Below are 54339 nucleotides of genomic sequence, written 5' to 3' on the forward strand. Positions count from 1 at the left end.
ACTACACACCGTCCGCCGAACGCTGCATTTGTTGGGACGATCCGACCCTCGCCATCGACTGGCAGCTGGAGCAAGCCCCGCAGCTGTCGGCCAAGGATCAGAACGGTCAGCGCTTTCTAGAGGCTGATCTGTTTCCATGAGAATACTCATCATTGGTCAAAACGGTCAGGTCTCCCGTGAGTTGCAACAGCGCCTGGGTGATGTCGGTGAATTGATTGTGCTGGGGCGCGATCAGCTTGATCTGGCTCAACCGGATCAGATTCGTCGGCAGGTCCAGCGCGTTCGTCCCGACCTGATCATCAACGCGGCGGCTCACACCGCTGTCGATCAGGCGGAGAGCGAACCTGCCCTGGCATTTGCCATCAATGCGACCGGACCGGGTGTATTGGCCGAAGAAGCGCTGACCCTGGGCATCCCGCTGATTCATTACTCGACCGATTACGTGTTCGACGGCAGCAAGACCGAGCCTTACAACGAAGACGATGTGCCCAATCCGCTCGGCGTCTATGGCAAGAGCAAATGGGCCGGCGAACAGGCGATCACGGCGGTTCAAGGGCAGCACCTGATCTTGCGCACCAGCTGGGTTTACTCGATCCACGGCCGTAATTTCCTGCTGACCATGCAACGCCTGCTGCAAGAAAAACCGGAATTGCGCATTGTCGCCGACCAGATCGGCGCGCCCACCTGGGCTGGCACAATTGCCGGCAGCACCGTCGCGCTGATTGAACGCTGGCAAGCGGGACAGGCCGGTGCCTGGGGTACGTATCACCTGACAGCACAAGGTGATACGTCATGGTTCGGCTTCGCCCAGGCCATTGGCGATGCGCTTCGGGAACAGGGCAAGCCGTGCGCCAGCCTGGTGCCGATTCCGTCCACCGACTACCCGACACCAGCGGCCAGGCCGCTGAACTCACGCCTCGACTGCAGTCGGCTGCAGCGCGAATGGGGCGTCAGCCAGCCTGACTGGCAAAGCGCGCTGCGCGAGTGTCTTGCCGAGCAAGCCTAGGCATAATGCGCCTATACCCACAGGCGCCTGATGCTCATGACTCCGACCCTCCCTCGCAGACCCCGCTGGCGCAGCCTCGCCCTGCTGGCGCTGTGCCTGGCGCCGTTACTGTGGCCGCTGCAACACCTGGCCGAGCGTTACTACCGCAGCGAGCTGGCCGGGCAGAACCGTCAGACCCTCGACCTGTACGTCGCCAACCTGTTGGGCACGCTGCACCGTTATGAGGTCTTGCCGCAAATCCTCGGCGACCTGCCAGCCTTGCGCGCCGTACTAGGCGCGCCCGATGATGGCGTCACCCAAGGCAATGCCAACCGCTTGCTGAAAAACATCAGTACCCAAACGGGCGCCGAAGTCATGTACTTGATGGACACGAGCGGCAAGACGCTGGCGGCGTCCAATTGGGATAAACACGACAGCTTCGTCGGGCGTAATTTTTCTTTCCGGCCCTATTTCAGCGAAGCCATGGCCGGGCGGCTCGGACGGTTTTTCGGTCTTGGCACGACCTCAGCCAAACGCGGCTATTTCTTTGCTGCTGCGGTCCGCGACGGCGAAAAAATCATCGGCGTACTGGTGGTCAAAGTCGATCTGGACCACACCGAAAGCCTCTGGGGCAAAACCCCGGAACAGTTGCTGCTGACCGATCAAAACGGCGTGGTCATTCTCACGTCGCGACCGGAGTGGCGCTTCCGCTCGACCCGCCCGTTGACCGATGAAGAAAACAAGGCCATTACCGCGATTCAACCGTACCCGACCCGCGATCCAAAGCCGTTGAAACTCAATCCCAATGCCTGGCTGACGCAAACACGGCAGATCGCCGAAACCGGCTGGAACGTCAGCATCCTCGCCCCGCGCACCTTGATTAACCGCCCGGTCCGCACGGTGGTCGCCATCGGTGGCGCAACGCTGTTGGTGTTGATGCTGCTGCTCGGGCTGATGATGCAGCGCCGCCGTCATTACCTCGAACGGATCGCCTTCGAAGCCAAGGCCAGGCGCGAACTGGAAGGCCGGGTCGCCGAGCGGACCAGCGACCTCGAAGGCCTCAACCGGCGCCTGAAACAAGAAGTGCTGGAACGCGAACACGCCCAGCAGGAGCTGGTGCGCGCGCAGGATGATCTGGTCCAGGCCGGTAAATTGTCGGCGCTGGGAACCATGTCGGCGAGTATCAGCCATGAGCTCAATCAGCCACTGGCGGCGATTCGCAGCTACGCGGAAAACGCCGAAGTGCTGCTCGATCATCAACGCACCGACGATGCACGCGGCAACCTCAAGCTGATAAGCGAATTGACCGGGCGCATGGCCTCGATCATCGCTCACCTGCGCGCCTTTGCCCGGCGTGATCGTCACGCGCCGGAAAGCGTTGCACTGCAACCAGCGCTGGATGACGCGCTGGCATTGCTGGCCAAGCGCCGACGCAGCATGGAAGTCGAGCTGATCCGCGACTTGCCGGCCGCCACGTTGTGGGTCGAGGCCGGGGAAACCCGCTTGCGTCAGGTCCTCGGCAATCTGTTGGCCAACGCCCTCGATGCGCTGACTGAAAAAGGCCCGCCGCGTAAACTCTGGTTGAGTGCCCAATCCACCGCTGACGGCGTCAATCTGTACATTCGTGATAACGGCCCCGGCTTTTGCATGGAAGCCTTGGGGCGTGCCAGTGAACCCTTCTACACCACCAAGACCCGCACTCAAGGGCTTGGGCTGGGGTTGGCGATTTGCGAAACCCTGATGCGTGCCTTCGGGGGTGAACTGTCGTTCGCCAACCACAAGGAAGGCGGCGCGTTGATTACCCTGAAACTGCGCGCAGGCGCGCCGGGCGTGAGCCTGCAACCGTCCGAGGACCGAAGTGCATGACCATCGACAGCCGCATTCAGGTCGTGTTGATCGACGATGATCCCCACCTGCGTCAGGCCCTGAGCCAGACACTTGACCTCGCCGGCCTGAAAATCCTGCCGCTGGCTGAAGCCAAAGGCCTGGCCGCACAATTGGAACGTGACTGGCCCGGCGTGGTGGTCAGCGACATTCGCATGCCGGGCATGGACGGCCTCGAACTGCTGACCGAACTGCACGCCCAGGACCCGGAGCTGCCGGTGCTGCTGATCACCGGCCACGGCGACGTACCGCTGGCCGTACAAGCCATGCGCGCCGGGGCCTATGACTTCCTGGAAAAACCCTTCGCCAGCGATGCCCTGCTCGACAGCGTGCGCCGCGCGCTGGCCTTGCGTCGCTTGGTGCTCGATAACCGCAGCCTGCGTCTGGCCCTGAGTGATCGCAACGAATTGAGCACCCGACTGGTCGGGCAATCGGCGCCGATGTTGCGTCTGCGCGAGCAGATTGGCGCACTGGCCGCGACCAAGGCCGATGTGTTGATTTTGGGTGAAACGGGCGCAGGCAAAGAAGTCGTGGCCCGGGCGCTGCACGATTTATCGAACCGTCGCAATGGTCCGTTCGTGGCGATCAATGCCGGCGCGCTGGCCGAGTCCGTGGTGGAAAGCGAGCTGTTCGGTCACGAGCCCGGGGCGTTCACCGGCGCGCAAAAACGTCGCATCGGCAAATTCGAATTCGCCAACGGCGGCACGCTGTTCCTCGACGAAATCGAAAGCATGAGCCTGGACGTGCAGGTGAAATTGCTGCGCTTGCTGCAGGAGCGCGTCGTCGAGCGTTTAGGCGGCAATCAGTTGATCCCGCTGGACATTCGCATCATCGCCGCGACCAAGGAAGACCTGCGTCAGTCCGCCGATCAAGGGCGTTTCCGCGCCGACTTGTATTACCGCCTGAACGTCGCGCCGCTGCGTATTCCACCGCTGCGCGAGCGCGGTGAAGACGCGTTGGTGTTGTTCCAGCATTTCGCCGATGAAGCCAGCGCCCGCCACGGTTTGCCGCCCCATATGCTGCAACCGGGGCAACGCGCCCTGCTGCTGCGCCACACCTGGCCCGGCAACGTACGCGAACTGCAAAACGCCGCCGAACGCTTCGCCCTGGGCCTGGAACTGGCGTTGGACAACACTACGCCGGAAGGCGGAACCAGCTCGACGGCTGAAAGGTTCAGCGGTGGCTTGAGCGAGCAAGTGGAAAACTTCGAAAAGAACCTGATCGCCGCTGAGCTCGCGCGCTCTCACAGCTCCGTGCGCAGCCTCGCTGAAGCGCTGGGCATCCCGCGCAAAACCTTGCACGACAAGCTGCGCAAACATGGGCTGAACTTCGCCGGCGGCGCCAGTAGCTCTTCCGACGATCTCGATTGAGCGACCGTTAAATCATCACCTTCAACCAAGAGGCCCGCGCATGAACCGCGACAGTCGTTACCTGGAATCCATTCTCCATCACGACATCCCCCTGACGCAGGCCATGGGCATCAAGGTGCTCGACTGGCACGACCAGCAACTGCGCCTGTATTTGCCGCTGGAAGCCAACGTGAATCACAAAAGCACCATGTTCGGCGGCAGTCTGTATTGCGGCGCGGTGCTGGCGGGTTGGGGCTGGCTGCATTTGCGCTTGCGTGAGGAAGGGATCGAAGACGGGCACATCGTGATTCACGAAGGGCAGATCAGCTATCCACTGCCGGTGACCATGGACGCGACAGCGATTTGCCAGGCGCCGAGTGCAGCGGTGTCGAAGAAGTTTTTGGCGATGTATCAACGCTATGGTCGGGCGCGGTTGACGCTGCATTCAAGGATTGTGAATGTCGGCAGTGATGAGGATGCGGTGAGGTTTACGGGGCAGTACGTCCTTCACCGTTGAAGCAAAAATTCGCAGCCTCGTTTCACTCGACAGCTCCTACAGGAGATCGCGCGCCCCTTGTAGGAGCTGTCGAGTGAAACGAGGCTGCGATCTCTTGATCTTTACGCCCGTGCCAACGACAGCAGTTTTTCACGCCAGGCCGCCTTGGCTGGCAGCGCCAAAAAGAACTCATTCAACAACGATTCCCGTGCCGGATAACAAAACGGTGCACCGCTCAAGTCCAATACCTCGCCGCCGGCACCTTCCAGCACGCCTTGCGCCGCCGCCGTGTCCCACTGCGAAGTCGGCGCCAGACGCGGATAACAATCCGCCGCCCCTTCCGCCAACAGGCAGAACTTCAGCGAACTGCCAATATTGACCAGTTGCAACTCGCCCAGACTGTCGCTCAACCCCGCCAACAAGCGCTCCTGCTCCGGGCTCGAATGTCGACGACTGGCGACCACGGTAAACGCCTCTCCCGCAGCAGGCACTTGGCGAACCTGGATCGGCAATGGCTGGCTGTCCTTATCGCCGCGCCATGCGCCCAAACCTGCACCACCAACGTAGAAACGCCCGTTGGTCGGCATCGACACCACACCAAACACCACCCGCCCCTGCTCGATCAGCGCAATGTTGACGGTGAACTCTTCACTGCCGGAAATGAATTCCTTGGTCCCGTCCAACGGGTCCACCAGCCACCACCGCTGCCACCCGGCGCGCACGCTTTGCGGGATGTTAGCGTCTTCTTCGGACAACACCGGGATGCTTGGGTCCAGTGCAGTCAAGCCGGCCAGAATCAAATGGTGAGCCGCCAGGTCTGCGGCGGTGACTGGAGAATCATCAGACTTGGTCGTCACCGCGGTGCCGGTACGCCAGAACGGCAGAATCGCTTCGCCTGCCTTCAACGCCAGTTCGACCACTGGCGCCATCAATGGATGCGGGAAATTCATGGCAGAAAAACCCCGCGCTGGGTCAGCAGATCACGGGCCAGATACAGCGCCGCCAAGGCACGGCCCTCAGTGAAGCGCGGGTTCTGCGCCAACGCGGACAGCTCACGCAAGTTGATCCTTTCCACGCCCATTGGCTCAGGCTCGTCGCCCTCAAGGCTTTCTTCATACAGATCGGTAGCCAGTACCACCTGGATCTTCTGGCTCATGTAACCGGGCGATAACGATAACTCGGTCAGATGCTCCAGCTGCCGCGCGCCATACCCGGCTTCTTCCTTGAGCTCACGCACAGCCGCCGCCAGCACGTCTTCACCCGGCTCGATCAAGCCTTTAGGCAAAGACAGCTCATATTCATCCGTGCCGCCGCAGTATTCCTCGACCAACACCGCATGATCCGAATCGAGCATGGCGACGATCATTACCGCGCCATACCCCGCGCCCTTGCCGACCAAACGCTCGTACGTGCGCTCCACGCCGTTGGAAAAGCGCAGTTTCAGCTCTTCGACACAGAACAAACGGCTGGTGGCGACGATCTCGCGGGCGAGTACGGTGGGTTTCTGGCGCATAAAAAGCTCCTTGGCGTGAACGCGTTACTATACAGGCTGTTTGAAAGCTGCTGCGCTCGGGATTGCTGCGTCAAAAACAGGCTCGGACGGGTCATTTACAACTCGTAAACTCCCCGTCCTCGCCTGTTTTTTCCTTGCACTCCCTTCGCTCGCGACGCTTTCAAACCAGCCTATACCCGGCCTATCCTGATTGTTGACCTCGGATATCTCTTTTACCGCTGGAGAAGTTTTTTATGTCCCTGCTGCCCTGGCGCGACATCGACACCGTTCTGCTGGACATGGACGGCACGCTGCTGGACCTGCACTACGACAACCATTTCTGGATGGAGCACTTGCCACAGCGTTACGCCGAGTTGCACGGGGTGAGCCGGGCCATGGCCGAGATGGAATTGCAGCCGCTGTTCGAGCGCAATGCCGGCCAGTTGCAGTGGTACTGCCTGGATTTCTGGAGCGCCGAATTGAAACTGCCGGTGCGCGAACTGAAACTGGAAACCGCTCATCTGATCGCCTTGCGCCCGGATGCGGATACGTTTCTGGCGGCAATCAAACAGGCAGGCAAGCGTGTGGTGTTGATTACCAATGCCCACCGGGATTCGCTGTCATTGAAGCTGGAAAGGATTGAACTGGCGCCGTACTTCGAGCGCTTGATCAGCTCGCATGATTACGGTTTTCCCAAAGAGAATGCGCAGTTCTGGGAGGCGTTGCAGGCCGATATCGGCTTTGATCCGGCGCGCAGTCTGTTTATCGACGACACGTTGCCGATCCTGCGCAGTGCGCGCCGTTTTGGTGTCGAGCATTTGTTGGCAGTGAGCGAGCCGGACAGCCGCAAAGGGCCCAAGGACACGGCGGAGTTTGCGGCGGTGGGGGATTATCGGGAGCTTATCGCAGGGCTCTGAGACCGAGTCGCATCCATCGCGAGCAGGCTCGCTCCCACATTAGATCTTCAGTGAATGCAGAACTGTGGGAGTGAGCCTGCTCGCGAAAGCGGTCTTGAGGATTACTCGGGAATGCGCAACGACTGCCCCGGATAAATCTTGTTCACGTCTTTGAGCATCGGTTTGTTGGCTTCGAAGATTTTGTTGTACTTGTTGGCATCGCCATACACGCGCAAGGAAATCGCGCTGAGGGTGTCGCCCTTCACCACGGTGACAAACACCGCAGCCTTCGCCACCGGCCCGGTTACGGTGATTTGGTCATCAACACTGCCCACACCGGCAATATTGCCCACCGCCAGCAGAATCTTTTCTTTCTCTTCCTGACTGCCGACTTCCCCGGTCACGGTCACTTTGTCGCCATCGACCGTGGCCTGCACATTCGGGTTACCCAGGCCAACCTTGCTGATGTGCTCCTTCAACTGCTCGCTGGCATTGGCGTTGCCGGGGGTCAGCAGATCGAGCAGTTTTTCGCCGGCTTCCTTCACAAAGCTAAAAATACTCATGGTGCACTCTCCTTGGGTTTAGGTTTCCAGACGCAAGAGACTAGACCAAGCGGGTAACCCCCGGTTCCAACCCGACCAATGACGTTGATCTGGCGCAAGCGCTAGAATCCCCTCCTTCACCGCGCCCTGGAGCGAAGATGGACATCAAGCAACTGAAATTCCTCATCGCCCTCGACGAAACCCGGCACTTCGGCCAGGCCGCTGCCCGCTGCCACATCACCCAGCCGACCCTGTCCATGCGCCTACGCAGCCTCGAAGAAGAACTTGAGTTGCCTCTGGTCAATCGTGGGCAGCGCTTTGAAGGGTTTACCGCACCAGGTGAGCGTGTGCTGGCCTGGGCGCGCACAGTGCTGGCGGCTTACGACGGCTTGCAGGCTGAAGCTGCGGCTTGTCGCGGTAACCTGGTCGGTACGTTGCGATTGGGCGTGGTGCCGCTGTCGAGTTTCGATCCGCTGCCGCTCATGCAACGCTTGCACGCTGAACACCCGAACCTGCGTTTCGAACTGTCGGCGTTGAGTTCCGAGCAAATTCTCGAGCAGCTGTCGAACAACCGTCTGGACCTCGGTGTGTCTTATCTCGAGCGTCTGGACAATGAACGCTTCGATTCACTGGCGTTCAGTGAAACCCACATGGGCCTGCTCTACGATCAGCGCTTTTTCAGTTTCGGCGACGCGCCTTTGAGCTGGGAGTCGCTGATCGAACTGCCGCTGGGCATGCTCACCAGCGGCATGCACTTTCGCCAGTCCATCGACCACAACTTCCACAGCCGTGGCCTGTCACCTCAGCCCCTGCTGCAAACCGATGCCGTGCACCAATTGTTACAAGCGGTGCACGGCGGCATGTGCTGCGCGGTGATGCCGCTGGACGGCGGGCTGGAAAATCTCACCGATCACCTGCGCCTGCAACCCATCGAAAACGCGCAAACCCTCGCACGGCTGGGGTTGATCATGCGTCGCAGCGCCCCACGCTCGGCCTTGGCGGAAGCCTGTTTTGCGATCTATCAGAAATCGCCAAAGGACTCTTGATCGACGTCATCTATCGGCGGATCAGTAATAGCGATTAGACGCGACACATTGACGCGCCTAGGCTTAGAGCTGATCAGACCGTCGGTGATGCCCATGAACACTAAGCGCCCCACCTGCGCGGCGCCAGCCCTCGAAACGCCCGCGCCAGACGCAAGCCATACGTACAGTTACAGCGACCTTCAATACACCGAATCGGCCAACACCGCGCTCGCCGAGGAAGTTGCGCTGGCGATTGCCTATAACGGCATCAGCCAGGCCGTCATGCTAGTGACGCCGACGGACCTTGAGGACTTCATCGTCGGCTTCAGCCTGGGCAGCGGCATCATCGAGGACGCGACCGACATTTATGACCTGCAATTAACCGGCGAAGGGTCGGCGCAATACGCGCAAGTGACCATCGCCAATCGCGCCTTCTGGAACCTCAAGCAGCAACGTCGGCAACTGGCTGGAACCAGCGGTTGCGGGCTCTGTGGTGTGGAAGCGGTTGAACAGGCTCTGCCCGACCTCAAAGTATTGCCCGGCGCGCCGCTGCCGCCCGCCGAATGGCTCGATGGCCTGCGCGAACGCATCGGCGCGTTCCAGCCGCTGGGCCAACATTGCGGCGCGGTGCATGCGGCGGTGTTCATGAATGCTCAGGGCGAATTGCTGCTGGGCCGCGAAGACATCGGCCGGCACAACGCCCTCGACAAATTGATTGGCGGGTTGATCCGCCAGAAGATCCCGACGACTGGCGGCCTGGCGATTGTCACCAGCCGGTGCAGCCTCGAATTGATCCAGAAAGTCTTGCGCGCCGGCATCCAGACCCTCGTCAGCCTGTCATCGCCCACGGGCCTTGCCGTGCAATGGGCCCGTCGTCATAACCTCAATCTCATCCATCTACCACAGAAGAATGCGCCACGGGTCTACAGCCCAGCGTTGGAGACTCAAGCGTGAGCCAACATCAACAAGCCGACCAGAAACCCGTCCCCCGCTACAAGCCCTATAAAGGCGCGGCCGGTGGCTGGGGCGCGCTGGCCAGCGTTGCCCGGGCCTGGTTGACCAGCGACAACGCGCTGAAAAACCTGCGCATAATGCTCAAGACCAACCAGAACGGCGGCTTCGACTGCCCCGGTTGCGCTTGGGGCGATTCTCCGGAAAAGGGCATGGTGATGTTCTGCGAGAACGGCGCCAAAGCGGTGAACTGGGAAGCGACCAAACGCCGTGTCGACGCTGCATTCTTCGCCAAACATAGCGTCACCTCGCTGCTGGAGCAGAGCGACTACTGGCTTGAATACCAGGGCCGTCTGACCGAGCCGATGAGCTACGACGCCGAGACCGATCGCTACAAACCGATCAGCTGGTCAGCGGCCTTCGCCCTGATTGGCAAACACCTGCAAGGGCTGTCGAGCCCGAATCAGGCCGAGTTCTACACCTCGGGCCGCGCCAGCAACGAAGCGGCGTACCTCTATCAACTGTTCGTGCGCGCCTACGGCACCAATAACTTCCCTGATTGCTCGAACATGTGCCACGAGGCCAGCGGTGTGGCATTGGCGCAAAGCGTCGGCGTCGGCAAAGGCACCGTGACGTTCGACGACTTCGAACACGCCGATGCGATTTTCGTCTGGGGCCAGAACCCCGGCACCAATCACCCGCGGATGCTCGAACCGCTGCGCGAAGCGGTGAAACGCGGTGCGCAGGTGGTGTGCATCAACCCGCTGAAAGAGCGCGGCCTGGAACGCTTCCAGCATCCGCAACACCCGATCGAAATGCTCACCAACGGCGACAAGCCGACCAACACCGCGTACTTCCGTCCGGCATTAGGCGGCGACATGGCAATCATGCGCGGCATGGCGAAGTTCCTGCTGCAATGGGAACGCGATGCGCAGAAGGCCGGTGAACCTGCCGTGTTCGACCACGACTTCCTCAATGAACACAGCGCCAACGTGCTGGAATATCTGGCCGCCGTCGACGATACGCCATGGGAGCAGATCGTCGAACAGTCCGGGCTGACCTTGGTGGAGATCGAGCAAGCGGCACGCATGTACGCCAAGAGCAAGAACGTGATCATGTGCTGGGCCATGGGCATCACCCAACATCGCCACTCGGTGTCTACCATCCAGGAAATCGCCAACCTGATGCTGCTGCGCGGCAACATTGGCCGGCCAGGTGCCGGTCTGTGTCCGGTGCGAGGCCACAGTAACGTGCAGGGCGATCGGACCATGGGCATCAACGAGCGTCCGCCGGTGGCGTTCCTCGACTCGCTGGAGCGTCGTTTCCAGTTCAAGGTGCCACGTCAAAACGGCCACAACGTGGTCGAGGCGATCCATGCCATGGCCGAAGGTCGCGCCAAAGTCTTCATCGGCCTGGGCGGCAACTTCGCCCAAGCTACTCCGGACAGTTCGCGCACGTTCCAGGCATTGAGCAATTGCGACCTGAGCGTGCAGATCAGCACCAAGCTTAACCGCAGCCATTTGGCTCATGGTAAAGACGCGTTGATCCTGCCGTGCCTTGGTCGTACCGACATCGACATGCAGACCGAAGGCCCGCAAGCGGTGACCGTAGAAGACTCGTTCAGCATGGTCCATGCTTCCAACGGCCAATTGCAGCCACTGTCGAACCAGATGCGTTCAGAGCCGTCGATCATTGCCGGTATCGCCGCCGCGACCCTGGGCAGCAAACCGGTGGACTGGAACTGGCTGGTGGCTGATTACAGCCGTATCCGCGATCTGATCGCCGACACTATCCCGGGTTTTCGCGATTTCAATGAGAAGGTCAAGAATCCGGGCGGTTTCTATCTCGGCAGCAGCGCCGGTGCGCGTAAGTGGAACACGCCGTCAGGCCGGGCCAATTTCCGACCGAATGTACTGCCAAAAGACCTGGTGCACGAGCGCACGCGCGCTACCGGCGTGCTGCCGGATTTGATCATGCAATCGATGCGCTCGCACGATCAGTACAACACCACGATTTATGGTCTCAACGACCGTTACCGTGGGGTGAAAGGTCAGCGCGATGTATTGTTTGTGAACGAAGCCGACATCATTCGCCTGGGTTTCAAACCGGGGCAAAAAGCCGATATCGTTTCAATTTGGGATGACGGGCGTGAGCGTCGGGTGAAGGGCTTCACGCTGCTGGCGTTTGATATTCCTGCGGGGCAAGCGGYGGCTTACTACCCGGAAGTGAATCCGCTGGTGCCGCTGGAAAGCATCGGGGATGGCAGCCATACGCCGACGTCCAAGTTCGTGGCGATCCGGTTGGAAATGGCGAGTGAGACCGGGTTGATTTTGGCCAGGTCGGCTTAGGGCGGCGTGATCGTTCCCACGCTCTGCGTGGGAACGCCTCCTGTGATGCTCCGCGTCACGCTTTGGGACGCGGAGCGTCCCTGACTGCATTCCCACGCGGAGCGTGGGAACGATCATCAATTTTTTCGCGGCAAGCCACTTTCCAATCGCCCACAAAAAGGCCGTTTCTGTATAGAAACGGCCTCTGCGAAGTAACTAAAGACCGGCAAAAAACAGTTAAGTTCCGTCTATAAAACAGTAACTTATAGAAATGTGCACAAGTCGTGTTACTCGTCGGATTTCGATTGTCACACCTCTGACACAGCCTCAGGATCGCGTCGTCATCCCCTTGAGGTTCCTCCATGAAGTTCTCCTCGATTCTCTTGTTGTCCCTTGGCTTGTTCAGTGGCATTGCTTCTGCTGGCGGCAACACCGAAGCCGGTGTGGGCGGCGCATTGGGCGGGGTTCTTGGCTCGGTCGTCGGTCAGTCGTTAGGCGGCAGTACAGGTTCCACCATCGGCGCGGCCTTGGGCGGTGCGGGTGGTAGCGCAGTCGGCGCAAACAAACACAGCCGTGGCGAAGCTGCCATCGGTGGTGCGCTGGGTGCGGCAGGCGGTAACGTGGTCGGTCGCAACATGGGCGGCACCACGGGCAGCCTGATCGGCGCGGCAGCAGGCGGCGGCGCCGGTGGCGCGCTGGGTAACTACATGGGCAACAAATACGATAATGAAGATGACGACAACGATAGTCGCTCTTATCGTGGCCATGGTGATCGTCGTTACTACCGTGACGGCCATCCAGGTCGTGGCCATGCCTATGGCCATCGCAAGCACAAACACAAATACTATCGCCACTGAGGCTTCCATCGCCTCGTTAATCGGTAGTTAAAAAAATCGCAGCCCTGGGGCTGCGATTTTTTTTGCCCCGTCTAAACCACCAGGCGTTCCAGCGCTCCACGTAATCCGGCCGGAATCGATACCGGCTGATTTGAAGCACGATCTACAAAGACATGCACGAAGCGCCCGGCCGCACAAGCTTCGTTTTCCCCTTGCTTGAACACAGCCAATTCGTATTGCACCGAGCTGTTGCCCAGCTTGCCAACCCGCAAGCCGATCTCGATCCGGTCCGGAAAGGCGATGGAGGCAAAGTAATCGCACGCCGAACTCACGACAAAACCCACGACCTCGCCGTCATGGATATCCAGGCCACCGACTTCGATCAGGTAAGTGTTCACCGCCGTGTCGAAGAAGCTGTAGTAGGTGACATTGTTGACGTGACCGTAGGCGTCGTTGTCGTGCCAGCGGGTGGTGATGGGCTGGAAGTGTGGGTAGTCGGTGCGTTGATTCATGCGCAGCTCTCGTCTTGAAGTGGCTGAAGTTTATCGATCCGCAAACCCTTTACCCACCTCTGCCAATTCGCCGATCAAGCGTGCCGGACGCCAGTGATCACCCTGCCGGGTTTCCAGCGCCATCAAGCGTTGATGAATGTCGGCCAATCCTTGCTGATCCGCCCACGCCATTGGCCCGCCCTTCGCCGCCGGAAAACCATAACCGTTGAGGTACACCAGATCGATGTCGTGCGCCGACGAGGCAATGCCCTCCTGAAGGATCTTCGCCCCTTCGTTGACCAGTGCCAGCAAGCAACGCTCTAAAATCTCCTCAGCGCTGATCTCGCGACGCTGGAAGCCCAATCCTTCGCTGACCTGCAACACCAGCGCATCCACTTCCACATCGTGCTCGGCCTGACGACTGCCCGGTTCGTAGTGGTAATAGCCGTTGCCATTCTTCTGACCGAAACGTCCGAGTTCGCACAGCCGGTTGTCCACCTGAACCTCCGGCGCATCCTGCCCTGTGCCCGCCAGTTCCCGAGCTCGCCAGCCCAGGTCTACGCCAACCACGTCGTACATGCGGAACGGCCCCATGGCGAAACCGAAACCTTGCAGCGCCGCGTCCACCTGATAGGGATAAGCACCCTCCAGCAGCATCTTGCGTGCTTCGATCACGTAGGTATTGAGCATGCGGTTGCCGATGAAACCGTCACAGTTACCCGCCACCACACTGACCTTGCCCATGCGTTTGCCCAGTGCCAGCGCTGCATCTAATACTGCCGGAGCAGTCTGGGCGCCACGGACGACTTCCAGCAGTTTCATGATGTGTGCAGGGCTGAAAAAATGCAGGCCCAGCACTTGCTGCGGACGGCGAGTTGCCGCAGCGATAGCATCGATATCCAGCGCCGACGTGTTGCTAGCCAGAATCGCTTCGGGTTTGAGCAGCCCATCCAGTTCGCGAAATATTTTCTGTTTCAGCTCGAGGTTTTCGTAGACCRCTTCGATGACCAGATCGACTTCACGGATTGATGCGTAGTCCGCCGCTGCGGTCACTCGCGCAATGCGCGCGTCAGCTTCGGCCTGATCAATGCGCCCTTGGCGCACATTGTGAGCGTTGGTTTCGGCTACCGTGGCCAACGCCTGTTCAAGCATCTGCGGATTGTTATCCACCCACTGCACCGGCACCCCGGCGTTCGCCAGACACATGACAATGCCACGGCCCATGGTGCCTGCACCGATGACGGCGGCGCGCTGAATGTTGAATGGCGTCTGGCTCATGATTTGCTCTCTTGTTGGCGATCCAAAGACAGCCACCACCATAGTCAGGCGTCGTGCGTTTTTGAAATTTATTCCTGTGATGAGCGACATTCAGCGGATGGATGAGATACCCATTGCAGCCCCATTCTCACAGCAGAAGTCCGAGTCCTTTGGGATACAGAACTCTGGAAGTACTCAATAGGAGTGAAATGAGCGCTAGCCAACAGCTTGAATCAGGTTAAAATTTTCTTGCCAGCTTCGCCGATTTTAAAAAAAAACTTGGTGTGGTAAAAAAAATCTATCCGGACGGGGGAACTGCCGATGGGAAACCGAGTGGGCTACGCCCATTTGATTGATGCGCTGGATCTGAAAGCTATCGAGGTGAAGCGGCCAGCGATCATCCAGCYGGTTACCCGCCTGGAGAAAATCGGCGGTGCATTGTCAGTACCGCAGAGCGTTGCGCCAGCGGAAGATGACTATCTGGCTCACATCATATTTGCCCTAAAACATGAGGGCGTCAATCTCGCCATTCTGGCTCAGGCACTCCCTCATATTGATGGCCAAATACTGGTCGAAGCCATTACCAAGGCTCCCAGTAGCGCTTACCTACGTAAAATCTGTTTCCTCTGGGAGTTTTTCACCGGTCAGCACCTGGACTATCCCGATAATCCTCGCGGTACCGCTACTTTTCTATTTGCCCCGGACAACTACATCACCGGGCCATCGGTACGAAACTCGCGTTGGCGAGTCGACTTCAATGGACTTGGCACACTTCGATATTGCGCGACAGTCGAACGCACAACAGAGATTCAGACCTTGCTCGACTATGACATTCTGGGTCGATCAAGAGCCTTTATTGGCGCCCTTCCAAAAGAGATGATGGATCGGGCGATCAATTGGGCGTACCTGAGCGAAACCGAAAACTCGTTTGCCATCGAGAAGGAAGCTCCCAGCGAGCAGAAAGCACAGCGATTCGTACAACTGCTCCGCCAGGCACATGAGCGTCGGCCGCTTACCGAAGATTATCTTGTCGCGTTACAAAATAGTGCGATCTCTAATCCCTTTGATCGTGCAGCCGCATTCCGTCACGAACAGAATCACCTGAGCAATTCGTTTCGCGGCGCAGCTGGCGTGACCTACGTGCCGCCGGCCCCAGGGCTCTGTCGTGAATTGATGGAAGAGTTGATGACGTTCGCCAACAGAGCGCCAGAGCAACTCGATCCTCTTGTGGTCGCAGGCATCGCCTCTTTTGGCTTCGTCTTTCTGCACCCGTTCATGGACGGCAATGGCCGTCTTTCACGCTTCCTCATCCACTTGGCTCTGTGCCGAAGCGGCGCTCTCGAAAACGGTCTCTTGCTACCTGTTTCGGTCGCTATGAAGCGCGAAGAACAACATTATCTGGAAGCACTGCAATCTTTCTCAAAGCCCGTTCGTGAATTCTGGGATGTTCGCTGGATTGATGCGGAAACAATGAGCTTCAACTTCATTGGTGACGCCAGCATCTATCGCTACTGGGATGCCACCGATTGCGTAGCCTTCACAATGGAAATGGCTAAACGGGCCCTCGAGGTAGAGCTGAGAGAGGAAACCGACTTTCTTCAGCGGTTCGATACACTCGTGAAGGTTGTGAACGAAAACTACGACGTTCGAGGCAATCTTTTGTCCAGGTTAGTCATGCAGTGCCTGGATCAAAACGGCATTGTTTCCAAAGACCGCCGCAAGCAATACCAAGGATCGATTCAGGAGGAGGTCTTCGACTTTCTCGAGCAACAAGCCCAGTCGCTATTGGCCGACGCTTACGGTGAACCTCATGAAGATGTTTGAACGACCGCTGTGGAAGCGGTCGTACTTCAACTTCACAGATGAGCCTCGGCCCAACCGCGTACCTCGCCGTACGGATAATCTTCCAACACCGCATACCCTGAAATAGTCCGCGCCTTCAGCTTGGTAAACAGCGGCACACTGATCCCACAGAGGAACCGAGTCACGCGCTCAGCCGACGGAACGTTACCCGTGTGCTGTTCATGCCTATGGATAAATTCACCGCACAGTGCTTCGAAATTTTTATCCACAAGCGCCGGCAATTCCGGCGGCGCAGGCAGCCGCGCCACATGCCCATAACACACCGAACAATGCCCGCATTGCCGAGGTGCGTTTTCGTCACCGAAATATTCGGCCAGGCGATAACCCAGGCAGTGGTCGGTGGAGAACAAGTCCAGCATCGCGTGAATCCGCGCAATTTCTGTACGTTCGTGTTGGGTGAAGTAAGCGTGCAGCTCGGCACTCAACGCCTGACTGTCGAAGTCCGTTTGCCGCAGACTGTAGACCTCGGTCATCTGCTTGCTTTCAAGCTCGACCCAACCCTTTTCCTGAAAGTAATCCAGTGCCTTGACCACCCGATTGCGTTCGGCCTGATATTGCTCGTACAAGGCGTCGAAATTCACCGTAGCCCAGGTTCGTGCGCGACTGGAGGTCTGGATGATGGCGGCGACAAAGTCCTTGCGCTCACCCTCGAAGCGCGCGAGCAAGGCTTCCGGTTCCTGCAAATACTTGAACCGGTATTCGGCGTAATAGGCGTAACGCGGGGCGATCAAGCCGCGCAACTCCAGTTGGACCAGCAAGGTCTTTAGCGGCAATTGGCGAATGTTGCTTTGATCGGCCAGCGGCCCCAACAAAAACTCCCACTGCCCCTCAGGCGCAGCGGCGAGCATTTCATCGAGCACACAGCGGATACCGTCCCGTTCGGGCGTGTCGCCGTAGACGAAGTTTTCCAGCACGTTGAGACTATCGCGGTTGGCCAATACCAGACAGTCGGAGGGTTGCCCGTCACGCCCGGCACGGCCGATTTCCTGGCTGTAGTTTTCGATGGATTTAGGCAGGTCGAAATGCACCACGTTGCGGATGTCACTCTTGTCGATGCCCATGCCAAACGCGATGGTGGCGACGATGCAATTGGACTGCCCGGCCATGAAACGTTTCTGGATGGCTTCGCGTTGATCGTGGGGCAAACCTGCGTGATAGGCCTCGGCTTGAATGCCGTTGCGCCCCAAATGTTCGGCGACGTGCTCAGCAGTCTTTTGCAAGGTGACGTAGACGATGCTCGGCTGATGGGGGCGCTCGCTCATCCATTCGACCAGACGTCGGCGTTTGTCCTGACCGCGTACGGGCTCAACCAACAAGTTGAGGTTCGGCCGGTAGAAACCGGTGGTCACTACATCTTCCGGGGCGATGGCGAACTTGGCCTCCATGTCCGCGATCACCTTGGGCGTCGCGGTAGCGGTCAGCAGCAGCGCCTGTGGAATATTGAACTGGCGCTGGTAGTCGGGCAGCTTGAGGTAGTCGGGGCGGAAGTTGTGGCCCCACTCCGAGATGCAGTGCGCCTCGTCCACCACCATTAGCGAGATGGGGACTTGCTGCAGGAAATTACGGAAACGCTCGTTTTTCAGACGCTCCACCGAGATCATCAAAATCTTCAACTCACCGGACTTGGCCCGAGCCATCACATCACTGGCGTCGTCGCGGTTCTGCGCCGAATCGATACTGCCCGCCGCGATGCCGTGGCGTTGCAGGAACGCCAGTTGATCCTGCATCAGCGCGAGCAACGGCGAGACCACCAGCGTCAGGTGCGGCAGCAACAAGGCCGGTAATTGATAGCAAAGGGACTTACCGGAACCGGTGGGGAAAATCGCCGCCGCCGAACGCCCGGCCAGCACCGCGCTGATTGCCGCCTCCTGACCCGGTCGAAACTGTGGATAACCGAAAACCTGTTCCAGGGTGTTGTGCATAAGCTGTCACTCCGTTGACCGCTGCGAAGCCCAAAGCCTAGCTGGCAAACGCCGCGAGTCGAGAAAAGGTCGGGACCAAAACGATACGGGATGATACCGCGTCGCCCTATGGAGCTTTGCCACAGGATGAAACAAACGAAACACTTTGTTCCTCGCGGTACCGCTCAATCTGACGGTAAGGTCTTTCTCGCACAACAACCGTCCGCGCACTTCACATCACGGCAGGACRCCTGATGGTCGCGGCATTTGAACAAGGAACGACCATGTTTCACAAACCGATTGCTGCAATTGCGCTGATCCTGATTTCCCTGCTGCTGAGTGCCTGCGACGGGCCTCCCGCAGAGCCACCGATACTCGCTACGTGCGACACCCTGGAATGCTCCGCCCAACAGGCCTGGCGAACGTCCTGACCACTGCTGGTCAAGTGGCTCACACGACCACCCGTAGTTGCTCGATCAACTTCTGCTCCTGAAACACCCGGCCCTTGCTCGCCCATGCAGCATGAGCCGGGCTGATTCCCCTTAAGCGTTGCACAGTCGTTTTCGAAACGTCCTACAGATTCTGACGCGCACCCTACCGAGGCTGGAAGCGCTGCGCCTGACAACCCCGTAGGAAATTCGCCCCAAAAGGGTATTGCTGAAAAAAACCTCGGCCCGCACGTAGGCAAAAGGCGACACTGACAGTAAATCCCCCTACAAAACCCGTCCATTTGCGCGGTATTGCGAGGCATGAATGCGCGCCCCTATAGTTAGCCGCGCCGCTGAAAACAGGACGGACCCCATGCCAGACCGCTATCGCCCACTCAAAACCAGTTACAGCGAAACACCCGTGCTGGTCATCGACACTGACGCAGATCCTTACGAAATACTCGACGCCGCGCGACAACGCATCCGCGCCGCCAGCGGCCTGCTCGAAACCCTTTATTGCCTGTGCTTCAAACAGGCTGATACAGACGACATCCCAAACATCGTCAACGCGTTGTACCTGCTGACCCAGGACGGCAACGAACTGCTGGACATCGCCCGACAACGACTGCCGAAAACTTCCGCTGGTTAATGCCCGGATGAAAATCCCTGTGGGAGCCGGGCTTGGTCCGGGCGGCGTTCCGACGATGAACGATAACGCGGTGCATCTGATGAAATTCAAAACACTCGACACTCAACTACCGCTCGACAAGGCAGCCTACGACGCATGGTTCAAAGCACAAGTACAAGCCAGCCTGGAGGAGCCACACCCCAGCATTCCAAATGAAGATGTCAAACGCCTGAAGGCAATCAAACGAGACAAAATTCCGAAAGAGATAAGTCTGTAGGCAACGCCCTATAAAAGCTTCATCCCGGTCCTACAGCTTCAGATCCCTTGTCGTCTATCGCTGCCCGACGGCTCACACCTATAGTCGTGACCGTCGCTGGCATCAGCGGCTCGGGCTTGGTCACCCGACAAAGAGAGCTCACATTACCAATTAAATATAGGTGTTCATCTGTGACAACGTTAAATCCTCTTTTTGATCGCTACCGCCCCCTGCAAACCAACCTCACCGATTCCTCGCCCCTGATCATCGACACAGAGGCTAACCCCCAGGACATCTTCGAAGCCGCCATCCAGCGCATCCGAGCCTCCAGCGACCTCCTCAAAACCCTGCACTGCGTTTGTTTCAAACACGGCGACGTCGAAGACATTCCCCACATCACCCACGCGCTTTACCTGCTGACCCAGGACGGTTTCGACCTGATGCAAGTCGCCCAACAACGCATGAAGGGTTGGAAAGCACCTGCCTAAGACACCGTAATCACAGGGCATGCCAGCTTCCCTGTGAGCTGGCTGCCCACGAAAAAGGATACTGATTCCTACATCCTTAATGGAGGCAAAATATTGCAAACTATTATTGATTGCGTAGCATGTGAGCCACTGATATTCCATGGGCTCCTACTTATGACAACCGAAACGATTGATCACAGCGCGCTCGTCAAATTGGTTGAAAGCGGCGCCGTTAACACCACGCATATTTTAGCCAAGCAAGGTGGGTGGGCGATTCAAGTTCAACATGGATCAAAAACAAATACCCTGGCAGCGCAACGCAGCCAGCAAACTCGCCTGTTTAAACGACTCGAAACCCTAGTGATCTACTTGCAAGGAATAGGCATTAATCATTTCGATGTCGATACATCGAGCTATGACCCTCTTCAAGTAAAAACCTATTCTCGCCCTGACCGCTCTGAGGCAATGAAGCACGCCCATGAAGCATCTGCTTACGAGGAGTGGTTCAGGAAGCAGGTTCAGGCTGGCATTGATGATCCCCGGCCAAGAGTGAGCGACGAAGAGGCGCGCCGAGTCTTTGCTGCCAAACGTGATGCCATACGTCAACGAGCGCGCTGATGCGGGTAGTTTGGGGCCCCTCGGCGCTGACTGACCGGGACAACATCATGAATTACATTTGCCAGGACAACCCTGACGCGGCCGTTGCTTTGGACGAAGTATTTGAATTCAAGACAGAGTATGCAGGCCAGCAACCAAAGCTTTATAGAAAGGGCTGAATTCCTGGCACTCATGAAATAGTCGCCACACCAAATTACGTTATGGTCTATGTCATCTTGGCTGAAACAATAGAAATAGTGCGGATACTGCATACGAGACAACAATGGCCGTGACGAGGTGATGAAGATCGTTCCCACGCTCTGCGTGGGAATGTCTCTACGGACGCTCCGCGTTCGGCTCTTGGGACGCAGAGCGTCCCGGGCTGCATTCCCACGAGGAGCGTGGAAACGATCAAAATCAAAAAAGCCGTCATCGAACACTGGAAAACAATGAGCACATTTTTTGATGATCTACTTGAAAGCGTGCAGCAGATGGACGAAATCTTAAGAGGTAAGCGTCAGCCTTCCCGCGAACTCCATATTGATGCGCTACAAGAGCACGCCAAGGAAAATCGGGATCGTTCCAATGTCTTTGTCGACGGGAACAGCAGATGCACCCGTCCCCCAAAGTCAGCCCCCCAATAAGATCGCGCAGCAACTGATGGAAGCACTGGAAGAGCAGTTCGGGATCGACTTCGTGGACTACGACGCCTATCGCTACTTTCATCCTGATGGCTTTGACGTATCCCTCAAGCGCCGCGCCAAGGGTCGCGGCGACAAAGTCCCGCTGACCATCGACATGCTCTACCAAGCGATCATGACGCAACGATGGGATACACAGAAACTGGAAGGCATTAAGCCAACCCCATAACTGCCATTATTCTGGTCGTTTAGCGGGTTTTCAGCTGGAATATTGGCAGTTGTGCACGTGGCGTGTGTAAATCAACGCCCACAAAAAAGCCGCCCTCAAAGGGCGGCTTTTTCATTACATCAAACCAACGCTTACAACTGCGGCCCAGCAGCCTTGATCGCGTCGCTCACTTCGAACTTCTTGAAGTTCTCAACGAACAACCCGGCCAGCGCCTTGGCAGACTCGTCATAAGCAGCCTTGTCAGCCCAGGTGTTACGTGGGTTCAACAGGCCAGTCTCAACGCCCGGCACAGCCAATGGTACGTCGAGGTTGATGGTGTCGAGGTGTTCGGTTTCAGCACCGATCAAAGCACCGCTCTGGATCGCTGCGATCACCGCACGGGTAGTCGGGATGTTGAAGCGTTTGCCAACGCCGTAGCCACCACCGGTCCAGCCGGTGTTAACCAGGTAGACCTTGGAGCCGAAGCCGCGGATGCGCTTGATCAGCAGTTCTGCGTATTCGCCAGCCGGACGCGGGAAGAACGGAGCGCCGAAGCAGGTGGAGAAGGTCGACTTGATGCCGCTGCCGGAACCCATTTCGGTCGAGCCCACCAGTGCGGTGTAGCCGGACAGGAAGTGGTAGGCCGCTTGTTCTTCGCTGAGGATCGACACTGGCGGCAGCACGCCGGTCAGGTCGCAGGTCAGGAAGATCACAGCGTTTGGCTCGCCACCGAGGTTCTTCTCGGAACGCTTGGCAACGTGCTCCAGCGGATAGGCCGCGCGGCTGTTCTGGGTCAGGCTAACGTCGTCGTAGTCGGCGTGCTTGGCGTCATCGATAACGACGTTTTCCAGGACTGCGCCGTGCTTGATGGCTTTCCAGATGACTGGCTCGTTCTTCTCGGACAGGTCGATGCACTTGGCATAGCAACCGCCTTCGATGTTGAACACCACGCCCTCGCCCCAACCGTGTTCGTCGTCACCGATCAGGTAACGGCTTTCGTCGGCGGACAGGGTGGTTTTACCAGTGCCGGACAGGCCGAAGAACAGGGTCACGTCGCCCGCTTCACCGATGTTGGCAGCGCAGTGCATTGGCAGCACGTCGGCGGCCGGCAGCAGGAAGTTCTGCACCGAGAACATGGCTTTCTTCATTTCACCGGCGTAGCGCATGCCAGCGATCAGCACTTTCTTCTGTGCGAAGTTGATGATCACGCAACCGTCGGAGTTGGTGCCGTCACGCTCTGGAACGCATTCGAAGTTGGCAACGTTGAGCACCTGCCACTCATCACGGCCAGCCGGGTTGTACTGGGCCGGGTTGATGAACAGGCAACGACCGAACAGGTTCTGCCAGGCAGTCTGCGTGGTCATTTTTACGGCCAGGTAGTGGTCGGCGGACGCACCTACATGAACGTGGGAAACGAAATGCTCTTGCGCATTGTTGAACGCCTCAACGCGGTCCCACAGGGCATCGAACTTGTCGGCCGGGAACTTGCGGTTGATCGGGCCCCAGGCAATGGCAGCCTGAGTGGTTGGCTCTTCAACGATGAAACGGTCGACTGGCGAACGGCCGGTACGGTGACCGGTACGAACAACCAGCGCGCCGGTATCGGCAAGCTCGCCTTCACCGCGATTCAGGGCTTCTTTAACCAGAGCATCAACACTCAGGTCGGTGTACACGGCGTTATTGGCTTGCGTCATGAGGTTCCCCATCGGCCAGTGGCCGAGTGCTCCAAACGTTTTGTAGTAGAAAGTCGTGCACTACTACCGCGAGAAAAAGTGGGCCGGATTATGCCAGAAACGCCCAAAAAAAGTAGGGCCCTCCCGTCGTTACGGCGTAATTCCGGCACTAACCAGTGAATTCACCTGCGCTGAACCGTTTTAGTGACGGGTATGTGACGGCGTATCGACGCCTGCGCCAGCGAATAATTGGGCGATATCGGCGGCATCGAACAGGTAACGCTGGTTGCAGAACTGGCAATCGATCTCGATGTTGCCACCGTGTTCGACCACCAGATTTTGTGCATCTTCCACACCCAGGCTGACCAAAGCATTGGCCGAACGTTCGCGCGAGCAGCTGCAACGGAAGCGCAGTTTCTGCACGTCGAACAAACGCACCTGCTCTTCGTGATAGAGGCGATGGAGCACGGTTTCGTTGTCCAGGCTCAGCAGTTCGTCAGCGGTCAGGGTGCTGCCCAGCGCGGTGATGTGCTGCCAGCTGGCGGCGCGTTCTTCTTCGTCTTTCAAGCGGTCGGCGGGCAGTTGCTGCAGCAGCAGGCCACGGGCGCGACGGCCATCGGCGTACAGCCAGAAGCGGGTGCCGACCTGTTGGGACATGACGAAGTAATTAGTGAAGCACTCAGACAGGGTTTCGCCGTCGAGGTCGACGATGCCCTGGTAACGCTGACCATGGGTCGGGTCGACCGTCAGCGCCAATACGCCGTTCGGCATCAGGTCGGCGAGCGTTGCATCGGGGGCGATCTGGTCGGCCTCGTAACGGGCCAGGCCACGGATATCGCGCTCGCTCGAGCACTCGATCATCAGCAACGGGATCGGGCCGTCGGAACGGGCCTGAAGGATCAGCAAGCCATCGAACTTCAGCGCGCCGACCAGCAGCGAAGCGGCCGCCATCAGTTCGCCAAGCAGTTGTTGGACCGGTTCCGGATAGGCGTGCTTGGCCAGGACTTCGGCATAGCTGAGCTCCAACGAGACCAGCTCGCCACGGGTGTCGCTGTCATCGAAGATGAAGCGTTGGGTGAAGTCGTTATCCGGTAGGTCGGTCATAGGTCTGGGTATCTGAAGTGGTGACAATGGGGTTCAACGGTCAAGATCGCGTGCCTGCAAGCACCCTTGGATGCGCAACGCTCGGCCAAGGCCGGCATTTTATGAACAATCCGGGCTTGTTCCAAGCAAGGTGCAAGGTTCGCAATCTTTGACCACTGACGCCGGGGCCTTCTGGTTATGGCCCATGGCGCAGTGGCTGTGGTGATTTTCGACGAGTGGCTGTGTATCTGCTCGTTGGCGAATCACCCGATATGGTTGCTCATTAGGGCAATTGCAAGTCTTCCCGAAGATCCGGTGGCATCTGGCGAGTGCTGCGCACTCGATCGCAGGCAAGCCACGCTCCCACAAAAAAAAACTGCATAACCCTGTGGGAGCGGGCTTGCCCGCGATGACGGACTGAAAATCGCCCGAGAATTATCTGCCTTACTCGTCATTGCTGCTGCCACGGAACTTGAACAAATCCCGTCGCTGTTTCTTGCTCGGTTTGCCATCGGTGGTCATCCCCAGCGCACCCGCCTTGCGCTGGGCTGCGGCGTTTTCGCGTTTGGCGATGCTGGCCTCGGTTTCGGCATACAGCATCTGAGCCTCCGGCGCGCCACGGCGAACAATCGATAACGCTTGAACCACCACCGTACGCTCTTCGAAACCGGCGCGAATCACGAACTCGTCACCTACTCTTGGCTCCTTGCCTGGCTTACAACGTTCGCCCCGGCAATGCACCTTGCCGCTTTCAATCGCGGCCTTGGCCAAGGCACGGGTTTTGTAAAAACGCGCGGCCCATAACCATTTATCGAGACGGACTTTGTCGTCCTCTTCGTTTTTTTGTGCCATGGGATTTCCTCACTCTGAAATATTGATGAACTGTACTACCGTTTCAGTCGTACCAAGAATTGCACCGGCTCGGACTACAATGCACGCATTCCAGAACCTCCCCGAGGGGCTGGAAATCCGGACCGTAGATATCTGTCGCCTTTTAACCATTATTCTGCGTGAATACCGCGAATTCGGCCCCTTACGAGCCGAGCGGTTTCTACCGGTTGAGCAATTTTGAAGACATTTGACCATTTGACCGTTGTCGGTCTGCGCGAGTGGGTGGCGCTCCCGGATTTGGGAGTCGCGGGCCTGCGGGCAAAAATCGACACCGGTGCCAGCACCTCCAGCCTGCATGCCACCGACATCGAGCCGTTCGAGCGCGATGGTGAGCAGTGGGTACGCTTCACCGCGCACTTGGGCACGGTGGTGCAATTGCGTCATCGACGCTGCGAAGCGCCGCTGGTGACGATGAAAACCATTAAAAGCTCCAACGGTCAGGCGCAGAAGCGATACGTGGTCAGCACCACCCTGGCCCTCGGTGATCGGGTCTGGCGAGTCGAGTTCACCCTCGCCTGTCGCAAGTCCATGCGTTATCGCCTGTTACTCGGTTCAAAAGCCCTGATTCATGGCCAATTGGTGGTCAACCCGGGCATTAAGTACGTACAAGACAAGCCGGTGTTCCCGGTATCTACCTCCTCCACAGGTGTTGCATGAAGATCGCTGTGCTGTCGCGGAACCCGCGTCTGTATTCCACTCGTCGTCTGGTTGAAGCCGGTACCGAGCGTGGCCATGAAATGGTGGTGATCGACACCCTGCGCGCCTATATGAACATTGCCAGCCACAAGCCGCAGATCCACTACCGCGGCAAGCCGCTGGAAGGTTTCGATGCGGTGATCCCCCGGATCGGTGCGTCGGTCACGTTTTATGGCTGCGCGGTGTTGCGTCAGTTTGAAATGATGGGCGTGTTTCCGCTCAATGAATCGGTAGCCATTGCCCGCTCGCGGGACAAACTGCGTTCGTTGCAACTGCTGTCACGTCGCGGGATCGGTTTGCCGGTGACCGGGTTTGCCCACTCACCGGACGACATTCCCGACCTGATCGACATGGTCAACGGCGCTCCGCTGGTGATCAAGGTGCTGGAAGGCACCCAAGGCATTGGCGTGGTGCTGTGTGAAACGGCGACGGCAGCAGAGTCGGTGATCGAAGCGTTCATGGGCCTGAAGCAGAACATCATGGTTCAGGAGTACATCAAGGAAGCCGGCGGTGCCGACATTCGCTGCTTCGTAGTCGGCGACAAGGTGATCGCAGCGATGAAGCGCCAGGCCAAGCCAGGAGAGTTCCGCTCCAACCTGCATCGGGGCGGTAGCGCCAGCCTGATCAAGATCACACCGGAAGAGCGTATGACCGCATTGCGTGCGGCGAAGGTGATGGGCCTTGCGGTAGCGGGGGTGGACATCCTGCGCTCCAATCACGGACCGCTGGTGATGGAAGTGAACTCGTCACCGGGTCTGGAAGGGATTGAAACCACCACCGGGAAGAATGTGGCGGGGATCATCATTGAGCATCTTGAGAAGAATGGTGGGCCGAATATGACTCGGACCAAGGGTAAGGGGTAAAAAAGCAGCTTTAAGCGGAAAGCTTCAAGCTGCAAGTGAAAAGCACACGGCAGTCCCACTCAGGATTTGCTTTTCGCTTGAAGCTTGAAGCTTGAAGCTTGAAGCTGCTGYTATACCGCATCCCGAGGCAACATCAACCCCAACGGCAACCGCACCCGCGCTTCCAGCCCGCCACCGGAACGATTGCGCAACTCAACATTCCCGCCATGCATAGAAGCAATCCGCTTCACGATCGCCAGCCCCAAACCAGTCCCCTTCCCGCCCCGGGCACGATCACCCCTAGTGAACGGGTTAAAGATTGCTTCAAGTTCAGCAGGATCAATCCCCGCCCCACGGTCCATGACACTCAGCACCACATACGGCGCGCTGGTATCACCAGAGACATAGGCCGCCACCTCAACGCCGCTACCCGCGTGGTGCAAGGCATTGCCGATCAGGTTGTTCAAAAGGCGCTTCATCGACACCCGCCGCAGCGGAAACGGCTGGATCGGCTCCAGACGCAGATGGACCTTTTCTTCGTTCTGGTTGTACGGCGCAGCGACTTCGCGAACCAGGTCGCTGAGGTCCACCTCTTCCACCGATTCGTCACGGCCATCGCGGATGAACGCCAGGAACTGGTCGAGGATCGCGTCCATGTCTTCGATGTCGCGCACCATGTCGTCGGTGAGATCGGTACGATCTCCCATCAACTCCAGGGACAGGCGCAATCGGGTCAAGGGGGTCCGCAAGTCGTGGGACACACCGGCCAGCATCAATTCACGCTCTCGCCCGGCCTGCTCGACATCTTCGGCCATCTGATTAAAGGCGCGATACACCTCGGTCATTTCACTCGGCGTATCGCTGATGGGCAATCGCACACTGCGCCCCTGGCCGAGTTGCCTTGCGGCATACACCAGACGCTTCAACGGTTGATTGAGTTGGCTGACGAAGATCCATGCCGATGCGGTGGACAGCAAGCCAATGGCGAGGAACCAGCCGAGCACGTTCCAGATTTTCTGACCACGCAACGGATGCGGGTAAAGCGGCACTTTCAACCAGCCATCGCCCAGGCTTGGCGCCCGGACCCACAGCGCTGGCGGTGAGTGCATGCGTAACCGGACTTCGGTGTCCGCCCCCAGTTCGGCCTGCATCTGCCGCTGGTAGATCTCGCTGTACGGCCAATGGTGCTCACCTTCCGGTACACCGGCCCCGACGACCCGGATCAAGGTGGCGGCATCGGCGATCTTCGTGCGGTTTTCTTCATCGGCGGCCCAATAGGCGCGCAGCGTCAGGGCGACGCCGTGACTGTATTGACGGTCCACCAGCACGTCTTCGTTCATCAACAGATAAACCAGGGTCAGCGCCTTGGAAAACAGGACGACGATCAACACCAGCCAAAGGGTGCGGGAGAAGAAGCTCTGGGGAAACCAAACGGGGGTTTTCATGGATAGCCGCTACACACTTGCAGGAGCGAGCGATGCTCGCATATTGCGGATCGCGAGTCTGCGGGCAAGATCGCCCGCAAGACCCGCTCCTACAAATCGCCGATCACTTGGTGGCGGCGCCATCCGGAACGAACACGTAGCCCACGCCCCAGACTGTCTGGATGTAACGAGGTTTGGACGGATCGGGTTCGATCATCCGGCGCAGACGGGATATCTGCACATCGATGGAACGCTCCAGCGCATCCCACTCGCGGCCACGGGCCAGGTTCATCAGTTTGTCACGGGTCAGTGGCTGACGCGCGTTCATCACCAATGCCTTGAGGACCGCAAACTCACCGGTGGTGAGCATGTGCACTTCGTCCCCGCGCTTGAGTTCGCGGGTCGCCAGCGACAGTACGTAATCACCGAAGGTCACGCTTTCGTCTTCGCTGCCCGGCGCACCCGGCACCGGCGTCGACTGACGACGCAGGACCGCTTTGACGCGGGCCATCAGCTCGTCCGGGTTGAACGGCTTGGCCAGGTAATCGTCGGCGCCCAGTTCCAGGCCCTTGATACGGCTCAGCTCGTCGCCCTTGGCGGTCAGCATGATGATAGGGATCTGGTTGTTCGCCGTGCGCAGGCGGCGGCAGGCGGTCAAGCCGTCTTCGCCGGGCAGCATCAGGTCGAGGACGACCAGGTTGAACACTTCGCGCGCCAGCAGGCGATCCATTTGCTCGGTGTTCGGAACGGCGCGGGCGCGGTAGCCCTTGCTGACGAAAAAGCGTTCCAGCAGGCTGCTGAGCCCCGGATCGTCGTCAACAATAAGAATTTTTTCGCCTTCAGCAGTGTTTGCAGTGCTGCTCATTAGATGCTCCTTTGATCTCGGCGCGCATTATGGCGTAGCTGCCGTTATACGCACCGAGTGCATTGTTAGCAGATTTTTCCTCCACCGCCAGTAAACCGGCCACTACCACTGCGGCCTGCGATGTCCCCGAACGGCCGAACGCTGGTTATAATGCGCGGCGTTTTGTGTCAGGCAACATCAGACAGGTACTACAAACCGGCGCCTTTTATTTTCCGGGGCCGCGCAGTAATTGTTCGATTTCACGGGTCAATGGGATGCCCTTTGATCCAGGCAGCGGCGCAGGCCAGGCCGCTCAACCAGACTCGCAGAGCCTTCAATTCTGCGCCTGCGAGCCTGCTTTCACAATTTGTCAGGTGGTTTTATGGACAGCATCAACAGCCGCATCGCCGAGGAACTCGGTGTACGCCCACAACAGGTCGAAGCGGCCGTCGCGCTACTCGATGAAGGCTCTACCGTTCCCTTCATCGCCCGTTACCGGAAAGAAGTGACCGGCAGCCTCGATGACATCCAATTGCGTCATCTGGAAGAGCGTCTGCGCTACCTGCGAGAACTCGACGAACGGCGCATCAGCATCCTCGCCAGCATCGAAGAACAGGGCAAGCTGACCCCACAGCTCGAGCGCGACATCAAACTCGCCGACACCAAGACCCGCCTCGAAGACTTGTACCTGCCGTACAAACAAAAGCGCCGCACCAAGGGCCAGATCGCCCTGGAAGCCGGCCTCGGCGAGTTGGCTGACGGCCTGTTCAACGACCCGACCCTGACGCCAGACACCGAAGCCGCGCGCTTTATCAACGCCGAAAAAGGCGTGGCCGATGTGAAGGCAGCCCTCGAAGGCGCCAAGTACATCCTCATGGAGCGCTTCGCCGAAAACGCCGGACTGCTGGACAAACTGCGCAGCTACTTGAAGCAAGAAGCCACTCTCAGTGCCCGCGTCATCGCCGGCAAAGAAGAGGAAGGCGCCAAGTTCCGCGACTATTTCGAACACGACGAACCGCTGAAAAGCATGCCGTCGCACCGCGCGCTCGCTATTTTTCGTGGCCGCAACGAAGGCATTCTGAGTTCGGCGCTGAAAGTTGGCGACGAACTGCCGGGCACCATGCACCCGTGCGAAGGCATGATCGGCCAGCAATTCGGCATCCAGAACCAGAACCGCGCCGCCGACAAATGGCTGGGCGAAGTGGTGCGCTGGACCTGGAAGGTCAAGCTCTACACCCACCTCGAAACCGACCTGCTGGGCGAGCTGCGCGATGGCGCGGAAACCGAAGCGATCAACGTGTTCGCGCACAACCTGCACGACTTGCTGCTGTCCGCACCGGCCGGCCCGCGCGCCACCCTGGGTCTGGACCCGGGCCTGCGCACCGGCTGCAAAGTTGCCGTGGTCGACGCCACCGGCAAATTGCTCGATCACGCCACGGTTTACCCGCACGTGCCGCACAACAAATGGGATCAGACCCTCGCGATTCTTGCGGCCCTGTGCGCCAAGCATTCGGTTGACCTGATCGCCATCGGCAACGGCACCGCCAGCCGCGAAACCGACAAGTTGGCCGCTGAGCTGATCAAGAAATACCCCGCGATGAAGATGACCAAAGTCATGGTCTCCGAGGCTGGTGCATCGGTTTATTCGGCATCGGAACTGGCTTCGAAAGAATTCCCGGATCTGGACGTGTCGATCCGTGGCGCCGTGTCGATTGCCCGTCGCTTGCAGGATCCACTGGCTGAGCTGGTGAAGATCGATCCGAAATCCATCGGTGTCGGCCAGTACCAGCACGACGTGTCGCAGCTGAAACTGGCGCGTGGCCTGGACGCAGTAGTCGAGGACTGCGTGAACGCCGTGGGCGTGGACGTCAACACCGCCTCCGTGGCGCTGCTGGCGCGCATCTCCGGCCTCAACGCCACCCTGGCACAGAACATCGTCAGCCATCGCGATGAGCACGGCGCATTCAAAACCCGCGCCGCGTTGAAGAAAGTCGCGCGCCTGGGCGAAAAAACCTTCGAACAAGCCGCAGGTTTCTTGCGCGTGATGAACGGCGACAACCCGCTGGATTCTTCGGCGGTTCACCCGGAAGCCTATCCACTGGTGCAGCGCATCGCCGCTGAAACCGACCGCGACATTCGCTCGCTGATCGGCGACGCCAGCTTTCTCAAGCGTCTCGATCCGAAGAAGTACACCGACGAAACCTTCGGCCTGCCAACGGTCACCGACATCCTGCAAGAGCTGGAAAAACCTGGGCGCGATCCACGTCCCGAGTTCAAGACCGCCGAGTTCCAGGAAGGCGTCGAAGACCTCAAGGATCTCGAACTGGGTATGATCCTCGAAGGCGTCGTCACCAACGTGACCAACTTCGGCGCGTTCGTCGATATCGGCGTGCATCAGGACGGATTGGTGCACATCTCTGCGCTTTCGGAGAAGTTCATCAAGGATCCGCGCGAAGCGGTGAAGGCCGGTGATGTGGTGAAAGTGAAGGTCATGGAAGTCGACATCCCGCGCAAACGCGTGGGTCTGTCGATGCGCATGAGCGACACCCCGGGCGAGAAAATCGACGGTGCTCGCGGTGCACGTCCGGGGTCGGCGCCACGCCAATCCCAGAACACCGCACCGCGCAAGGAAACCACCGCGCCAGCCCCGAGCAACAACGCGATGGCGTCGCTGTTCGCCAACGCCAAGCAGTTGAAGAAACGCTGATGGAGATCCCTGCCGGGCTGACCGAAAGCGCGTTTTTCAAGCTGTTGGGGTGTCGCTTGCACAGCCTGGAAACCGGGGTGGCGCAAGTCGCCCTGGCGCTTGAGCCAGAGCTGCGCAATCGCGGCGGCAAGCTGCATGGCGGGGCTTTGTTCAGTCTGGTGGACATTGCCATGGGGCTGGCCTGTTCCAGCACCCATGGCTTTGACCAGCAGAGCGCGACCATCGAATGCAAGATCAACTACATCCGTGCCGTTTCAGACGGAGAAGTGATGTGCACGGCGCGGGTGATCCACCCGGGCCGCCGCACGTTGGTGGTTGAAGCTGATGTGATGCAAGGCGACAAACTGGTCGCAAAAGCACAAGGCACGTTCGCTGTCCTGTAGCTAGATGTCCCCCATTTGAGTTAATTTCGGCGCAAGGATTCCTGTGGGAGCCGAGCTTGCTCGCGATGGCGGTGTGTCAGACGACATGAGTGTTGACTGACACTCCCTCATCGCGAGCAAGCTCGCTCCCACAGGGATTACACAGCTGAATAACCGGCATAAGGCCTGTCAGGCTCAAAAACCAGGCGAAAACGCCAGTTTTAACTTCACCCTTGTAGACCGTCTTGCCCACCCCCATATTGGGGCGACTGACGCGTGAAGGAATCCAACTTGAGCGAACTTCTCAACCGCCGCCTGGCCCTGCTTGGCGAGCGCGCTAACCTCTCTCTGCTCGAACAGTGCCTTCACGGCATCGAACGTGAATGCCTGCGCGTGACAGGTGAAGGTCGCCTGGCGCAAACGCCGCACCCGGAAGAATTGGGTTCCGCGCTGACCAACGAACAAATCACCACCGACTATTCCGAGTCGCTGCTGGAATTCATCACGCCCGCCCTGCCCGACCCGGCAGATACCTTGGCGAGCCTGGACAAGATTCATCGCTTTGCCTACAGCAAGCTCGGCAACGAGTATCTGTGGAGCCCCTCGATGCCGTGCCCGTTGCCGGCCGAGGCAGACATCCCGATTGCCTATTACGGCACGTCCAACATCGGTCAGCTCAAGTACGTCTATCGCAAGGGCCTGGCCCTGCGGTACGGCAAGACCATGCAGTGCATCGCCGGGATTCACTACAATTTTTCCCTGCCGGAAAAGCTCTGGCCGCTGCTCAAAGAGGCCGAAGGCTTTGTCGGAAGTGACCGCGACTATCAGTCGTCGGCCTACATCGCGCTTATCCGTAACTTCCGTCGCTACAGCTGGCTGCTGATGTACCTGTTCGGCGCCTCGCCTGCGCTGGACGCCGGCTTCCTGCGCGGTCGTTCGCACCAGCTGGAACAACTGGACCCGGACACCTTGTACTTGCCGTACGCCACCAGCCTGCGCATGAGCGATCTGGGTTACCAGAGCAACGCCCAGGCCGGTTTGACGCCGTGCTACAACGACCTGTCGAGTTACACCGACAGCCTGCGCCAAGCGGTTGCCACACCATATGCGCCGTATGTCGAAATCGGCACGCATCAGGACGGTGAGTGGGTTCAGCTCAACACCAACATCCTGCAGATCGAAAACGAGTACTACTCCAACATCCGCCCGAAACGCGTGACCTACACCGGCGAACGACCGATTCAGGCGCTGGTGGCCCGTGGCATTCAATACGTTGAAGTGCGCTGCCTGGACATCAACCCGTTCCTGCCGATGGGCATCGACCTGCCGGAATCGCGATTCCTCGACGCTTTCCTGCTGTACTGCGCGCTAAACGACAGCCCGTTGTTGACCAACAGCTCCTGCGGCAACGCCACCTCGAACTTCCTCAGTGTGGTCAAGGAAGGTCGCCGTCCGGGCCTGCAATTGAAACGCGGCAGTGAATCGGTGGACCTCAAACAGTGGGCCAGCGAGTTGCTGGAGCAGATTGCGCCACTGGCGGCGATGCTCGATCAGAGCCATGGCGGCGATGCGCACAGCAAGGCGCTGGATGCACAGTTGGCCAAGGTCAAGGATCCCTCGCTGACGCCTTCGGCCCAGGTACTGGCGGCCATGGCGGAACACAAGGAAAGCTTTGCTCAGTTCTCCCTGCGTCAGAGCCGGGCACATGCGGCGTTTTTCCGTAGCGAACCTTTGAGTGGCGAAGTTCAGGCGAAGTTTGAAGAACTGGCGCGCTCGTCGCTGGCGGCGCAAGTGGAGCTGGAGCAGAACGAAGTCGGCGATTTCGATGTGTTTGTCGGGTCGTATCAGGCGAGCATTCTGGCGATCAGCAACTAGCCACTGAAGGTCCTGCGGACCTTATCGCGAGCAGGCTCGCTCCCACATTGGATCTGCGGTGTGACACACAATGTGTGAACACCCTAGATCCTGTGGGAGCGAGCCGGCTCCGGGCGGCGTTCCGAAGATGACCGCGAAGCGGTCGCTTTTAAAATCTTCCACACATAAGCTAATTCTAAAAAGTTATTTATTTTAGAATTCTTAGATCATTTAGTCTCCTTTGACGCCGACTCTCGGTCGCCTGACAAGGAGCTTCCCAATGAAACTGCATTTCCCTCTTCGCCTCCTGGCGGCCGCCTCTTTGGCGGCAGCAAGTTTCTTTGCCCAGGCGGCTGACGTCACTGTCGCCTACCAAACCACCGTAGACCCGGCGAAAGTCGCCCAGGCCGACGGCGCATACGAAAAAGCCACCAACGCCAAAATCGACTGGCGCAAGTTCGACAACGGCGCCGACATCATTGCGGCCATCGCGTCGGGTGACGTGCAGATCGGCTACCTCGGTTCCAGCCCTCTGACCGCTGCGATTACTCGCAAAGTCCCGGTCGAAACATTCCTCATCGCCACCCAGATCGGTGCTGCCGAAGCCCTGGTCGCGCGTGACGGTTCCGGGATCAAAACCCCGCAAGACCTGATCGGCAAAAAAATCGCTGTGCCCTTCGTTTCCACCGGCCACTACAGCCTGCTGGCGGCGCTGAAGCACTGGAACATTGATCCATCGAAAGTTACCGTCCTCAACCTCGCCCCACCGGCAATCATCGCCGCATGGAAACGCGGTGACATCGACGCCACCTACGTGTGGGACCCAGCCCTCGGTGTGGCCAAGGAAAACGGCAAAGTGCTGATCACCTCGGGTGAACTGGCCAAGTTCGGCGCCCCGACCTTCGATGCCTGGATCGTGCGCAAAGATTTCGCCGAGAAGCACCCGGAAATCGTCACCGCGTTCGCCAAAGTGACTCTGGACGCCTACGCCGACTACCGCAAAGACCCGAAAGTCTGGCTCGCCAATCAATCCAACGTCGACAAACTGGTGAAACTGTCCGGTGCCAAAGCCAGCGATATTCCGCTGCTGCTGCAAGGCAATGTCTACCCGCTGGCGGCTGATCAGGTCATTACCCTCGGCGCGCCGACCACCAAAGCCATCACAGACACCGCCGCGTTCCTCAAGGAACAAGGCAAAGTCGAAGCCGTGCTGCCGGACTACGCGCCGTACGTCAGCGCCAAGTTCATCACCAACTGATCGGGAGTCAACTGCGATGGCCTTGCTACAGCTGGAGCGTATCAGCGCACAGTACCCCGGCAGTCCGGAACCGGTACTGGCGGATATTTCCCTGAGTCTTGGGCCCCAGCAGTTGCTGGTCGCCCTCGGCCCGTCCGGCAGTGGCAAGACTTCGCTGTTGAACCTGATTGCCGGATTTGTCGAGCCGAGCACCGGGCGTATCACCCTCGACGGCGTGCCGGTCAAAGGCCCGAGCGCCGAACGTGGCGTGGTGTTTCAGGACGACGCGTTACTGCCTTGGCAGGATGTGTTGGCCAACGTCGGATTCGGCCTTGAGCTCGCCGGTGTTTCCCGGGAAAAACGCGAAATCCGCGCTCGGGAAATGCTCGCGTTGGTCGACCTTTCCGGTTTCGAAAATCGCCGCATCTGGCAGCTCTCGGGCGGCCAGAAGCAACGTATCGGCTTGRCCCGCGCATTGGCCGCCGATCCTCGTGTCTTGCTCATGGACGAGCCCTTCGGCGCCCTCGATGCCTTCACCCGCGAACAGATGCAAGAACTGCTGCTACAAGTCTGGCAGCGCACCGCCAAACCGGTGTTCCTGATTACCCACGACATTGAAGAAGCGGTATTCCTCGCCACCGACCTGATTCTGCTGGCGCCGAATCCCGGGCAAATCGTCGAGCGTCTGAGCCTGGATTTCGGCCAGCGTTACGCCGCCGGTGAGTCTGCCCGGGCGATCAAATCCGACCCACGTTTTATCGAAACCCGCGAACACGTGCTCGCCAAAGTCTTCTCCCAACGCAGCGCCGCCACGCGGCAGGAGCGCGCATGAGCAGTTATGAAATTCCGGCCGTCGCGCTGAAACCGGGCTCGAAGGTGATTCCAGTTCGTCGCAGTCTCAGCACGCGTTGGATCAGCGTGCTGACGCTGGTCGCCCTCGTTGCCCTATGGTGGGCGGTTACCGCCACGGGGATGATCGAACCGCTGTTCCTGCCGCCACCGTCCGCCGTGATGCAAAAAGGCTGGCTGCTGGCGACTACCGGCTACATGGATTCGACGTTGTGGCAGCACTTGGGCGCGAGTCTCAGCCGAATCGGGCTAGGCCTGGGCTTTGCCGTGCTCACCGCCGTGCCGGTAGGCATCGCCATCGGTCACAACCGCATCGCTCGCGGCATTCTTGATCCACTAATCGAGTTCTATCGCCCGATTCCACCTTTGGCTTATTTGCCGCTGATCGTGATTTGGTGCGGCATTGGTGAGCTGTCGAAAGTGCTGCTGATTTATCTGGCGATTTTCGCCCCAATTGCTATCGCCACCGCCACTGGCGTGCGCACCGTCGACCCGGCCAAATTGCGTGCAGCGCAGTCGTTGGGCGCGACCCGGGCGCAGTTGATTCGTCATGTGATTCTGCCGAGTGCCTTGCCGGATATTTTGACCGGTGTGCGCATTGGGCTGGGTGTGGGTTGGTCGACGCTGGTCGCCGCTGAATTGATCGCCGCCACCAGCGGTCTGGGCTTCATGGTGCAGTCAGCCGCGCAGTTCCTGGTTACCGATGTGGTGGTGCTGGGGATTCTGGTGATTGCGCTGATTGCCTTCGCCATGGAAATGGGCCTGCGCACCCTGCAACGCAAGCTGGTGCCGTGGCACGGCCAGGCCCATTAAAAACCTGTAGGAGCGGGCTTGCCCGCGATGGCGGAGAGTCAGGCGACATCAATGTCTGCGTTGCCGTCGTCATCGCAGGCAAGCCAGCTCCCACAAAAGCTCGACACACCGAATTCGAAGAGAAATTCCATGAGCAGCCTAAACATCGTCCCTTTAAGCTCAGCCCTCGGCGCACAAATCAGCGGCGTCGACGTCAGCCAACCGCTGCCCCCGGAGCAACGCGAAGCCATCGAGCAGGCACTGCTCAAACATCAAGTGCTGTTCTTCCGCAACCAGCCGATCACCCCACAACAGCAGGCACGATTCGCCGCCAATTTCGGCGACCTTCACATTCATCCGATCTACCCGAATGTGCCGGAACAACCGGAAGTGCTGATCCTCGATACCGCCGTCACCGACGTGCGCGATAACGCGATCTGGCACACCGACGTGACCTTCCTGCCGACCCCGGCCATGGGCGCGGTACTCAGTGCCAAGCTGCTGCCGGAGTTTGGTGGCGACACGTTGTGGGCCAGCGGGATAGCCGGGTATGAAGCGCTGTCGGCACCGATGAAAAGCTTGCTTGAAGGGTTGACCGCAACCCACGATTTCACCCGTTCATTTCCGCTGGAGCGTTATGGCAATACGCCCGATGCACTGGCTCAGTGGGAAGAAGCTCGGCGTAAAAATCCGCCACTTTCACATCCGGTCATTCGCACACACCCAGTAAGCGGGCGGCGCTCGTTGTTCGTCAACGAAGGCTTCACGTCGAAGATCAATGAACTGTCGGAAACCGAGAGCGAAGTGATTCTGAAGTTTTTGTTCGCTCATTCAACGCGGCCGGAATTTACCATTCGCTGGCGCTGGCGCAAGGATGATGTGGCGTTTTGGGATAACCGCGTGACCCAGCATTACGCTGTGGATGACTACCGGCCGGCGCGGCGGGTGATGCAGCGGGCGACGGTGTTGGGGGATGTGCCGTTTTTCCGCTAATTCCGGAATCCGATCGTTCCCACGCTCCGCGTGGGAATGCAGCTCGGGACGCTCCGCGTCCCATCCAAAGCCGAACGCGGAGCGTCCGCTGAGGCGTTCCCACGCAGAGCGTGGGAACGATCAGTGCTCGGTTACTCAGCCGTCGAAGGCTTCTCCCAAAGATTGATCCCGCCCTCCTGGGCAAACCGGTCAATCTCCGCCAACTCATCAGCGCTAAAGCTCAAATTCTTCAACGCCCCGACGTTCTCGATAATCTGCTCCGGCCGGCTCGCGCCGATCAGTGCCGACGTCACCCGTGGATCGCGCAGCGTCCACGCCAGCGCCAACTGCGCCAAACTCTGCCCACGCCCCTTGGCGATTTCGTTGAGCCCGCGCACATGGGCGATGTTGGCTTCGGACAAGTGCGAAGACTGCAACGAAGCACCGCCCGGACGATTGACCCGCGCATCCTTCGGAATGCCATTGAGGTATTTATCGGTCAGCAGGCCCTGCGCCAACGGCGTGAAGGCAATCACGCCAGTGCCGAGTTCGTCGGTGACGTCCAGCAGGTCTTTTTCAATCCAACGATTGAGCAGGTTGTACGCCGGCTGATGAATCAGCAGCGGCACCTTCCACTCTTTCAAAAGCGCTGCCATCTCACGGGTTTTCACCCCGGAATACGACGAGATGCCAATGTACAACGCCTTGCCTTGTTGCACCGCTGTGGCCAGTGCACTGGCGGTTTCCTCCAGCGGGGTGTCCGGGTCGAAACGGTGTGAATAGAAAATATCCACATAGTCCAGGCCCAGTCGCTGCAGGCTCTGATCCAGGCTGGCCAGCACGTATTTGCGCGAACCACCGCCCTGCCCGTACGGACCGGGCCACATGTCCCAACCGGCCTTGCTGGAGATGATCAGTTCGTCGCGATACTGCTTGAAGTCTTCACGCAGCAACCGGCCGAAGTTGATCTCGGCGCTGCCATACGGCGGGCCATAGTTGTTGGCCAGGTCAAAGTGATTGATCCCCAGATCGAACGCCGTACGCAGCAACGAGCGCTGGGTATCAATCGGCGTGCTGTCACCGAAGTTGTGCCACAGCCCCAGGGACAACGCCGGCAGCACCAAACCGCTGCGACCCACGCGGCGGTAAGGAATGGAATCGTAGCGGTTTTCGGCAGCGGTGTAGGTCATCGAATCCTCTCTTGTCGGTCTTGAATGCGGTATCGACTGCGTCGCAAGTTGCCCAGCATACGCCCTGACAAACGCCGATAAACCTCGGACTCGAGAAAATGCTGAAACGTTTCACAGATTTTTAATCTGACCCACTTTATGCCGRCAACTCACGTAGCGCTGCAGCCGCTAAAAACCCCGATCTTGAGCTGTATCGCTGATCCCGCCTGACCGTCTGGTCGATACGCTCAAGCAACTGCTCGGGAAGCGTGGCATTGAAACGCACTGACTTGCCGAAGTAAGGCGTGATATCGAACTCGACCACACCCCACACACCGCCCGCGTAATCGGGGTTATCCAGATGAGCATCAATCTCTCGCACCTGAGGCAATGGATCACCATCGGCGAGCAGGCCTTCGTAGTGCAACGCCAACGCTTCCTTCGCATTTTCAAATGCCTGCGCCACCGTAGCGCCCGCGGAGAAACAACCTGGCACGTCCGGGATAATCACTGCGTATTCTGAGTCGGCATCCTTGTGCAGAACGACCGGGAATTTCATTTCGGTGAGTCCTATCAACCAGATTTGTGCGGCGAACTATAGGTAAAAAATCATCATCGAAACCCACAATACACATCCTGAAACTGATCGCTTACGACCCCCTGTAAGGCTAACGCGCCCCTGCGAACACCTCCCCCAACCAATCCACAAACACCCGAACCCGTGGCGACATGTGTCGGTTGTGCGGATACAACACCGACACCGGCATCGGCGGTGGTGGCGTGTCGATGAGCACTTCCTGCACCAGTCCCTGGGCAATCTGGGTTTCCATCCGGTAATGCGGGCACTGGATCAGCCCGAGCCCGGCGATCGCCGATGCGGCGTAGATTTCTGCGCCGAACACTGAAAGCGCGCCGTCGATGGCCACTTCCCTCAGTTCGCCATTCACCATGAATTCGAATGGAAACAGCTTGGCAGTGGTGCGGGAGACGTAGTTCACCGCGCGGTGATGTTTGAGGTCGTCGAGGGTTTTCGGTTCGCCATATTTGCGCAAGTACGTGGGGCTGGCGCAGGTGATCTGGCGCAGGTTGGCGATGCGTTTTCCGATCAGTGCCGAATCACTCAACGTGCCCGCGCGTAGTACGCAGTCGACGCCTTCGGCGATCAAGTCGACAAAGCGGTCGGACTCGCTGATGGACAGTTCGATCTGCGGGTAGCGCTCCATGAATTGCGGCAATGCGGGGATCACAAAACGTTTGGCCAGCGTACCGTGCAGGTCGACGCGCAGCCGGCCTTTCGGGGCGCCGCCGCGAAACGCCAGCTCCGCCTCTTCCAGTTCCGCCAGCAGTTGCACGCAGCGCAGGTAATACGCCTCGCCGTCCAGGGTCGGGCGCACCTTGCGCGTACTGCGCTCCAGCAACCGCGTGCCGAGCCAGGCTTCGAACTGGTTCAGGGTGTGGGTCAACGTTGCGCGCGGCAGGTTCAGGTCTTCGGCCGCCAGGGTGAAGCTGCTGCGCTCGTAGATCCGCACGAAGACTTTCATCGCTTTGACTTGATCCAAACGAGCCTCCGATTGTTGGCGATTATTGAACAGTCAAGGCAACTCTCGTGCATTTATCGGCCTGAGTAAACATGTGAATCTGGCTTCACACCCAGCTAACAACTCATCAGGAATCAACACCATGACTACTCAGAAAGTTGCCATCGTTACCGGCGCCTCCCGTGGCATCGGCGCCGTGATCGCCAAACAACTGACCAGCGACGGTTTCGCCGTCGCCATCAATTACGCCAGCAGCGCCACCGAAGCCTCGGCCCTGGTGGTTGAATTGCGTCAGGCCGGCCATCAAGCCATAGCGATCAAGGCTGACGTGGCCAACGCTGACGACGTGCGCCGGATGTTCGACGAGACCGAAACACAACTGGGCAAGGTCGACGTGCTGGTCAATAACGCCGGCATCCTCAAGGTGCTGCCGCTGGCGCAACACACCGATGAACTGTTCGAGCAGACCTTCAACATCCACGCACGCGGCACTTTCAACACCCTGCGCGAAGCGGCGACGCGTTTGAACAGTGGCGGGCGGATCGTCAACTTTTCCAGCAGCACCGTCGGCCTTAACTTGCCGGGTTATGCGGTGTACATCGCCAGCAAAGCGGCGGTGGAATCGTTGACGCAGGTGTTTGCCAAGGAAATGCGCGGGCGCAATATCACGGTGAATGCCGTGGCGCCGGGGCCGGTTGCCACCGAGTTGTTTTTGCACGGCAAGAGTGAAGAACAGATTCAGAACTTCGCCAAGATGCCTCCGCTGGAGCGCCTGGGTCAGCCGGAGGATATTGCTCGCGTGGTGTCGTTTCTGGTGGGGCCGGATTCGGCTTGGGTCAATGGGCAGGTTTTGCGCGCCAATGGGGGGTTGGTTTAACTATGATCATATGAAGACCGCTGTGACCCCATCGCGAGCAGGCTCGCTCCCACAGGGTTAATGGTTGGCCACAAAATTTGTGGCCAACACCCATCCACTGTGGGAGCGAGCCTGCTCGCGATAGCGGTTTATCAGGCCATACATAACGATCAGGTGAACTCAACATGCACACAGCCATCATCACCACCTTCGGCCTGGCCCTCCTCGCACTGATGCTGTTCATCGGCGAAAAAATCGGCTTCAGCCGCCAGACACTGACCTACAGCTTTGTGGTCCTGTGGCTGGCACTGACGGTGATCAACGGGGCCGTCGGCGTGGTCACTGGCGGCCAGTCCTTGAGTTCAGAGCTGGCGATCGGCACGGTGGTGTTCAGTGTGCCGGTGGCGGCGCTGGTGCTGTTCATGGTGTTGAGTACCGAGGCCTGAAACAGGCCCCGCACGGCTAACGCACCAAGTGTAAAAACTGCAGATGCCGTTCGTACTGATCAAGGATGTCGTTGATGATCTGATCCTTGGTATAACCCACCAGATCATAGTCCTGACTGCCTTCRCTCAAATGCACTTCTGCCCGGTAGTAACGACGGTTGTTGAGTTGCTTGGAGCCCATACCGCCTCGGGCAAAGGATGGCGTGAAGTAGCCACGCATCTGCACCTGATAAATAAACGGATGCTGTTCACCGTGACCGATTTCCAGGCTGACGCTGTCGTTGGCGGGGTCCGGTTGCGTGATCACATTCAAACCCTTCTCGACAAATACCGCCGACACTTCCTCAATCGCCGGGCGCACCGTGGTATCGAGAAAACGATACACCTCATCCCGCGACGGAAAGTGCACCGCCTGACTCAAGCGCTGACGCCAGCCACCGCGTCGTGAGCCGGCCACGGGCGCCAGGGAATGCAGTTGCGCGATCTGCTTCTGGGACTCCAGGTAGAACGCCTTGTGCAGCCCCCACATCATCAACAGCAGGATCAGCGAGAACGGCAGCGAGGTCAGCACCACCGCCGACTTCAACGCATCGATGCTGCCGGAGAACAACAGCGCACTGGTCACCAGCGCCGTCATCGCGCCCCAGAACACCCGCAGCCATTTCGGCCCGTCTTCATCCGGGTTGCCACCTTTTGCGGACAACGTCGACAGCACCACCGTGCCGGAGTCGGCCGAGGTGACAAAGAACACGAAGCTGATGAACACCGTCACGGCGATGACGGTTTTGCTCCACGGGTAGGTTTCCAGCAGCAGGTAGAGGGTCATCGACGGGTTGTCGATGGCCGACATGCCGAGCGCGCTCATGCCGTGGTTGAGCACTTGATCAATGGCGCTGTTGCCGAAGATCGACATCCACGCCAGGGTAAAGCCGAGCGGGATCAGCAGCACGCCGAAGACAAATTCGCGGATGGTGCGGCCACGGGAAATCCGTGCAATGAACAGGCCCACGAATGGCGACCAAGCGATCCACCAGGCCCAGTAAAACACCGTCCAGCCGCCGAGCCAGTCGCTGGGCTTGTCGTAGGCGTACAGGTCGAAACTCTTCATCGGCAAAGCGCCGAGGTAGTCGCCGACGTTCTGGATCAGGGTATTGAGCAGGTGCTGGGTGGGTCCGGCAAACAACACAAACAGCAGCAGCGCACAGGCCAGCAGCATGTTGATGTCGGACATCACCCGCACGCCTTTATCGACGCCGGACACCGCGACGATGATCGCCGCGCCCATCATCAGCGTGATCAGCCCGACCTGAATCCACTGGGTGTGGGCGATGCCGAACAGGTAATCCAGCCCTGAGTTGAGGTGCAGTACACCAAAGCCCATGTCGGCACCAAGACCGAACACCGTGGCGATGATGCCGAAGCCGTCCACCGCATAACCGATGGGGCCGTTGATGCGCTTGCCAATCAGCGGATACAGCGCCGAACGCAGAGCCAGTGGCAGGTTGTGACGATAGGCAAAGTAGGCCAGCGCCATGCCGACGAACGCGAACACGCCCCAGCCRTGCAGGCCCCAGTGCAGAAACAAAATCTGCATCGCCTGACGCGCCGCGTCCGCCGTACCGGCCTCGCCTTGTGGCGGTTGCGCCAAGTGGGTCAGCGGTTCGGACACGCAAAAGAAAAACAGCGTGATGCTGATCCCGGCGGCGAACAGCATGCCGGCCCAGGACAGGTAACTGAATTCGGGTTCGTCGTGGTCGGCACCGAGCTTGATCTTGCCGTAGCCGGACAAGGCGGTGACCACCACGAAGACCAGATACAGGGTCATCGCGAGCATGTAGTACCAGCCGACCGTATTGGCCGCCCAGTTTTGCGCCGCCAGCAACCAGGCACCGGCCTGTTCAGGCATGGCGATGACGACGATGCCAAAGAGCAGAATGAAGCTCGCCGAGAAGTAGAACACCGGCGGATTCATGCGGACCAGGCCGCTGGGAGGAAGGGACGATGCACTCATGAAACGTGCACCTCGACGGGGTAAAACGTGGCTGTAAAATTCGGACTCAGCAAAGGCAAGCCTCCTGTTGTGAGCGGGCAGCGAACTGCCGGTTTAACTTGAATGAACGTTCAAGTTAAACATGGATAGGGGGCTAAGGACTAATCCCTGGGCTCGGCGGTCGTGCTTGTAAGCTAGCTCAAGGATGGGTAACAAGAAGGTTGGGAGGATTCGTTCAGTTGAGAATTGGCTGAGTGCCAGTATCTCGGTTCGGCTTGAAACCAATCGCGAGCAGGCTCGCTCCCACAGTGGATTTGTGTCAGTCCACACCATTGTGAACACCACAAAAACCCTGTGGGAGCGAGCCTGCTCGCGATAAGGCCAGAACAGTCAGCAAAGATTCAGGGGCTTACTTCTGCGTCCCGTCATCATGCTGCAAGTTCGCCTGAGTCAGGTTACACCCCGCCGGCACGCTGCGGGTCAGCCAGACATTGCCACCGATGGTCGAACCCTTGCCAATCGTGATCCGCCCCAGAATCGTCGCACCGGCGTAGATCACCACATCATCCTCAACAATCGGATGCCTCGGATGGCCCTTCTGCAACTGCCCGTCTTCATCGGAGGGGAAGCGTTTGGCACCCAACGTGACCGCCTGATAAATCCGCACTCGCTCGCCAATAATCGCGGTCTCGCCGATCACCACCCCAGTCCCGTGATCGATGAAGAAGCTGCGACCGATCTGCGCGCCAGGGTGAATGTCGATGCCGGTGGCCGAGTGGGCGATTTCCGAGCTGATCCGCGCCAACAACGGCAACCCGGCGCGGTACAAATGGTGGGCCAGGCGATGGTGGATCACCGCCAGAATGCCCGGGTAGCAGAGCAACACTTCATCGACACTGCGGGCCGCCGGGTCACCGTGATAGGCCGCCAGCACATCGCTATCCAGCAACCTGCGCAGCCCTGGCAAGGCGAGCGCGAAGTCCTGAATAATCTGAATGGTGTTGGCCTCGATCTCAGCGTCCGCTTGCTGACTGTGGCGCGCGGCATAGCGCAATTCGAGCCGCGCCTGCGCCAGCAGCGCGTTCAACGCCACATCAAGGGTGTGGCCGACGTAGAAGTTTTCACTCTCTTCGCGCAAATCCACCGGCCCCAGGCGCATCGGGAACAGCGCCCCGCAGAGCGCTTCAAGAATCTCCGCCATGGCCGCACGCGAAGGCAATTCACGCCCGCCCTGCTCGGTGCTGGCCCGACCATTTTGTGCGCGCCACTCGTCACGCGCCGCGCGCAGTTGGCTGACGATGGTCTGCAATTGCCAATGACTGGAACGCTCGCTCACGGTAAAAACTCCTCACGGGCGGCCGGACTGTCTGGCCGCGCTGACGGCGTTTACTTTACGGCAAGGTCTTGAAGCCGAATTAAGAACCAATTGTGCAGAGCTCAGAATTTTTGGCTATAAGCGATTGACGGTTGCCCAGGCAAATGGGCGTGCCTATAGTCCTGACAATCTTTCTGCGCCAGTACGGACCCATGATCAAACAACAGCTCGCTCGCTTTAACCGTCTCGATTTACTCGGCCACCCTACCGCCCTGGAAAAACTTGAACGTTTGTCGACCTGGCTGGGCCGCGATGTGTACGTCAAACGCGATGACCTGACGCCACTGGCAATGGGCGGCAATAAACTGCGCAAGCTCGAATACCTCGCCGCCGATGCACTGGCTCAAGGCGCCGACACGCTCATCACCGCGGGCGCGCTCCAGTCCAACCATGTACGCCAGACAGCGGCCATTGCCGCCAAACTGGGCCTGGATTGCGTCGCGCTGCTGGAAAACCCTTTGGGCACCGACGACGCCAACTATGTCGGCAACGGCAATCGCCTGTTGCTGGACCTGTTCGATGCCAAGGTCGAGTTGGTGGAAAACCTCGATAACGCCGACGAGCAATTGCAGGCCCTGGCCGAGCGCCTGCGCAATAACGGCAAGAAGCCGTATCTGGTACCGATTGGTGGTTCGAATGCCTTGGGCGCGTTGGGTTATGTACGCGCCGGGCTGGAACTGGCCGAGCAGATCAAAGACACCGGCTTGAAGTTTGCCGCCGTGGTCCTCGCATCAGGCAGCGCCGGTACCCACAGCGGTCTGGCGCTGGCGCTGAGTGAAGCACTGCCGGAATTGCCAGTAATCGGGGTCACGGTTTCCCGGAGCGATGAAGATCAGCGTCCGAAAGTCCAGGGCCTGGCCGAGCGCACGGCCGAGCTGCTGGGCGTGCAGCTGCCAGCGAGTTTCAAAGTTGAACTGTGGGACGAATATTTCGGCCCACGCTATGGCGAGCCGAATGCTGGAACACTGGCGGCGGTGAAGTTGCTGGCGAGTCAGGAAGGCTTGCTGTTGGACCCGGTTTATACCGGCAAGGCCATGGCCGGGTTGCTGGACGGGATTGGACGCGGGCGCTTCGATGAGGGGCCGATTATCTTCCTGCACACTGGTGGCGCGCCGGCGTTGTTTGCCTACAAAGATTTTTTGTAACTGATCGTTCCCACGCTCCTGCGTGGGAATGCAGCTCGTGACGCTCTGCGTCACTGGACGCGGAGCGTCCCTAGAGGCATTCCCACGCGGAGCGTGGGAACGATCTGACATGCAATTAATGCATATACAGATCAATATTTAGTATTTTCCAATCTAAAGGCGCCATCATATAGTCGCGCCGCAGGCGAATTTGCAGCGAGACGCATAAGCTGCTTTAGGGCAGGATATTGCAGTCGTCCAAATCCCGAATTTGCCAACTTTCCTAAAGCGTCTTCCATAAGAAAACACAGGGGCTTGTCATGAATTTTTCCGCACTACGTCGAAACCTGCTGGTTGGCTCGCTGGGCCTGGCGCTGAGCGCCGGTTTACTGGGCCAGGCGGTTGCCGGTGAGCAGCTGCAAAAAATCAAAGACGCTGGCGTGATCAACGTCGGCCTGGAAGGCACTTATCCACCGTTCAGCTTCGTCGACGCCGACGGCAAACTGTCCGGCTTCGAAGTCGAGTTCTCCGAAGCCCTGGCCAAAGAGCTGGGTGTGAAGGCCAAACTGCAACCGACCAAATGGGACGGCATCCTCGCAGCGCTGGAATCCAAGCGTCTGGACGTGGTGATCAACCAGGTGACCATCTCGGAAGAGCGCAAGAAGAAGTATGACTTCTCCACGCCATATACCGTCTCCGGGATTCAGGCGYTGACCCTGACCAAGAACAAAGACACCGTCAAGACCTCCGCCGACCTGGCCGGCAAGAAAGTCGGTGTAGGTCTGGGCACCAACTACGAGCAGTGGGTCAAGGAAAACGTCCCAAAAGCCGACATCAAGACCTATGACGATGATCCGACCAAGTTCCAGGACCTGCGCGTCGGCCGCATCGACGTCATTCTGATCGACCGCCTCGCCGCGCTGGAATACGCCAGGAAGGCCAAAGATACTTCCGCCGCCGGCGAAGCGTTCTCCCGCCAGGAAGCCGGTATTGCCCTGCGCAAAGGCGAGCCTGAGTTGCTTGCAGCAATCGACAAGGCGATCGAAAAACTGCGCGCCGACGGTACGCTGAAAAAGCTTTCGGAAAAATACTTCAGCGCTGACGTCACTCAATAATGGAAGCAGCTTTCCAACTCGCACTGGATTCCGCGCCCTTTCTGCTGAAGGGCGCGTATTACACAGTGATCCTCAGCCTGGGCGGGATGTTCTTCGGCCTGGTGATGGGTTTCGGCCTGGCGCTGATGCGCCTGTCGCGCTTCAAGCTGGTGAGCTGGATCGCCCGCATCTACGTGTCGTTCTTTCGCGGCACGCCGTTGCTGGTGCAACTGTTCGTGATCTATTACGGCTTGCCGCAACTGGGCATCGAACTTGATCCGCTGCCGGCGGCGATGATCGGCTTCTCGCTGAACATGGCCGCCTACGCCTGCGAAATCCTGCGTGCCGCGATCAGCTCCATCGAGCGCGGCCAGTGGGAAGCTGCCGCGAGTATCGGCATGACCCGTGCGCAAACCCTGCGCCGGGCCATCCTGCCGCAAGCGATGCGCACGGCCTTGCCGCCGCTGGGCAACAGCTTCATTTCGCTGGTCAAGGACACGGCGCTGGCCGCCACCATTCAAGTGCCGGAACTGTTCCGTCAGGCGCAGCTGATTACCGCCCGCACCTTTGAAATTTTCACCATGTATCTTGCCGCCGCGCTGATCTACTGGATTCTGGCCACGGTGCTGTCGCACCTGCAGAACAAGTTGGAAGAGCGGGTCAATCGGCACGACCAGGAGTCCTGACCCCATGATTGTCGTGGAAAAACTGACAAAGCAGTTCAAGGGTCAAGTCGTGCTCAACGGCATCGATCTGCAAGTGAAGGAAGGTGAAGTCGTGGCAATCATCGGCCCTAGCGGCTCGGGTAAAACCACGTTTCTGCGTTGCCTGAATTTTCTCGAAGAACCCACCAGCGGACGGATCAAGGTCGGTGACATCGAGATCGATGGCAGCCGCCCGCTGAACCAGCAGCAAGGTCTGGTTCGACGCCTGCGTCAACACGTCGGCTTCGTGTTCCAGAACTTCAACCTGTTCCCCCATCGCACGGCTCTGGAAAACGTCATCGAAGGCCCGATCGTCGTCAAGAAGATCCCGCGTGCCGAAGCCGTTGCCCTGGGCAAAAAGCTCTTGGCCAAGGTTGGTCTGGCAGGCAAGGAAGATGCTTACCCGCGACGCCTGTCCGGTGGTCAGCAACAGCGTGTGGCGATTGCCCGGGCGCTGGCGATGGAGCCGGAAGTGATCCTGTTCGATGAGCCTACCTCGGCGCTCGATCCGGAACTGGTCGGTGAAGTGTTGGCGACCATCCGCGGTCTGGCCGAGGAGAAACGCACCATGGTCATCGTCACCCACGAAATGGGCTTCGCCCGGGACGTGGCCAATCGCGTGGTGTTTTTCGACAAGGGTGTAATCGTCGAGCAAGGCGAATCAAAAGCGTTGTTTGCCAATCCGAAAGAAGAGCGGACAAAACAGTTCCTCAGCAAGTTTCTGAACAACTCTCACGACTGAAAAACATCAACACTACTTGTTAACTTCCATGGACGGAAGTGACAACTACCCCGTCAGCAAAATCTCTTCCGATTTACTCGCCACACGCGCACTTTAAATAATTCAACTGATGCCTTGTGCGGTACATATATATGTCCTGCAACAGATTTTTCTCGCCTAGAGTTCGCTTAAGCCGACCCTCACCACCGAGCGAGCCCAAGCCTACAACTGCGTTGCACACCGCTAAACTCGTGGCCTTGTTCGACGGCACGCTGCGGAATATCAACTTCAGCACGTAGGATTATTCTGAATAACAGGAGATCCAACACTTAACTAGCCAGCTCTATTGACACCTATTCAAGCGCACTCTTATCTAGTCACCAACAGGCGTAAACCTTTGCACTTCAGCATCATTTAACCTTCAAATAACAAGCAGATTTGTTGCTGGGTAATGCACGCCTTTTGATCTTTCAGAAACGGAACTTCGCTGCAAGGCTTCAAGGAGAAAACCCATGACAAGCACATCGAATACACCCGAACTTGCGGCCCCTACCCTGGCGCAATCGCACAAGGCCGGCGTCAACATGACCTCGGCGGCTCATCTGATGATCGACGTGGCGCCCTACCCCGGCATGGACGCAGGCGACCTCATCGAACTTTTCTGGAACAACTGCTACGTCGCCTCCAGGGTCCTGACTGCCGAAGACCGCGGCAACGTAGTCAGTCTGCGAGTGCCGGAAAGCTTCATTGCCAACGGTTGCGCACGCATCCACTACAAGGTCATGCAGATTGGGCAAGGGCCCGCGCTGTCACCGGCGACGCGCGTTCAGATCAAACTGGATTGCCCTGGCGGCCCGCTATCGACCCAGTGCAGCGACGAAAACCAAAGCCTGGCGCCCGTGGGCATCCCCGAGACCATCCGCCGCCAAGGGGTCAACCCTAACCAGATCAAACGCGGCGTACCGTTGACCATCGAGCCTTATCTGAACATGGCCACCGACGATGAAATCACCTTGCGCTGGGGTGATGTGCGCATGGATTTGCCCCGACTCAAGGCTAGCGAGGTGGGCCAGCCGATTCAGGTCTGGGTGCCGCCGGCGATCATTCTCGAAGCCGGCGAAGACCTGCGGCTGGAAGTGACGTATTGCATCCTCGACCGCGTGGGTAACAACTCGCGCTGGGCACCGCCGCGCTGGCTGAAGATTGGCTGCGCGAATCCTTATCTGAAAGTGCGGCCAAAGGAGATGTTGATGGCCGCGGAACCCCGCAAACGCTGAGATCCCTGTGACACTCGGCGGACTCGATCCTGTAGCAGCTGGCGAAGCCTGCGTCCGGCTRCGMAGCAGTCGCTAAATCAAGCGATGCGGTCATTCAGGTTGATCGCGGACTGAGAATTTACGACTGCTKCGYAGCCGGACGCAGGCTTCGCCAGCTGCTAAAGGGGGGCGCGACACCTCATTAAATGGGTGTACGTCACCCCTTCTATGTATATTCCTAAAAGTTAGTTTATTAATTTTTTATACGCGCTTAGGGTATATACACCGGACCACCGGACATTCTTGTTTTTATTCGTCGCAACCCACGCGACGATCCCATGAGATGTGAGGTAGGTATGGTCCGGAACACAATCACCCCAGTGCAGATCGCCAGGGCATTGCGTGCAGCCAAGGAGCGGCACTGATGTCCAGTCTGGCAGATGCAATCGTCCACAGTGATCTGGACGTCGCCCCGTTGTTGTTGCCTGCACAGGTTTTGCGCAACGACGCTCAAGCCATTGAAGCCGCCCATGAACTGGCGCACGTCGCCCGTCTTCATGCGGCCAAACGTGACCGTCAGCGCAAGTTGCCCTGGTCGGAAATCGAACAGTTCACCCGCAGCGGTTTAGGCAGCATTGCCATCCCGCGTGAATACGGCGGCCCACAGGTTTCGTTCGTCACACTCGCCGAGGTGTTCGCGATCATTTCCGCGGCAGATCCGGCGTTGGGACAGATTCCGCAGAACCAGTTCGGCATTCTCAACCTGGTGCTGGGCAGCGCCACGGAAGCGCAGAAAAAGCAGCTGTTCAAAAGCGTGCTCGACGGCTGGCGCATCGGCAATGCGGGCCCCGAACGCGGTACAAAAAACACCCTGGAACTCAAGGCGCGCATCACCGCCGATGGCGACGGTTTTGTCCTCAATGGCCAGAAGTTTTACTCCACGGGCGCGCTGTTCGCCCACTGGGTCGCAGTCAAAGCGTTGAACGATGACGGCAAGCAAGTACTGGCCTTCGTTCGTCGCGGTACGCCGGGGCTGCGCATCGTTGATGACTGGTCGGGTTTCGGTCAGCGCACCACCGCCAGCGGCACCATTTTGCTTAACAACGTGCGGGTCGATGCCGAACTGGTGGTGGATAACTGGAAGATCAACCAGAAGCCGAACCTCCAAGGCGCCGTGTCGCAACTGATTCAAGCCGCCATCGATGCGGGGATCGCCCGGGGCGCCATCGACGACGCCATCGAGTTTGTGAAAACCCGGGCGCGTCCGTGGATCGACGCCAAGGTCGAACGCGCCAGCGATGACCTCTACGTGATCGCAGATATCGGCAAGTTGAAAATCGAACTGCACGCCGCCGAAGCGCTGTTGCGCAAAGCCGGGAAAGTACTTGATCAAGTCAACGCCGCGCCCCTAACGGCCGAGTCGGCGGCCCGCGCATCGATTGCCGTGGCCGAAGCCAAAGTGCTGACCACCGAGATCTCGCTGCTGGCCAGCGAAAAACTCTTCGAACTGGCCGGCAGCCGCGCCACCCTCGCCGAATTCAACCTCGACCGCCACTGGCGCAACGCCCGCGTGCACACATTGCACGACCCGGTGCGCTGGAAATATCACGCGGTCGGCACCTATCACCTCAATGGCACTTTGCCTGCGCGGCATTCCTGGATCTGATGACCAGTACCCTTTTGACCAGATCTCTGGAGAAACACATGACTTATTTCCACCACGTCGCGGTCATAACCAGCGATGAGCAAGCCCTGGTCGTCGCCAGTGACCTGGCCGACGACTTCAAACGCGACAGCGCACTGCGCGACCGTGAACGCCGTTTGCCACACCCGGAACTGGAAGTGTTTTCCCGTTCAGGCCTCTGGGGTATCAGCGTACCGAAGGAGTATGGTGGCGCCGGCGTGTCCAACGTGACGCTGGCCAAGGTGATCGCCTTGATTGCCCAGGCTGATGGCTCGCTCGGGCAAATCCCGCAGAACCATTTTTATGCCCTCGAAGTGCTGCGCGTAAACGGCAGCCATGAGCAGAAACAACGCCTGTATGCAGAAGTATTGGCCGGCCAGCGCTTTGGCAATGCGCTCGCCGAACTCGGCACAAAAACCGCTCACGACCGCGTCACCAGCCTCAAGCGCGACGGTGACGGCTATCGCATCAACGGTCGCAAGTTTTACTCAACCGGCGCGATTTATGCACAACGCATCCCGACCTCGGTGGTGGATGACAATGGCGTGCAGCAATTGGCGTTCGTGCCGCGCGACAGCAAAGGCCTGACGGTCATCGACGATTGGAGCGGCTTTGGTCAGCGCACCACCGGCAGCGGTTCAGTGGCGTTCGACGATGTGTATGTGGCGGCCGAGGACGTGATCCCGTTCCAAAGCGCTTTCGAACGCCCGACCACCGTCGGCCCGCTGGCGCAGATCCTCCACGCCGCCATTGACACCGGCATCGCTCGCGCAGCCTATGAAGATGCGCTGCATTTTGTGCGCACCAAAACCCGGCCGTGGATCGACGCCACTCATGAAAAAGCCACCGACGACCCGCTGACCATCAAGAGTTTCGGTCATTTGAGCATTCGCCTGCACGCCGCCGAAGCCCTGCTGGAACGCTCCGGCGAACGCCTCGACAAGGCTCAAGCCGACACCAACGCCGAAACCGTCGCCGCCGCCTCGATTGCCGTCGCCGAAGCCCGAGCCATCAGCACCGAAATCTCCCTCGCCGCCGGCAGTACGTTGTTCGAACTGGCCGGCAGCCAAGCCACCCTGATCGAGCAYGGACTGGACCGGCACTGGCGCAACGCGCGCGTGCACACCTTGCACGACCCGGTACGCTGGAAATATCACGCGGTGGGCAACTACTACCTGAACGATGAAAACCCTCCGTTACGAGGGACCATCTGATGGCCGACGGCAAAAAGAAGATCCTGCTCAACGCGTTCAACATGAACTGCGTCGGGCATATCAACCATGGTCTGTGGACACATCCACGGGACAATTCCACGCAATACAAAACGATCGAGTATTGGACCGAGCTGGCGCAACTGTTGGAGCGCGGGCTGTTCGACGGACTGTTCATCGCCGACATCGTCGGTGTGTACGACGTCTACCAGAACTCAGTGGATGTGCCGCTGAAAGAGTCGATCCAACTCCCGGTCAACGACCCGTTGCTGTTGGTATCGGCCATGGCCGCCGTGACCAAAAACCTTGGCTTCGGCCTGACTGCCAACCTCACTTATGAGCCGCCGTACCTGTTCGCCCGACGCATGTCCACGCTCGATCACCTGAGCCGTGGCCGGGTCGGCTGGAACATCGTCACCGGCTACCTCGACAGCGCCGCCAAGGCCATGGGCCTGAGCGAACAGGTCGAGCACGACCGTCGTTACGACCAGGCTGATGAATACCTGGAGGTGCTCTACAAACTCTGGGAAGGCAGCTGGGAAAACGGCGCGGTGCTCAACGACCGCGAACAACGGATCTACGCCCAGCCGGAGAAAGTGCACAAGGTCGAGCACAAAGGCGAGTTCTATCAGGTCGAGGGATATCACCTGTGCGAGCCGTCACCGCAGCGCACACCAGTGTTGTTCCAGGCCGGTAGTTCGGATCGCGGTTTGCTGTTCGCCGGGCGTCATGCCGAGTGCGTGTTCATCAGCGGCCAGAACAAACCGTCGACCAAAATCCAGGTGGACAAGGTTCGCGCCAGCGCCGTCGCGGCCGGGCGCAACCCCGAGGACATCAAGGTGTTCATGGGGCTGAACGTGATAGTCGGCGCCACCGAAGAGCTTGCCTGGGCCAAACACGCCGAGTACCTGAGCTATGCCAGTGCCGAGGCCGGCRTGGCGCATTTTTCGGCATCGACCGGGATCGATTTTTCCGAATACGAAATCGACGAACCGATCCAGTACGTGAAGAGCAACGCGATCCAGTCGGCGACCAAAAACCTGCAAAACAACGACTGGACCCGCCGCAAATTGCTTGAGCAACACGCCCTCGGTGGTCGCTACATCACCGTGGTCGGTTCGCCCGAGCAAGTGGCGGATGAACTGGAATCGTGGATCGCCGAAACCGGCCTGGACGGCTTCAACCTGACACGGATTGTCACCCCGGAAAGCTATGTGGATTTCATTGATCTGGTGATTCCGGAGTTGCAGCGTCGCGGGTCGTACAAGACCGCTTATGACGACGGCAGCTTGCGGGAGAAGCTGTTTCACGCAGAAGCGCATTTGCCTGAGCAACATACCGGTTCTAACTACCGCCATTGAACCCTGTGGAAGCTGGCCTGCCGGCGATAGCGGTGGGTCAGTTGAAGTTGTGCTGGCTGACACA

52 protein-coding genes and 2 pseudogenes are annotated in these 54339 nt (G+C 58.8%); 38 read left to right on the forward strand and 16 right to left on the reverse strand.

The genetic code is table 11. The annotated features are described in order from the left end of the window. The 5 genes from AC1DSG_RS07310 to AC1DSG_RS07330 form a co-directional block, all read left to right on the forward strand. The coding region (locus AC1DSG_RS07310; RefSeq protein WP_477790321.1) for a dTDP-4-dehydrorhamnose 3,5-epimerase family protein at positions 1-140 on the forward strand (140 nt) is incomplete at its 5' end. Further along, a complete protein-coding gene (gene rfbD / locus AC1DSG_RS07315) occupies positions 137-1006 on the forward strand; it encodes a dTDP-4-dehydrorhamnose reductase (RefSeq protein WP_477790278.1) in 870 nt (289 codons plus the stop codon). The genes AC1DSG_RS07310 and rfbD, both read left to right, overlap by 4 nt. Positions 1007-1042: 36 nt before the next feature. Then, positions 1043-2851: a sensor histidine kinase gene (locus tag AC1DSG_RS07320; RefSeq protein ID WP_477790279.1), complete on the forward strand. Its 1809-nt coding sequence runs from the start codon at positions 1043-1045 to the stop codon at positions 2849-2851. After that, positions 2848-4239: a sigma-54-dependent transcriptional regulator gene (locus AC1DSG_RS07325; protein WP_477790280.1), complete on the forward strand. Its 1392-nt coding sequence runs from the start codon at positions 2848-2850 to the stop codon at positions 4237-4239. The genes AC1DSG_RS07320 and AC1DSG_RS07325 overlap by 4 nt, the downstream gene beginning before the upstream one ends. Positions 4240-4279: 40 nt before the next feature. After that, positions 4280-4735, forward strand: coding sequence for a thioesterase domain-containing protein (locus AC1DSG_RS07330; protein ID WP_477790281.1), 456 nt, complete (start codon positions 4280-4282; stop codon positions 4733-4735). A gap of 101 nt (positions 4736-4836) precedes the next feature. On the opposite strand, the gene cysQ is transcribed toward AC1DSG_RS07330, so the two are convergent. After that, positions 4837-5664 carry a 3'(2'),5'-bisphosphate nucleotidase CysQ gene (gene cysQ, locus AC1DSG_RS07335; protein WP_477790282.1) on the reverse strand — a complete coding sequence of 276 codons (828 nt, stop codon included), beginning with the start codon at positions 5662-5664 and terminating at the stop codon, positions 4837-4839. Further along, positions 5661-6227, reverse strand: coding sequence for an ADP compounds hydrolase NudE (nudE, locus tag AC1DSG_RS07340; RefSeq protein WP_477790283.1), 567 nt, complete (start codon positions 6225-6227; stop codon positions 5661-5663). Before nudE ends, cysQ begins: the two co-directional genes overlap by 4 nt. Positions 6228-6460: 233 nt before the next feature. Between nudE and yrfG the strand changes: the two genes are divergently transcribed. Continuing rightward, positions 6461-7123, forward strand: a complete 663-nt coding sequence (gene yrfG, locus AC1DSG_RS07345) for a GMP/IMP nucleotidase (RefSeq protein WP_477790284.1) — start codon at positions 6461-6463, stop codon at positions 7121-7123. 101 nt (positions 7124-7224) lie between these two features. Here the strand turns inward: yrfG and lysM are convergent, their stop codons facing one another. Then, positions 7225-7665, reverse strand: coding sequence for a peptidoglycan-binding protein LysM (gene lysM, locus AC1DSG_RS07350; protein ID WP_477790285.1), 441 nt, complete (start codon positions 7663-7665; stop codon positions 7225-7227). A 137-nt stretch (positions 7666-7802) separates the two neighbouring features. Here lysM and AC1DSG_RS07355 point away from each other — a divergent pair, with 137 nt between their 5' ends. The 4 genes from AC1DSG_RS07355 to AC1DSG_RS07370 all read left to right on the forward strand — a co-directional run bounded on the left by AC1DSG_RS07355 (position 7803) and on the right by AC1DSG_RS07370 (position 12804). After that, on the forward strand, positions 7803-8690 hold the full coding sequence (locus tag AC1DSG_RS07355) for a LysR family transcriptional regulator (RefSeq protein ID WP_477790286.1): 888 nt from the start codon (positions 7803-7805) through the stop codon (positions 8688-8690). Between the two features lie 93 nt (positions 8691-8783). Continuing rightward, positions 8784-9623, forward strand: coding sequence for a formate dehydrogenase accessory sulfurtransferase FdhD (gene fdhD / locus AC1DSG_RS07360; RefSeq protein WP_477790287.1), 840 nt, complete (start codon positions 8784-8786; stop codon positions 9621-9623). After that, positions 9620-11968, forward strand: a complete 2349-nt coding sequence (locus AC1DSG_RS07365) for an FdhF/YdeP family oxidoreductase (protein WP_477790288.1) — start codon at positions 9620-9622, stop codon at positions 11966-11968. Before fdhD ends, AC1DSG_RS07365 begins: the two co-directional genes overlap by 4 nt. A gap of 341 nt (positions 11969-12309) precedes the next feature. Further along, on the forward strand, positions 12310-12804 hold the full coding sequence (locus AC1DSG_RS07370) for a glycine zipper domain-containing protein (RefSeq protein WP_477790289.1): 495 nt from the start codon (positions 12310-12312) through the stop codon (positions 12802-12804). A gap of 71 nt (positions 12805-12875) precedes the next feature. Here AC1DSG_RS07370 and AC1DSG_RS07375 read toward each other — a convergent pair whose 3' ends face one another. Next, a complete protein-coding gene (locus tag AC1DSG_RS07375) occupies positions 12876-13295 on the reverse strand; it encodes an acyl-CoA thioesterase (RefSeq protein ID WP_007949183.1) in 420 nt (139 codons plus the stop codon). A 30-nt stretch (positions 13296-13325) separates the two neighbouring features. After that, positions 13326-14552, reverse strand: a complete 1227-nt coding sequence (locus tag AC1DSG_RS07380; RefSeq protein WP_477790290.1) for a 3-hydroxyacyl-CoA dehydrogenase — start codon at positions 14550-14552, stop codon at positions 13326-13328. A gap of 300 nt (positions 14553-14852) precedes the next feature. Here AC1DSG_RS07380 and AC1DSG_RS07385 point away from each other — a divergent pair, with 300 nt between their 5' ends. Next, entirely contained in the window at positions 14853-16355 is a 1503-nt protein-coding gene (locus AC1DSG_RS07385; RefSeq protein WP_477790291.1) for a Fic family protein, read from the forward strand. A 32-nt stretch (positions 16356-16387) separates the two neighbouring features. Here AC1DSG_RS07385 and AC1DSG_RS07390 read toward each other — a convergent pair whose 3' ends face one another. Beyond that, entirely contained in the window at positions 16388-18316 is a 1929-nt protein-coding gene (locus tag AC1DSG_RS07390; protein ID WP_477790292.1) for a RecQ family ATP-dependent DNA helicase, read from the reverse strand. A gap of 263 nt (positions 18317-18579) precedes the next feature. Between AC1DSG_RS07390 and AC1DSG_RS07395 the strand changes: the two genes are divergently transcribed. From AC1DSG_RS07395 to AC1DSG_RS07430, 8 genes and pseudogenes are all read left to right on the forward strand, one after another. Next, entirely contained in the window at positions 18580-18726 is a 147-nt protein-coding gene (locus tag AC1DSG_RS07395) for a hypothetical protein (RefSeq protein ID WP_477790293.1), read from the forward strand. A gap of 370 nt (positions 18727-19096) precedes the next feature. Beyond that, positions 19097-19372, forward strand: coding sequence for a hypothetical protein (locus AC1DSG_RS07400; protein WP_477790294.1), 276 nt, complete (start codon positions 19097-19099; stop codon positions 19370-19372). A 7-nt stretch (positions 19373-19379) separates the two neighbouring features. Next, positions 19380-19628, forward strand: a complete 249-nt coding sequence (locus tag AC1DSG_RS07405; protein ID WP_477790295.1) for an antitoxin PaaA2 family protein — start codon at positions 19380-19382, stop codon at positions 19626-19628. A 170-nt stretch (positions 19629-19798) separates the two neighbouring features. Continuing rightward, positions 19799-20095, forward strand: a complete 297-nt coding sequence (locus AC1DSG_RS07410; protein ID WP_477790296.1) for a hypothetical protein — start codon at positions 19799-19801, stop codon at positions 20093-20095. 153 nt (positions 20096-20248) lie between these two features. Next, a complete protein-coding gene (locus AC1DSG_RS07415; protein WP_477790297.1) occupies positions 20249-20692 on the forward strand; it encodes an antitoxin PaaA2 family protein in 444 nt (147 codons plus the stop codon). 176 nt (positions 20693-20868) lie between these two features. Further along, positions 20869-20964: a type II toxin-antitoxin system RelE/ParE family toxin gene (locus AC1DSG_RS07420; RefSeq protein ID WP_477790322.1), complete on the forward strand. Its 96-nt coding sequence runs from the start codon at positions 20869-20871 to the stop codon at positions 20962-20964. Between the two features lie 156 nt (positions 20965-21120). Then, positions 21121-21225, forward strand: a pseudogene (locus AC1DSG_RS07425) (transcriptional regulator); the annotation flags it as partial. A 94-nt stretch (positions 21226-21319) separates the two neighbouring features. Then, positions 21320-21541 (forward strand): annotated as a pseudogene (locus tag AC1DSG_RS07430) (DUF1493 family protein); the annotation flags it as partial. Between the two features lie 131 nt (positions 21542-21672). Here AC1DSG_RS07430 and AC1DSG_RS07435 read toward each other — a convergent pair. From AC1DSG_RS07435 to AC1DSG_RS07445, 3 genes are all read right to left on the reverse strand, one after another. Continuing rightward, the gene (locus AC1DSG_RS07435) at positions 21673-23214 is read right to left on the reverse strand and encodes a phosphoenolpyruvate carboxykinase (RefSeq protein ID WP_477790298.1); all 1542 of its coding nucleotides are present in this window, start codon (positions 23212-23214) and stop codon (positions 21673-21675) included. A gap of 180 nt (positions 23215-23394) precedes the next feature. Continuing rightward, entirely contained in the window at positions 23395-24297 is a 903-nt protein-coding gene (gene hslO / locus AC1DSG_RS07440; protein ID WP_477790299.1) for an Hsp33 family molecular chaperone HslO, read from the reverse strand. A 423-nt stretch (positions 24298-24720) separates the two neighbouring features. After that, positions 24721-25128 carry an RNA-binding S4 domain-containing protein gene (locus tag AC1DSG_RS07445; protein ID WP_477790300.1) on the reverse strand — a complete coding sequence of 136 codons (408 nt, stop codon included), beginning with the start codon at positions 25126-25128 and terminating at the stop codon, positions 24721-24723. A 216-nt stretch (positions 25129-25344) separates the two neighbouring features. On the opposite strand from AC1DSG_RS07445, the gene rimB reads away from it, so the two are divergent. Both rimB and rimK read left to right on the forward strand, forming a co-directional pair. Further along, complete coding sequence (gene rimB, locus AC1DSG_RS07450) at positions 25345-25824, forward strand: retropepsin-like aspartic endopeptidase RimB (protein WP_477790301.1); 480 nt, start codon at positions 25345-25347, stop codon at positions 25822-25824. Continuing rightward, on the forward strand, positions 25821-26726 hold the full coding sequence (gene rimK, locus AC1DSG_RS07455; protein WP_007949201.1) for a 30S ribosomal protein S6--L-glutamate ligase: 906 nt from the start codon (positions 25821-25823) through the stop codon (positions 26724-26726). The genes rimB and rimK overlap by 4 nt, the downstream gene beginning before the upstream one ends. A gap of 110 nt (positions 26727-26836) precedes the next feature. Here the strand turns inward: rimK and AC1DSG_RS07460 are convergent, their stop codons facing one another. Then, a complete protein-coding gene (locus AC1DSG_RS07460) occupies positions 26837-28150 on the reverse strand; it encodes an ATP-binding protein (RefSeq protein WP_477790323.1) in 1314 nt (437 codons plus the stop codon). 103 nt (positions 28151-28253) lie between these two features. Beyond that, positions 28254-28994 (reverse strand): osmolarity response regulator transcription factor OmpR, encoded by a 741-nt coding sequence (gene ompR, locus AC1DSG_RS07465; protein ID WP_007949203.1) that lies wholly within the window; start codon positions 28992-28994, stop codon positions 28254-28256. A gap of 361 nt (positions 28995-29355) precedes the next feature. On the opposite strand from ompR, the gene AC1DSG_RS07470 reads away from it, so the two are divergent. From AC1DSG_RS07470 to tauD, 7 genes are all read left to right on the forward strand, one after another. After that, on the forward strand, positions 29356-31680 hold the full coding sequence (locus tag AC1DSG_RS07470; protein ID WP_477790302.1) for a Tex family protein: 2325 nt from the start codon (positions 29356-29358) through the stop codon (positions 31678-31680). Next, the gene (locus AC1DSG_RS07475; protein WP_008019061.1) at positions 31680-32063 is read left to right on the forward strand and encodes a PaaI family thioesterase; all 384 of its coding nucleotides are present in this window, start codon (positions 31680-31682) and stop codon (positions 32061-32063) included. Before AC1DSG_RS07470 ends, AC1DSG_RS07475 begins: the two co-directional genes overlap by 1 nt. Before the next feature lie 270 nt (positions 32064-32333). Beyond that, positions 32334-33917 (forward strand): glutamate--cysteine ligase, encoded by a 1584-nt coding sequence (gene gshA / locus AC1DSG_RS07480; protein WP_477790303.1) that lies wholly within the window; start codon positions 32334-32336, stop codon positions 33915-33917. 259 nt (positions 33918-34176) lie between these two features. Next, positions 34177-35154 carry a taurine ABC transporter substrate-binding protein gene (gene tauA, locus AC1DSG_RS07485; protein WP_477790304.1) on the forward strand — a complete coding sequence of 326 codons (978 nt, stop codon included), beginning with the start codon at positions 34177-34179 and terminating at the stop codon, positions 35152-35154. Positions 35155-35170: 16 nt separating this feature from the next. Beyond that, positions 35171-35965 carry a taurine ABC transporter ATP-binding subunit gene (tauB, locus tag AC1DSG_RS07490; RefSeq protein WP_477790305.1) on the forward strand — a complete coding sequence of 265 codons (795 nt, stop codon included), beginning with the start codon at positions 35171-35173 and terminating at the stop codon, positions 35963-35965. After that, positions 35962-36795 (forward strand): taurine ABC transporter permease TauC, encoded by an 834-nt coding sequence (gene tauC / locus AC1DSG_RS07495; protein WP_477790306.1) that lies wholly within the window; start codon positions 35962-35964, stop codon positions 36793-36795. Before tauB ends, tauC begins: the two co-directional genes overlap by 4 nt. Positions 36796-36924: 129 nt before the next feature. After that, positions 36925-37767, forward strand: coding sequence for a taurine dioxygenase (gene tauD / locus AC1DSG_RS07500; RefSeq protein ID WP_477790307.1), 843 nt, complete (start codon positions 36925-36927; stop codon positions 37765-37767). Between the two features lie 131 nt (positions 37768-37898). Here the strand turns inward: tauD and mgrA are convergent, their stop codons facing one another. The 3 genes from mgrA to AC1DSG_RS07515 form a co-directional block, all read right to left on the reverse strand. After that, positions 37899-38936 carry an L-glyceraldehyde 3-phosphate reductase gene (mgrA, locus tag AC1DSG_RS07505; protein ID WP_477790308.1) on the reverse strand — a complete coding sequence of 346 codons (1038 nt, stop codon included), beginning with the start codon at positions 38934-38936 and terminating at the stop codon, positions 37899-37901. A 136-nt stretch (positions 38937-39072) separates the two neighbouring features. Beyond that, entirely contained in the window at positions 39073-39474 is a 402-nt protein-coding gene (locus AC1DSG_RS07510; RefSeq protein WP_477790309.1) for a type II toxin-antitoxin system HicB family antitoxin, read from the reverse strand. A gap of 109 nt (positions 39475-39583) precedes the next feature. Then, complete coding sequence (locus AC1DSG_RS07515; protein WP_477790310.1) at positions 39584-40474, reverse strand: LysR family transcriptional regulator; 891 nt, start codon at positions 40472-40474, stop codon at positions 39584-39586. 121 nt (positions 40475-40595) lie between these two features. On the opposite strand from AC1DSG_RS07515, the gene AC1DSG_RS07520 reads away from it, so the two are divergent. Together AC1DSG_RS07520 and AC1DSG_RS07525 are read left to right on the forward strand one after the other, a co-directional pair. Continuing rightward, the gene (locus AC1DSG_RS07520) at positions 40596-41330 is read left to right on the forward strand and encodes an SDR family oxidoreductase (RefSeq protein ID WP_477790311.1); all 735 of its coding nucleotides are present in this window, start codon (positions 40596-40598) and stop codon (positions 41328-41330) included. 164 nt (positions 41331-41494) lie between these two features. Beyond that, entirely contained in the window at positions 41495-41755 is a 261-nt protein-coding gene (locus tag AC1DSG_RS07525) for a hypothetical protein (protein ID WP_477790312.1), read from the forward strand. Between the two features lie 16 nt (positions 41756-41771). Here the strand turns inward: AC1DSG_RS07525 and betT are convergent, their stop codons facing one another. Next, positions 41772-43727, reverse strand: a complete 1956-nt coding sequence (betT, locus tag AC1DSG_RS07530; RefSeq protein WP_223514770.1) for a choline transporter BetT — start codon at positions 43725-43727, stop codon at positions 41772-41774. A gap of 427 nt (positions 43728-44154) precedes the next feature. Further along, positions 44155-45081: a serine O-acetyltransferase EpsC gene (gene epsC, locus AC1DSG_RS07535; RefSeq protein WP_452628929.1), complete on the reverse strand. Its 927-nt coding sequence runs from the start codon at positions 45079-45081 to the stop codon at positions 44155-44157. Positions 45082-45272: 191 nt separating this feature from the next. Here epsC and AC1DSG_RS07540 point away from each other — a divergent pair, with 191 nt between their 5' ends. From AC1DSG_RS07540 to AC1DSG_RS07575, 8 genes are all read left to right on the forward strand, one after another. After that, the gene (locus AC1DSG_RS07540) at positions 45273-46265 is read left to right on the forward strand and encodes a D-cysteine desulfhydrase (protein ID WP_477790313.1); all 993 of its coding nucleotides are present in this window, start codon (positions 45273-45275) and stop codon (positions 46263-46265) included. A gap of 299 nt (positions 46266-46564) precedes the next feature. Further along, the gene (tcyJ, locus tag AC1DSG_RS07545) at positions 46565-47359 is read left to right on the forward strand and encodes a cystine ABC transporter substrate-binding protein (RefSeq protein WP_477790314.1); all 795 of its coding nucleotides are present in this window, start codon (positions 46565-46567) and stop codon (positions 47357-47359) included. Further along, on the forward strand, positions 47359-48024 hold the full coding sequence (tcyL, locus tag AC1DSG_RS07550) for a cystine ABC transporter permease (RefSeq protein ID WP_477790315.1): 666 nt from the start codon (positions 47359-47361) through the stop codon (positions 48022-48024). The genes tcyJ and tcyL overlap by 1 nt, the downstream gene beginning before the upstream one ends. Before the next feature lie 4 nt (positions 48025-48028). After that, a complete protein-coding gene (gene tcyN, locus AC1DSG_RS07555) occupies positions 48029-48784 on the forward strand; it encodes an L-cystine ABC transporter ATP-binding protein TcyN (RefSeq protein WP_477790316.1) in 756 nt (251 codons plus the stop codon). Between the two features lie 491 nt (positions 48785-49275). After that, positions 49276-50040 carry a hypothetical protein gene (locus AC1DSG_RS07560; RefSeq protein WP_477790317.1) on the forward strand — a complete coding sequence of 255 codons (765 nt, stop codon included), beginning with the start codon at positions 49276-49278 and terminating at the stop codon, positions 50038-50040. Positions 50041-50443: 403 nt separating this feature from the next. Beyond that, a complete protein-coding gene (locus AC1DSG_RS07565; protein WP_477790318.1) occupies positions 50444-51685 on the forward strand; it encodes an SfnB family sulfur acquisition oxidoreductase in 1242 nt (413 codons plus the stop codon). A 38-nt stretch (positions 51686-51723) separates the two neighbouring features. Further along, positions 51724-52917: an SfnB family sulfur acquisition oxidoreductase gene (locus AC1DSG_RS07570; protein ID WP_477790319.1), complete on the forward strand. Its 1194-nt coding sequence runs from the start codon at positions 51724-51726 to the stop codon at positions 52915-52917. Beyond that, positions 52917-54275 (forward strand): LLM class flavin-dependent oxidoreductase, encoded by a 1359-nt coding sequence (locus AC1DSG_RS07575; RefSeq protein WP_477790320.1) that lies wholly within the window; start codon positions 52917-52919, stop codon positions 54273-54275. Before AC1DSG_RS07570 ends, AC1DSG_RS07575 begins: the two co-directional genes overlap by 1 nt. Positions 54276-54339: the final 64 nt, after the last annotated feature.

The organism is Pseudomonas sp. P5_A12, from assembly GCF_056400685.1.

Coding starts and splice junctions, on each gene's coding strand:
- AC1DSG_RS07330 (WP_477790281.1), top strand. CDS start 4,280: ATGAACCGCGACAGTCGTTACCTGGAATCCATTCTCCATCACGACATC.
- AC1DSG_RS07390 (WP_477790292.1), bottom strand. CDS start 18,316: ATGCACAACACCCTGGAACAGGTTTTCGGTTATCCACAGTTTCGACCG.
- tauC (WP_477790306.1), top strand. CDS start 35,962: ATGAGCAGTTATGAAATTCCGGCCGTCGCGCTGAAACCGGGCTCGAAG.
- AC1DSG_RS07415 (WP_477790297.1), top strand. CDS start 20,249: ATGACAACCGAAACGATTGATCACAGCGCGCTCGTCAAATTGGTTGAA.
- AC1DSG_RS07470 (WP_477790302.1), top strand. CDS start 29,356: ATGGACAGCATCAACAGCCGCATCGCCGAGGAACTCGGTGTACGCCCA.
- tauD (WP_477790307.1), top strand. CDS start 36,925: ATGAGCAGCCTAAACATCGTCCCTTTAAGCTCAGCCCTCGGCGCACAA.
- lysM (WP_477790285.1), bottom strand. CDS start 7,665: ATGAGTATTTTTAGCTTTGTGAAGGAAGCCGGCGAAAAACTGCTCGAT.
- AC1DSG_RS07370 (WP_477790289.1), top strand. CDS start 12,310: ATGAAGTTCTCCTCGATTCTCTTGTTGTCCCTTGGCTTGTTCAGTGGC.
- AC1DSG_RS07325 (WP_477790280.1), top strand. CDS start 2,848: ATGACCATCGACAGCCGCATTCAGGTCGTGTTGATCGACGATGATCCC.
- AC1DSG_RS07540 (WP_477790313.1), top strand. CDS start 45,273: ATGATCAAACAACAGCTCGCTCGCTTTAACCGTCTCGATTTACTCGGC.
- AC1DSG_RS07475 (WP_008019061.1), top strand. CDS start 31,680: ATGGAGATCCCTGCCGGGCTGACCGAAAGCGCGTTTTTCAAGCTGTTG.
- AC1DSG_RS07435 (WP_477790298.1), bottom strand. CDS start 23,214: ATGACGCAAGCCAATAACGCCGTGTACACCGACCTGAGTGTTGATGCT.
- tcyN (WP_477790316.1), top strand. CDS start 48,029: ATGATTGTCGTGGAAAAACTGACAAAGCAGTTCAAGGGTCAAGTCGTG.
- tcyL (WP_477790315.1), top strand. CDS start 47,359: ATGGAAGCAGCTTTCCAACTCGCACTGGATTCCGCGCCCTTTCTGCTG.
- yrfG (WP_477790284.1), top strand. CDS start 6,461: ATGTCCCTGCTGCCCTGGCGCGACATCGACACCGTTCTGCTGGACATG.
- nudE (WP_477790283.1), bottom strand. CDS start 6,227: ATGCGCCAGAAACCCACCGTACTCGCCCGCGAGATCGTCGCCACCAGC.
- ompR (WP_007949203.1), bottom strand. CDS start 28,994: ATGAGCAGCACTGCAAACACTGCTGAAGGCGAAAAAATTCTTATTGTT.
- AC1DSG_RS07355 (WP_477790286.1), top strand. CDS start 7,803: ATGGACATCAAGCAACTGAAATTCCTCATCGCCCTCGACGAAACCCGG.
- rfbD (WP_477790278.1), top strand. CDS start 137: ATGAGAATACTCATCATTGGTCAAAACGGTCAGGTCTCCCGTGAGTTG.
- AC1DSG_RS07525 (WP_477790312.1), top strand. CDS start 41,495: ATGCACACAGCCATCATCACCACCTTCGGCCTGGCCCTCCTCGCACTG.
- AC1DSG_RS07375 (WP_007949183.1), bottom strand. CDS start 13,295: ATGAATCAACGCACCGACTACCCACACTTCCAGCCCATCACCACCCGC.
- AC1DSG_RS07445 (WP_477790300.1), bottom strand. CDS start 25,128: ATGGCACAAAAAAACGAAGAGGACGACAAAGTCCGTCTCGATAAATGG.
- AC1DSG_RS07565 (WP_477790318.1), top strand. CDS start 50,444: ATGTCCAGTCTGGCAGATGCAATCGTCCACAGTGATCTGGACGTCGCC.
- AC1DSG_RS07405 (WP_477790295.1), top strand. CDS start 19,380: ATGAAAATCCCTGTGGGAGCCGGGCTTGGTCCGGGCGGCGTTCCGACG.
- hslO (WP_477790299.1), bottom strand. CDS start 24,297: ATGACCGACCTACCGGATAACGACTTCACCCAACGCTTCATCTTCGAT.
- tauA (WP_477790304.1), top strand. CDS start 34,177: ATGAAACTGCATTTCCCTCTTCGCCTCCTGGCGGCCGCCTCTTTGGCG.
- fdhD (WP_477790287.1), top strand. CDS start 8,784: ATGAACACTAAGCGCCCCACCTGCGCGGCGCCAGCCCTCGAAACGCCC.
- mgrA (WP_477790308.1), bottom strand. CDS start 38,936: ATGACCTACACCGCTGCCGAAAACCGCTACGATTCCATTCCTTACCGC.
- rimK (WP_007949201.1), top strand. CDS start 25,821: ATGAAGATCGCTGTGCTGTCGCGGAACCCGCGTCTGTATTCCACTCGT.
- AC1DSG_RS07520 (WP_477790311.1), top strand. CDS start 40,596: ATGACTACTCAGAAAGTTGCCATCGTTACCGGCGCCTCCCGTGGCATC.
- AC1DSG_RS07400 (WP_477790294.1), top strand. CDS start 19,097: ATGCCAGACCGCTATCGCCCACTCAAAACCAGTTACAGCGAAACACCC.
- AC1DSG_RS07395 (WP_477790293.1), top strand. CDS start 18,580: ATGTTTCACAAACCGATTGCTGCAATTGCGCTGATCCTGATTTCCCTG.
- AC1DSG_RS07320 (WP_477790279.1), top strand. CDS start 1,043: ATGACTCCGACCCTCCCTCGCAGACCCCGCTGGCGCAGCCTCGCCCTG.
- cysQ (WP_477790282.1), bottom strand. CDS start 5,664: ATGAATTTCCCGCATCCATTGATGGCGCCAGTGGTCGAACTGGCGTTG.
- AC1DSG_RS07560 (WP_477790317.1), top strand. CDS start 49,276: ATGACAAGCACATCGAATACACCCGAACTTGCGGCCCCTACCCTGGCG.